The sequence below is a fragment of the Azospirillum brasilense genome, assembly GCF_005222205.1.
In the GTDB taxonomy this organism is placed as follows: domain Bacteria; phylum Pseudomonadota; class Alphaproteobacteria; order Azospirillales; family Azospirillaceae; genus Azospirillum; species Azospirillum brasilense_G.
Genome location: NZ_CP032345.1, coordinates 1484192 through 1540336 on the forward strand (window position 1 = coordinate 1484192; position 56145 = coordinate 1540336).

Here is a 56145-nt window from a genome sequence, read left to right on the forward strand (position 1 = left end):
AAGGCGAAAAAAGGTCTTGCAGCCCGGAATCCTTTTGAGTAAGTTGCGCGCCTCGACGACGGACGGTCACCGCCGCCGCCGGGAAGACAAACAGGAATGCGCCCGTAGCTCAGCTGGATAGAGCACCAGACTACGAATCTGGGGGTCAGGAGTTCGAATCTCTTCGGGCGCGCCATTCCTTCCGGTCTGCACAAGAAAGCCGCCCTTAGGCGGCTTTTCTGCTTTCTGGCGTTTGCCGCAAGGGAGGTTCCCTCAGCGGCTTTTCTTTTTCTGCGCCGGGCGTTTCGCCTTGGGCGGTTTGGTCATGGCGTTGAACAGGGCGGTCTGGTTGCGCCGGGCGGCGGCGTTGAACAGGCCGCTCCAGAAACCGATCGCCTGACTGGCCGACCGGTTGGCCATGGACAGCCAGATGCTGTGTGGTGTCCCCTTCATGCTTCCCCCTTTCGAAAGCCCCGCCGATGAATCTCGGCGAGGGGTCAACAGCGCGGTGCGGTCAAGCTCCCGCGACGATCGCGCGGCGATGGCGGACCCGCGTCCAGGACATGGTCAGGCCGACCCGCTCGGCGCAGCCATAATGCCAGGGGCGGTTCTCGCTATCGCCGGCCCAATGCGGTTCCCCGGCCCGCAAAGGTTTCCCGCAATGGCAACAGGTGGGTGGCGCGGGAAGACGTGCGGCGTCCCGTTTCGTCAGCTGGGTCATAGGGCATCTCATCCAGAGCGTCTTATTCCAGGAGGCGTCTCAGGCACGGCGTTTCGGGAAGGCACGGCGTCGAGAAGCGTGTGTTTGGGCAGGTATTCTTGGGCGTGTCATCTTGCGGTGCGAAGAATGACCGCCCGGCCGTCCCGGGGAAACGTCGCAAAGGTGAAATGCCCATGGGGTGCCCCCGACCACAGGGGTATGCCCATGGTCAGGCCACAGGTCGCGAGATCGTTGGCATTAAACGCTTTTTGCCCTTATCGCGAATCGCTGCCGCGGGACGGTGCGCCCACTCTTGATCACACCCCGATTCACAGCCGGTTAACCATCCGAGCCTAGCGTCCGCCCCCTTCGTCGCGGCTTTTTGCTGCGGCGCAGCATTTTCCGAAGGGTGAAGGCGTTATCCATGATTTTCCTGTTGCACCACCTGCCGTCCCTGTCGCTGGTCGCGGTGAGCGGGCTTGCCGGTCTGGCGTTGGGCGTCCTGTCCACGCTGCTGCAGGACCGGCGGGCGATCCTGACCGCGCAGGCCGGGGCCGGCGCGCTGTTCGTGGTTCACTTCTTCGCCCTGGGCGCCCATACGGGCACGCTGATGTGCGCGCTCGGCCTTGTGCAGATGGCCGCCGCCTATCCGGATCGGCGCCCGCGCTGGCTGCGCGCGCTGTTCGCCCTGACCGTCCCGGCGGCGCTGGCCGTCGCGGCGGCGACGTGGCAGGGACCGATGTCCGCCCTGTCGGCCACGGGCTTCATCCTGGGCACCATCGGACGCTGGCAGAGCACGGTCGGGCGGATGCGCCTGTTCTTCCTGTCCTCGACGGTGGTGGGGGCCGGCCACAACGCGCTGGCCGGCTCGGCCTTCGGGCTGGCGTCGGACGCGCTGACCCTGTCGGGCCATCTGCTCAGCCTGTGGCGCGCCCGCCCGCCGGTCCGCCGCCGGGCGATGCTGACGGCGCATTGAGATATGGGAACCGCGCCGGGGAGGATGCCCCGGCGCGGCTTTGACGCTGCGTTCCGATCAGCGCTTCGCTTCGGCGGTGCCGGCGGTTTCCCGGCGCTCCAGATAAGTCTTGGTGAGCTGCGGCAGGCGCTGCTCCAGCCACGCCGCCATTTCCAGTTCCTCGTCCAGGCTCGGCTGCAGCATGCGGGCGATCTCCGGCTCCCCGGCCTGCTCCGCGGCGGAGATCAGGGCGCGGTAGTTGGCGATCTCGAAATGCTCGAAGGAATAGTCGAAGATCGACGCCTTCACGATTTCGTCGGATGCCACGACGCCGGACAGCGACTGGGCGTTGCCGATCAGCATGGCGACGCCGGTCTTGATGGCCGAGGTGTCGGTGCCCAGACGCTGCAGGCACTGCTTCAGCCGGTCGGCCTGCCGGTTCGACACCTCGATGTGCTCCTGCACCTTGGCGAGGACGTCCGGGTAGTTCTTGATGCGCTCCGCCTGACGCTCCAGCATCTCGACGGCCTGGCTTTCCATGGCGTGGGCGTCGCGGAGCCAGTCGATCAGGGTTTCCTTGGTGGTGTTGGCCACAGATCCTCTCCCTCGTTGCGTTATCGGACAGTCCGTTGGGGATGGACCGACAACAGGCGGAGCAGCGGTTCGTCACCATCGGACGATGCAGACCAACCCAACAGGGGCACCCTTCGTATGCATCAAGGAACCTTCACCGGAGCGGCAGGTTTTCAAGTGGTTGGGCAGCCTGCCAGGGGAGGAACCGGCCATGTCGGCAAATGAACCGGCCGTGATGGGAAAAGACCAGATCGTCGATACCCTCAACGATCTGATCCGCATCGTCGAGGACAGCCACGAAGCCTATCGTCAGGCCGCGGAAGCCTTGGAAGACGAGGATCTGAAGGCCCTGTTCAACGACTTGGCGGCCCAGCGCGGCGCCATCGTGCGCGAGGTGCAGCGCCTCGTCGCCGAACAGGGCGGGGCGCCGGACATGGGCGGCACCGTGATGGGCGGGGCGCACCGCTTCTTTTTGGAACTCAAGAACAACGTGCTGGGGCAGGACCGCGAGGCGATCCTCGCCGAGGTGCAGCGCGGCGAGGGCGAATGCGTCCGCGCCTACGAGGAAGCCCTGGCCAAGGAGCTGCCTCTGCCGATCACCGCGGTGGCGGTCCAGCATCTCGACCGCATCCGCGCCGACCGCGACCGCATGACCCTACTGCGCGGTGCCGCGGCCTGATCTGGGATTCCTGACGAAGAGGTAGAACGTTACTCCGCGGCGGCAGACTGCCGGTTCTCAAGATCGGCCAGCAGGGCGCGTTTTTGGCCGGCGTCCATGTGCTTCCAGCCGCGGATCTCCTCCAGGGTGCGCAGGCAGCCGATGCAATAGGCGCGGTCGGCTGTCAGCTTGCACACGCTGACGCAGGGTGACTGGACGAACTCGGTCTCGGTGGGCTGGGTCATTCCGGAATCCAGATGAATGCGGGGCAGTGCGCGGTGGCCGGCGGCGTGGCGCTGGCGCCGCTCCGTCCGGCCGGGCCGGAAGTGCCCGCTCTTGCGGCATTTCGGCGCTTTTGACAAGCCCCACCGACACCATCGGTTATTTTTCCGCAACAATGGGGAGAGCGGATTTCCGTAGATCAACCTACAAGCCATGAATTCGCCAGGAAAATGCCGGAAAGGCGAATTCTTCAGACAAGAAATCTCCCAAATTGGCGTTCAGAACTGTGGTCCGCGGTGTTCCGTGGAGTCCAACGAGGGAGATTTCGGTGAAGCGAAGGTCGGTGGGGATTCTGCTCGGCGCGATGGCGCTGGCGACGGTGTTGACGGCTTGCGGGGTGCCCCCCCAGGCGCCGATGTCGGCGATGCCGCCCGGCGGCGGCCCGGGATACCCGGCGTCCGCCCCCGCGCCCTCCACAAGACAGCCGTATTTCAACGCGGAGGTTGCCGCCGCAGCGCCGGGGCGGTTCAACACGGCGTCGCCGAACGGTTTCGTGCCGGTGGCCGAGGCGCCTGTCTCCACCTTTTCCGCCGATGTGGACACGGCGTCCTACGCGGTGGTCCGCCGCCTGCTGAACGAAGGGCACCCCATCCCCTTCCCTGTCTTGCGGGTGGAGGAGATGGTCAACTACTTCCACTACGATTACCCGCGCCCGGAGTCGCCCGCCGCTCCCTTTCGCCCGACGGTGGCGGTCTATCCGTCCCCCTGGACGGAGGGCGCGCGCATCCTGCACATCGGCATCCGCGCCTACGACGTCGCCCGCAGGCAAAGACCCGCGCTGAACCTCGTCTTCCTGGTGGACGTGTCGGGCTCCATGGCGCCGCAAGACCGGTTGCCGCTGCTGAAGCAGGCGCTGTTGATGCTGGTGGACGATCTGCGTCCGGACGACCATGTGGCCATCGTCAGCTACGCCGCCAACAGCGGCGTGGTGCTGGAGCCCACCGCCGGAACGGACAAGGAAACCATCCGCGCGGCGATCCAGGGGCTGACGACGGGTGGCCTCACCGCGGGCGACGGTGGAATCCAGGCAGCCTATGCGCTGGCGGAGAGGAATTTCGACAAGACGGCGGTCAATCGGGTGGTGATCGGCACCGATGGCGATTTCAACGTGGGGATCGTCGATCCGAAGGAGTTGGAGGCGCTGATCGCGGAGAAGCGGAAGACCGGCGTCTATCTGTCGGTCCTCGGCGTCGGGCTGGGCAACCTCAACGACGTGGTAATGCAGCGGCTCGCCCAGGCGGGCAACGGCAACGCGGCCTATATCGACGGCATGCAGGAGGCCAAGAAGGTCCTGCGCGACGAGTTGTCCTCCACCATGGTGCCGGTCGCCGACAATGTGAAGTTCCAGATCGAGTTCAACCCGGCCCTGGTCGGGCAGTACCGGCTGATCGGCTATGAAACGCGGGCGCTGCGCCGCGAGGATTTCAACAATGACCGGGTGGACGCGGGCGACGTCGGCGCCGGCCATGCGGTGACCGCGCTCTATGAGTTCCTGCCGCCGGGGGCCAGGGGCAAGGGCGTCGATCCGCTGCGCTACGAAGCCAGCCATAAGGTCAAGACGACCAGGGATGCGGCAAACGCGGACGAGTTCGGTTTCCTGCGCCTGCGCTACACGCTGCCCGGTCAGTCAAAAAGCCGGCTGATCGAGCGCCCCATCCGAAAAGGCGCGGCCCTGGCCTCCGTCGAGGCCGCTCCCGCCGAGGCCCGCTTCGCCCTGGCGGTGGCATCCTTCGCCGGAAAGCTGCGCAGCGAGGGAGGCGGCGAGACGATGTCCTACGCGCAGATCGCCGATCTGGCGCGCGGCGCCCGCGGGGCCGACCCCCACGGCACGCGCGCCGAGTTCATCCGCCTCGTCGAACTGGCGGGCAGCCGGGCCGCGCGGTGACGGCGGTCATCGCCTGAAAAGGAAACGGGGCGGCACCGGGCCGCCCCGTTCCTGAACCTCAAGGCGTTCCGCCCCACGCTCAGACGTTTCAGTCGGAGATGTTGGGCGGATCGGGATCGTCCGACCAGTCGTCCTTCGGGGCCGGGTAGCGCTCCAGCCACTTGCGGACCAGGGCGACGTGGCCGGCCTCCTCCTCCGCGAACTCGCGGGCGAGGCGGGCCACCTCCGGGTCCTTGGTCTCGGCGGCGACCGAGGCGTAATAGTTGTTGCCCTGATGCTCGCTCAGCAGCGCCATCTTCAGCGCGTGGTGCGGCTTCATCAGGTAATGGGCGTTCTCGAAGGCCGCGGCCTCCGGCGACTCGGTGGTGGCGTCCCACTGGAACTCCCAGGGGGCGACCTTGGGCAGCGGGCCGAATTCCCGGGCGATCTGCTTGACCTCCTCGGCGTGCTTGCCCGAATAGGTGGCCAGATCGCGGAACAGCTTGGCGACCTCCACATTGTTGTGGGCCTCCATGCTGTCGGCCAGCTCGGTGTAGCGCTCCGCCGCCTCGATCTCCAGGGCCAGCGCGTGGGCGAGGAACAGGCCGACGTTGGCGGCCCCGTTCAGCACTTTCGTCTTCATACCGCGAACCCCTCTTCGATCTGGGCGATGCTGCGGGTGGCCGCCGATTCGGGCTGGAACGGACGGCGGTTGCCGGCGAGGAAGATGCCGAGGCCGAACCCGTCGTCCTCGAGGACGGCGCGCATCGCCTCGTTCGGGTCGTCCGTCGGCTCGCGGCCGTAGGGATGGACCGTGCTCTTCCAATTGCGCTGCTCGGGGCGGAAGGTGACGCAGGGGGACAGGATGTGGATGACCGAGAAGCCGGGGTGCCGCACGCCCTCCACGATCAGGCGGGCGACCTCGTTCGGATTGTTGGAGAAGCCGCGGGCGACGAAATTCGCGCCGCAGGCCAGCGCCAGGGCGACCGGCTGGATCGGGTTGACGCCCGGCCCTTCCGGGGTCAGCTTCGACTCGCACCAGTCGGCCTCGGTGGTCGGCGAGGCCTGGCCCTTGGTCATGCCGTAGACCTGGTTGTCCATGACGATGTAGGTCATGTCGACGTTGCGGCGGCAGGCGTGCAGGAAGTGGTTGCCGCCGATCGAGAAGCCGTCGCCGTCGCCGCCGAAGATCAGCACGTTCAGCTCCGGCCGGGCCAGCTTCACGCCGGACGCCACGGCCAGCGAGCGGCCGTGCACCGTGTGGTAGCCGTAGACGCTGGTGTAGGCGGGGATGCGCGACGAGCAGCCGATGCCCGACACCACGACGGTGTCCTTGCGCTCCAGCCCCATGGTCGCCATGGCGCGGGTGATGCCGGCCAGCACGGAATAGTCGCCGCAGCCGGGGCACCAGATGGGCTTCACGTCGGATTTGTAGTCGCCGGGCAGCGGGCCCACGACATCGTCGGTCAGATGGGTATCCATGGATTTCGTGCTCCGGCCGGTCAGATCAGGGAAAGAAGCGTCTCGTGCACCTCGCGGGCGCGGATCGGCAGCGGGCCGGGGCGGCTGAACACCGACACCGCGCCCGGCAGGTCGTAATGCCCACGCAGGAACTTGTGGAATTGGGCGCCGTGCGTCTGCTCGACGACCAGGACCTTGGTGACGCCCTCCAGCGCCGCGGCCAGCTTGGCCGGCTGGACCGGGGAGATCAGGCGGATGGCGACCAGCCGGGCCTTGGTGCCGGCGGCCTCCAGCCGGCGCACCGCCTCGCGCGACGGGCCGGTGGCGGAGCCCCAGGTGACGACGGCGATCTCGCCCTCGCCTTCGACGTCGGCCCAGGCGTCGCCATAGTCGTAGCTGGTCAGCTTGCGCAGGCGCTTGTCGAGTTGCTTCTGGTGGTCGGACGCCTGCGAGGACGGCAGGGCGCTCTCGGCGTGCTCCAGACCGTCGGCGGTGTGCTCGCCGCCCGGCATGCCGGGGATGGCGGCGGGGGAGACGCCCGATTCGGTGTTGGCGTAGCGCAGGTACTTCGCGTCGCCGCCGAGGTCGGTCGCCAGCAGGCGGTTGGCCTTGTGGGGGGCGTCGGCCGGCTTGTCGACGATGGCGCGGGACTGGCCCATCGCCTGATCGGACAGCACGATGGCCGGGGTCTGCAGGGCCTCGGCCAGATGCACCGCCCACTGGGTGGTGAACAGGCAGTCGGCGATGGAGGTCGGGCCGACCACCAGATGCGGGGCGTCGCCGTGCAGGCCGTAGACGGCGATGTTCAGGTCGGACTGTTCGGACTTGGTCGGGATGCCGGTGGACGGTCCGCCGCGCTGCACGTCGACGATCACCACCGGGGTCTCGGAGGCCACACCCAGGCCGATGCATTCGGTCATCAGCGACAGGCCGGGACCGGCGGTCGCGGTGATCGAGGGCACGCCGCTGAAGGAGGCGCCCAGGCACATGGCGATGGAGGCCAGCTCATCCTCCGCCTGGACCAGCTTGCCGCCGGTCTTGGCGAGGTTGGGGGCCAGCCACTCCAGGATCTCGGTCGCCGGCGTGATCGGGTAGGCGGCGCAGAACTTCACCCCGCCCTTCAAGGCGCCCAGCCCGGCGGCCTCGTTGCCGGAGATGTTCCAGCGGGTGGCGCCCTCCTTGTTGGGGGCGGCCAGCTCCAGGCCGAGGTTCCAGCCGGCGGCCTCCTTGGACCCGGCGTCGATGCCGGCGTTGGACGCCTGGATGGCGGCGTCGCCCTTCTTGCCCAGCGCCTTCTGGATCACCGCGTCGATGCCGGCGCGCGGCAGGCCGACGATCGCCGCGACGGCGCCCAGCCCCACCATGTTGACGCGCCCGCCGGGGATGCGCCCGGCCAGTTCCTTGATCGGCAGCTCGACCTGTCTGGCGCCGCTGGCGGCCAGGACTGCGGGCACCTCGCCCTGGCTGGGGTCGGTGATGATGACGCTCTTGTCCGATAGCGGAAGCTCGGCCGCGAAGCGCTCCACATTCTGCCAGTCGAAGGCGACGATCAGGTCGAAACGGTCTCCCGGACCGTGAACGGGTGTCGGCGACAGGCGAACGAGGGCGGCGGCCTCGCCGCCACGGATCTGCGGGCCGGTGGACCGCGACATCAATCCGTACCATCCCACGTTGGCGGCGGCATCCAGCAGCATCTGTCCGGCGGTCATCGCGCCGGCGCCACCGCTGCCCACCAGGGCAATCGTGACCGAGTCCACTGTCATTGGTTAATCCCTTGCGTCCGAATGTGAGTCGCCCGACGCCCGTACGGCTACGTCAGCATTACGGAACAGGGAAATGATCTGGCGCAAATCGGACGAAAGACGCCACGATTTTGCGAAGTCATGTCATGGAATGGTCCGACCAATGTCTTGCCCGGCGACCATGAATCCCTTTGCACCGACTTTTGTCGGGATTGTTTCCGGACCGGAATGGCAGACGTCTTCGCGGCTTACTCGCTGTAACGTTCTTCCCGCCAGGGGTCGGCGTCATTGTGATAGCCGCGGACCTCCCAATAGCCGCGGCGATCCTCCGCCAGGAACTCGATTCGCTTCACCCACTTGGCGCTTTTCCAGAAATAGAGCTTCGGCACGACGACTCGGACGGGGCCGCCATGGTCGCGGCTGATCGGCTGGCCCTCCCAGCCGGTGGCGAGCAACGCGTCCGCCGCCGCAAAGGCGTCCAACGGCAGGTTGGTGGTGTAGCCGTCCGAGGAATGGCAGAGGACGAAGCGCGCCTCCGGCCGCGGCCGGACGACCGACAGCAGGTGCCGCGTGGACACGCCCTCCCACTGGTTGTCGTAGCGCGACCATGTGGTGACGCAGTGGATGTCGGAGACGACACGCGCCGGCGGCTGGGCCTGGAGATCCTCCCAGCTCCAGGTGACGGGATTCTCGACCAGCCCGTCCACCGCCAGGGTCCAGGTCGCCTCGCTCACCCGCGGCAGGATGCCGAGATCGAGCACCGGCCAGGTCTCCACCAAGCGCTGGCCGGGCGGCAGACGGTCGCGCGCCGGATCGGCGGTCTCCCCGGTCAGGCCCCGGCCCTCCCGCGCCCACTGCTCCTTGGTGGCGATCAGCTTGTCGCGGATCTGGCCGTCATGAGACTCGTCTTGAGGCTCATCCCGAGCGATGTCGTCCGCCATGGCGGTCCTCCGATGGGGTGGATCGGCAGCGATGCCCCTGATGGGCGGTACGGATTTAGGCATGGACGGGCGCCGGTGTCAGCGTCGATCCCGCGCTTTCCGGTGGTGCGAAAGGCTGATCCGCCGGCCGTCCCCCGCTGTTTCCTGTGGTTGGACTGGAAATAGACGGTTCGGACGGTCCCCCTGCCCCTGTTCACGGCCTGCCTTGCTCTGATAGCATGTCCGCCATGCAAGACCTGCCATGTTGCCGCCCATGACCACCGCCCTGTCCGTCGCCCCGCACACCGATGCGGCGCCCTCAGGGCTGGAGAGGGCCGGGCTGGAGAGGGCCGTTCTGGATATGACCCCGGAAGATGTGGCCGGATTGGCTTGGTTGGACGCGCTCGCCACACCGCTGTGGCTGCTCAATCCCGATGGCCTGACCCTGTGGCTGAACGGCGCCGCCCGCGCGCTGATCGGCCTGGAGACCGACGCGCCCGCCGCCGCCGTCCGGGTCAGCCTGTCCGGCCGCTTTCCCGCCGCGCTGGAGCAGGCCGCCGCGGGCCGGACGGTGGAGGCGCGGGCAACCATCCATGCCCCCCTGACCCTGCCTTTGGAGGTGGATCTCCGGCTGGTTCCGGCGCCGCGCCCGGGCGGGCTGATCCTGGCGGAAGCCCCCGCCGACAGCGGCGCCCGGCAGGAGATGATGCGGCTGAACGAGCAGCTGATCGCGCTGTCCTACGCCTATCCCGACATCCGCTTCGAACTGCTGCGCGACGGCACCATCCTCGACTTCGCCGCCGCCAGCCCCGGCGACCTGAACGTCCCCGCCGAGCGCTTCCTGGCCCACCGCGTGCAGGAGGTGCTGCCCGAACCCGCCGCCGGGACACTGGCCGCGGCGCTCGGCCGGCTGAACGAGGGGCAGACGGTCATCGGGCTTGAGTTCTCCCTGCCGCCTCCTGGCCAGACGGAGGCCGGATCGGTGGAGGGCACCAAATTCTTCGAGGCGCGGCTGGTCGCCCTGCCCGACAGCGACCGCGTGATGTGCAGCATCCGCAACGTCACGGAACGGGCGTTGGCGGAAAGCGCGGCCCGGCGCGCCCATCATCTGCTGTCCGACGCCATCGAATGCATCACCGAGGGCTTCGTGCTGTACGACGCCCAGGACCGGCTGGTGCTGTGCAACGGGCGCTATCGCGAGCTGTTCTCCGCCAACACCGACCTCATCACGCTGGGCGCCCGTTTCGAGGAGGTGCTGCGCGGCGGGGTGGAACGGGGCGTCTATCAGGTGCCGGACGGCGACCTGGAGGGCTGGATCGGGCGGCGCATCGAGCAGCATCGCGGCGCCGGCGCCCCCATGGAGGTGCAGCTTCACGACGGACGCTGGATCCGCATCGAGGAGTGGCGGACCCACGAGGGCGGAACCGTCGGCATCCGCGCCGACATCACCGATCTGAAAGCCCGCGAGGCCGAACTGAGCGCCGCCCGCGACGAGGCCGAACAGGCCAACCAGCGCAAGTCCGACTATGTCCACCATCTGAGCCACGAACTGCGCACGCCGCTGAACGCCGTGCTCGGCTTCGCCCAGATCATCCACGACGAGATGATGGGGCCGAACAACCCGCGCTACCGTGAGTATGCCGGGCAGATCGCGGCGGCCGGCGTCTACATGCTGGACCTCATCAACAACCTGCTCGACCTCGCGCGCATCGAGGCGGGTCGGATGGACCTGCATGAGGAGGCCTGCAACCTGTCCCTGCTGGTCGACCTGACCTTCGGCATGATGCAGCCGCGGGCGGGCGAGGCGGCGGTGACGCTGTGCATGGAGATTCCCGACGATCTGCCGAGCCTGCACGGCGACGCCTCGCAGATCCGGCAGATGCTGACCAACCTGATCGGCAACGCCATCAAGTTCGCCCCTCCCAAAGACGGCCGCGTGCGGGTGCGCGCGGAACTGACGGAGGACGGCGGCATCGCGCTGACCGTCGCCGACAACGGCATCGGCATGCGGCCCGAGCAAATACCGGTGGCGCTGGATGCCTTCGGGCAGGTGCATGGCCGCAACCAGGGCCATAACCAGGGCCGTGACCGGACGACGGAGCGCGGCTCCGGCCTGGGACTGCCGCTGACCCGCGCGCTGATCGCGCTGCACGGCGGCAGCTTCCACATCGACAGCCGGGTCGGAGCCGGGACGACCGTATGCCTGACCTTCCCGCCCTGCCGGGTCGGCGGGGCTGCGCGGTCGCCCTGAAGGCTGGAAACGAACCCCCAAAACGCGCAACGGCCGCGCGCGCTGGACGCGCGGCGGCCGTGGACCCACAAGACGAAACCCGCAGGAAAGACGGGTACCTTGTCGAGGCGCGGTGGCTTGGCCTTAGGCGGCCTTGCGGACGGCGGCAGCCTCGGAGAAGACCTTGACGACCTGCTCGACGAAAGCGGCCAGCTCGTCATGGCCCAGCGCCGTGATGGTCACATTGTCCACCACCAGGGCCTCGTCGCTGATCTTGCCGCCGGCGGCTTCCAGCTCGGCGCGGACGGCCTCGGGAGCGGCCAGAGTGCGGCCCTTCAGCTTGCCCGGGATGGCCAGGAGCTGGATGCCCTGGTCGATCGCGGCAATCGGCTTGCCGGCGTCCAGGAAGTGGCCGACGATGCGGCGGGTGTGGGCGCTCTGCTGGAGCTTGGTGACGCTGCGCTCGCCACCCGGCAGCAGCAGCATGTCATAGTCGGCACCCAGAACCTCGCCGACCTGCTTGTCCACCGGGAAGTAATGGCCCCAGGACTTGCCGTGCCAGCCGTTCACCAGACCCTGCTCGGGGGAAATCGTACGAAGAGTAGCGCCGGTCTTGAGGAGAGCCCGTTGCGGCTCCGTCATCTCCAGTTCCTCAAAGCCGTTGGCGACGAGAATGGCAATGCTCTTTCCTGCGAGGGGTTGATCCATACTGTCTTGTCCTTTCATCGTTCAACCAGAATGCGCGGGCCATCGCCGAGGAATGCGCCGTCGGGGAAAAGAAACGGCGCACGCCGCGCAAGGCCTTGCGCGGCGATGGAACCCGCAGCCGGCCCTCGTCCGATGAGGTCCGGCGGGGGGGCAGTTACGCCCCTGATCGGTTTGTGGTGAGCATGGAACACAAGTGGCGGCAACGAGGTCCCAAGTCAATGGCTTATTCCGCACTGCAACGCAGCTTCCCCACCGTCGGGCAGGGCAACCGGCACGGCAATTTCGCGGTTGCGCTCAAGACTTAATCACGATTTCCCGAGTATGACGGTTGGGGTGGCGCAGGTCAGCCATGCCGTCATGGCGCGGCTGTGACAACTAATGGCCGTGATGAAAGAGGGCGAACGCAAAAAGAAGCGGCCGGGGGCGGACCCCCGGCCGTTTGAAGTCAATAGCGTCAGCCGTTCGAAGAGATCCGGCTCGCACACCGGATCGGGAACCACCGGTCACCGGGGCGGCGGGCCGAAGCCAACCGTCCGGAGGATCGGCGCAAACCGGTCATACGGCCCGAGCCGGGGAGGCTGCCGCGATGGGCGGCCGTATGACCCTTTCACACTTTGCGGGGGCAAAGTGCTGTCTCGTCCCAGGCGGGGCGCGTCCGGCGGATGGCACCGGACGCGGCCCGCGGTTGGATCAATGGAACTGGTCGGCCTCGGTGGAGTCCTTGTAGGCGGTGGTGGAGGACTGGCCGCCCGAGATCGCCGTGGCGACCGCGTCGAAGTAGCCGGTGCCGACCTCGCGCTGGTGCTTGGTCGCGGTGTAGCCCTCGGCCTCCGCCGCGAACTCCGCCTCCTGCAGCTCCGAGTAGGCGGCCATGCCGCGCGCCGCGTAGCCCTTGGCCAGCTTGAAGGCCGAGTAGTTCAGGCTGTGGAAGCCGGCCAGCGTCACGAACTGGAACTTGTAGCCCATGGCGCCGATCTCGCGCTGGAACTTGGCGATGTCCGCCTCGTCCAGGTTGGCCTTCCAGTTGAAGCTCGGCGAGCAGTTGTAGGCCAGCAGCTTGTTCGGGAACTCCTTGCGGATCGCCTCGGCGAAGCGCTTGGCCTCCTCCAGGTTCGGACGCGAGGTCTCCCACCACAGCAGGTCGGAGTAGGGGGCGTAGGACAGGCCGCGGGCGATGCAGTGGTCGACACCCGTGCCCTTCTTCAGGCGGAAGAAGCCCTCGGAGGTGCGGCCGGCGTCGAAGTCGATGAAGGGATGGTCGCGCTCGTCAACGTCGGAGGTGATGAGCTGCGCGGACTCCGCGTCGGTGCGGCAGAGCACGATGGTCGAGGTGCCCATGGTGTCGGCGGCCAGACGGGCGGCGTTCAGCGTGCGGATGTGCTGCTGCGTGGGGATCAGCACCTTGCCGCCGAGATGGCCGCACTTCTTCTCGGACGCGAGCTGGTCCTCGAAGTGGACGCCCGCGGCGCCGGCCTTGATCATCGCCTTCATCAGTTCGAAGACGTTCAGCGGGCCGCCGAAGCCGGCCTCGGCATCCGCGATGATCGGCGCGAACCAGTAGGTGTCGCCCTTGCCCTCGGCGGTCTGGATCTCGTCCGCGCGCTTGAAGGTGTTGTTGATGCGCTCGACCACCGCCGGCACCGAGTTGGCCGGGTACAGGCTCTGGTCCGGGTACATCTGGCCGGCCAGGTTGGCGTCGCCGGCGACCTGCCAGCCCGACAGGTAGATGGCCTTCAGGCCGGCCTTCACCGCCTGCATCGCCTGGTTGCCGGTCAGGGCGCCCAGCGTGTTGATGTACGGCTCGGTGTTCAGCAGTTCCCACAGGCGCTGCGCGCCCAGTTCCGCCAGCGTGTACTCGATCTTGACCGAGCCGCTGAGGCGCTTCACGTCGTCCTGGGTGTAATCGCGCTTGATGCCTTCGAAGCGCGCGGCGCGGAGAGCGGCCTTGGTCTTTTCATCGAGCGACATGGTCGTTTTCCTTCTTTTCGTCACCGTTGCGCTGCTTTTGAGCGCTTGCCCTGACAAAACAACTAAAACGACCTTCGCTGCCTTGCAACATGCCCTTGTTTGTAAAAGGGTCTGTTTGTAAACTGCCGTCTGAAAAGTTCTGTAAATCGGTAAATATTGTAAATCGGCTCAGCTGGAGTTCGGACGGCCATGGACAAGAAGGCGATGCTGGGTCCGAAGGTGCGTCGGCTGCGCCGCGACCATGGGCTGACCCAGGCCCAGATGGCCGAGCAGCTCGGCATTTCCCCCAGCTACCTGAACCTGATCGAGCACAACCAGCGCCCGGTCACCGTGCCGCTGCTGCTGAAGCTGGGCCAGAATTTCGGGGTGGACCTGCAGAGCTTCGCCGAGGACGAGGAGAGCCGCCTCGTCGCCGGGCTGCGTGAGGTCTTCGCCGACCCGCTGTTCGACGGCTCCGACATCAAGAACCAGGACTTCCGCGAGCTGGCGGCGGTCGCCCCGACGCTGGGGCAGGCGGTGGTGGCGCTCTATCGGGCTTTCCGCACCAGCCGCGACGACCTGCAGACCCTGTCGGAACGGGTGGCCGACCGCGAGAAGCTGCATTTGGTCCAGACCTCCTCCTTCCCGCAGGACGAGGTGCGCGACCTCTTCCAGGCCCATTCCAACCATTTCGCCGAGTTGGAGGCGGCGGCGGAGGAGCTGTGGCAGGAGGGCCGGCTGGAGAAGGGCGACCTCTACCGGGGCCTGACCGACTATCTGCTGAACAATCACAGCGTCCGCGTCCGGCTGCTGCCGTCCGACATCATGGGCTATGCGGTGCGCCGCTTCGACCGGCACGGGCGGCGCATCCTGCTGTCGGAGATGCTGGCGCCGTCCGGACGCAACTTCCAGCTCGCCTGCCAGATCGCCCTGCTGCGCCATCGCGACCTGCTGAACCAGATCGTCGAGTCGTCCGGCCTGACCGGCGACGAGGCACGGCGCTTGGCCCGCATCGGGCTGGCCAACTATTTCGCGGCGGCGGTGCTGATGCCCTACGCCCGCTTCTGGGAGGCGGCCAATCAGGTTCGATACGACATCGAAATATTGCGGCGCCGGTTCGACGCCTCGTTCGAGCAGGTCTGCCAGCGGCTGACCACTCTGCAGCGTCCGGGGGCGAAGGGCGTTCCCTTCTTCCTGATGCGGGTGGACAGCGCCGGCAACGTGTCCAAGCGCTTTTCCGGGGCCGGCTTCCATCTGGCCCGTTTCGGCGGCGGCTGCGCCCGCTGGATTGTCTACGAGGCCTTCCGCACGCCGGGAAAAATCCACAGCCAGCTGGCCCAGATGCCCGACGGCACCACCTATTTCTCCATCGCCCGCACGGTGGTGAAGGCCGGCGGCGGCTTCCGCAGCCCGCCGCAGCAGTTCGCCATCGCGCTGGGCTGCGATCTCCAGCACGCGGCGCAGATCACCTATGCGGACGGCGTGGATCTCGAAAACACCGAGGCGGCGACGCCCATCGGTGTGAATTGCCGGCTCTGTCCGCGGCTGGACTGCTCGCAGCGCGCCTTCCCGCCGCTGAACCATCGCCTGATTGTCGATGAGAATCTGCGGGGTTTGTCGCCCTATCTCTTCGCCCCTCCGGCCGGAGAGTAAGGCCATTTATTTTGCAACACCGTCTTGTGGTAACCAAAAAGCCACAACAAAATTGTTGGTATAAATTAGTGGTCTGTTGACGAATTTATTGTTAAAGAGATGTGCTGCAATGCGGCACGGCTTGGCTTCTGAAACGACACCGGCCACAGCATGCCGGTCACCGAAACGGACCTGCGGATTCCATGAGCAATCTGATTCATGAGCGCGTCCTGCGCGTTCACCACTGGACGGACACGCTGTTCAGCTTCACCACCACGCGCGATCCCTCGTTCCGTTTCGATCCCGGACAGTTCACCATGATCGGCCTGGAGGTGAACGGCCGGCCGCTGCTGCGCGCCTACAGCCTGGTCAGCGCCAGCTACGAGGAGACGCTGGAGTTCTTCTCGATCAAGGTGCAGGACGGCCCGCTGACCTCGCGCCTCCAGCACCTCAAGGAAGGCGACACGCTGCTGGTCAACCGCAAGGCGACGGGCACGCTGGTCACCGACAACCTGCTGCCGGGCCGCAACCTGTACCTGCTCAGCACCGGCACCGGCCTCGCCCCGTTCCTCAGCATCATCAAGGACCCGGAGATGTACGCCCGGTTCGACAAGGTGATCCTGACCCACACGACGCGTACGGTGGGCGAGCTGGCGTACGGCGACATCATCAACACCGTCCTGCCGGAGAACGAGTTCTTCGGGGAGGACGTGAAGCAGAAGCTGATCTATTACCCGACCGTAACGCGCGAGCCGTTCCGCAACCAGGGCCGCATCACCGACCTGATCCGCAACGGCAAGCTGTTCGCGGACGTCGGGCTGGCCCCCTTCGACCGCGAGGTCGACCGCGTGATGATCTGCGGCAGCCCGGCCATGCTCGACGAGACCAGCGGCATCATGGACGAGCTGGGCTTCTCCATGGGCCACAACGGCGAACCCGGTCATTACGTGATCGAAAAGGCTTTTGTGGAACGCTGAGCGGATTTGCCGGAATAAAGCGGGCCGCGGTTCGTTGATGGGACGTGACGATGGCACGTCATCAACTCCAGCCGGCCCGCCTGGGCCGGGTTGGTCCTTGACGGGCGCGCCTCCCTTGCGGGGGCGCGCCCGTTTTCCTTCTGGAACCAACCCGGTTCGCCAGACCGTTTTGCCGATCCCGCATTTGGTGTAGACATCCCCTCCATGCGCCTCATCACGATCCTTGCCGTGCTGCTCGTGGCCGGCCTCGCGAATTTTGCCGTCTGGTCGCTGCCGAACCAGCCGGTGCCGCTCGAACCGCCGCCCGGCGGCAAGCTGAAAAGCGTGTCCTTCGCGCCCTTCCGCGACGGGCAGAGCCCGCTGACGCAGACCTTCCCCAGCGTGGAGCAGATCGACGAGGATCTGGCGGCCCTCGCCCCGCAGGTTGCGGGGGTGCGCACCTACACCTCGCTGGAAGGGCTGGAGGTGGTGCCGGAACTGGCGCGCCGCCACGGCATTCAGGTCACCATGGGGGCGTGGCTGTCGTCGCGGCTGGACAAGAACGAGAAGGAGGTCGCCTCCCTCATCGACCTCGCCAACCGCTACCCGGACGTCATCACCCGCGTGATCGTCGGCAACGAGGTGCTGCTGCGCCGCGAGCTGACGCCGGAGCAGGTGGCCGGCTACATCGACCGCGTGAAGGCGGCGGTGAAGCAGCCGGTGTCCTACGCCGACGTCTGGGAATGGTGGCTGAAATACCCGCAGATCGCGGATCACGTCGATTACCTGACCATCCACCTGCTGCCCTATTGGGAGGACGTGCCGACCGACGTGGCCGGCGCCATGGAGCGCATCCGCGGCAGCTACCGCACGATCGCCCAGCGCTTCCCCGGCAAACCGATCCTGGTCGGCGAGACCGGCTGGCCGACGGAGGGCCGGTCGCGCGGCGCCGCGGTCACCGGGCTGGTCAACAAGGCCAAGTTCGTCAACGGCTTCGTCCGCCTCGCCGAGCAGGAGGGCTTCGACTACAACGTGATCGAGGCCTTCGACCAGGGCTGGAAGGCCAAGCTGGAGGGCACGGTGGGCGGCCATTGGGGCCTCTACACCGCCGACCGCCAAGCGAAGTTCGCCCTGGCCGGGCCGGTGGTGGAGAACCGGCAATGGCGGCTGCTGTTCGGCGTCTCCTCCGGCCTCGCGCTGGCGCTCGTCATCGGGCTGACCCTGCGCGGCCGGCCGCTGACCGCCGGAGCCTTCGCCGCCCTGGCCTTCCTGGCGCAGGCGCTGTCCACCCTCTACGTCCACGCCGTCTGGGGCGCCCTGCACGGCAAGCACTACCCGCAGGACGTGGCGCTGTCCGTCGTCATGCTGGCGGCGACGGGCATGCTCTCGCTGGCCGTCCTTCTGGCCGCCCGGCGGGCGCTGGGCAGCGGCGGTCTGGCGCTGGAGCCGCTGGCGCCGCTGCGCGGCCGCCCGGCGCTGTCGCGGCTGGAAACGGTGGGCAAGGCCGCCGCCGTGGTCCTCGCCCTGCTGGGGATCGTCTGGAGCTTCCTGATCGTCTTCGACGGGCGCTACCGCGACTTCCCCAACTGGTATTTCGCCCTGCCGGCGCTCGGCCTGCTGGGGCTCGGCGCCATGCGCGCCACGCGGCGTCCGGAGGGCACGGGCGCGCTGGCCGCCTGGGGGATCGGCGGGCTGTTCCGCCCCGCCGTCCCGGTGGCCGATGCTCCGGCGAGCGGCCTGTGCGGCGCCGTCCGCCGCCTGCCGCTGGAGTCGGCGCTGGCCGCCCTGCTGCTGCTCGGCGCGCTGCTGACCGTGCTGGCGGAGGGCGTGGTGCCGATGGAGTCGCTGATCTACGGGCAGCTTCCCTTCATGGAGGCGCTGCACGAGGTGGTGTGGACCAGCCCGAACTGGGAGGCGCTGTCCTGGGCCGGGCTCCAGCTTCTGCTGGCGGTGCCCTACGCCGCCGTCGTCCTGGCCGCCCGCCGTGGCGAGACCGCCCGCGCCGGCCATCAATGGGTCCGCATCGCCGGACAGTGAGGGTTTCCCCCTCTCCCGCTTGGCGTGGGAGAGGGGGCACGCTCTGCTTCAGGCCGCCTTCTCGCTCTTCCGGCTGCCCTGATGCTCCGCGGTCCAGCGCTTGGGATCGTGCAGGAAGGCGTGGATTTCGCCCTGCGCCTGCCCGTCCAGGTAATGGCCGCGGTTCGCCACCTCCAGCACGTCCCACCAGGTCGCCAGCGCGTGCATGGTGATGCCGAGCGGGGCCAGATGCTCCTGGATCTCGTCGAAGATCCCGTACTGGAACAGCACGAACAGGTCGCGCACGTCGCAGCCCGCCTCCTTCAGCGGCTGGGCGAAGCGGGCCTTGCGGTGGCCGTCGGCGGCGATCTGCTCGACCAGAAGCACACGCCAGCCCCGCTCCACCCGCCCCTCGATCCGGTGCTTGTAGCCCTGCTGGCCCTCCGGCGCCTCCTTGCGCACGAAGACGAGGGGAAGGCCCATCCGGTCGGCGATCAGCGCGGCCCAGGGCACACCCGCCCCCTCGGCGGCGGCGATGGCGTCCAGTTCGCCGTCGCCGATCTCCTGCCCGATCATCCTCAGGGCAAAGTCGAGCACGTCCTCGCGCACCGCGGGGTAGGAGAGCAGCCGCCGCCCCTCCAGATGGACCGGGCTGACCAGCCCGGAACCGTGGCGGCACAGATGGTCCGGGTCGTACCGGACACAGCCGGTTTCGATCAGATGGCGGGCCACGGCGATGGCCCCTTCGCGCAGCTCGATGTCCCAAGCGTCCGGTATCATGGCCTGCCCCCGTCGTCTTCGCGTTGTTGTCCGCCTCGCGTCTTCCCCCGATGATCCCCCGTTCGGGGCGGGCCGCAACCCCTCCACATGCGCCGGAACAGGCGCTTTGGCGGTAGCCGAAACGGGGGAAGACAACGCGTCGCAGCCCCCCTCCGCCTGCAGTTGTGTGTGACGGCGCCAGCGCAGTTGACACGAACCGCGACAAACGTTGAAAAAGAGAATCGAATTGTAGCCATGCAGCTTTGGCAGAGCGGGGCGGGGAGCGGCGATGTCGGACATCCAGGGCCGGAGCCAGGACGATGACGACGATCTGTTGTTCGCCGACGAGGACGCTCCGGACCCGTCGTCCGCGAAATCCGGCCCTGCCGCCGCCCCGTGGAAGCTGCTGATCGTCGACGACGATCCGGAGGTGCACGCGATCACCCGCGTGGTGCTGAACGACGTGACCTTCGATGGACGGCGCCTGCACTTCCTGTCCGCCCATTCGGGGAGCGAGGCCCAGGCGATCCTGTGCGACCATCCCGACATCGCCGCCGTCCTTCTGGACGTGGTGATGGAGACGGAGGACGCCGGCCTGCGGCTGGTCCACCACATCCGGGAGGTGCTGGGCAACCGGCGGGTCCGCATCATCCTGCGCACCGGCCAGCCCGGCCAGGCGCCGGAGCGGCAGGTGATCGTCAACTACGACATCAACGACTACAAGGCCAAGAGCGAGCTGACGGCCCAGAAGCTGTTCACCACCACGGTCGCCGCCCTGCGCTCCTACCAGCACATCGACGCGATCGAACGGAACCGGCAGGGGCTGGAGACGATCGTCGACGCCGCCGGCGCCCTGTTCGAGCAGCGCTCCATGGACCGCTTTGCTGCCGGCGTGGTGGAGCGCGTCGCCGCCCTGCTGCCGCGCGCGGCCGGCGCCCTCCTCTGCGCGGTGCCGCCCGATCCGAAAGGCCCGGCGCCGGACGGCCGGTTCCGGGAGGCGGTGGTGCTGTGCGGCACCGGCGTCTTCGCCAACGCCGCGGGCCGGCCGGTCGGCGACGTGCTGCCCGGCGCGGCCTGCGCCGACATCGCCGCCGCCTTCGCCCGGGGCCGCAGCCTGCACCGCGACGACCACAGCGTCGCGCTGTTCCAGACCCAGAGCCCCGGCCCCGGCGCGCTGTTCATCACCGGGCACGGCGGCCTGCCGGAGGTTGAGCGGCGGCTGGTGGAGATCTTCTGCTCCCGGATGTCGGTCGGGTTCGACAACGTGTCCCTCTACGAGCAGCTCCGCCTCGCCCAGGTCGCCACGGTGCACGCCCTGGGCAAGCTGGCCGAATACAAGGACGAGGTCACCGGGGAGCATGTCCGGCGCATCGGCCGCTGGGCCACCGCCATCGCGCGGGAACTCCAGGCACGGGGCGCCGGCGGGGGCGACGCGGACGACCTGTTCTGCGAGCTGATCGGGCTGGCCAGCATGCTGCACGATGTCGGCAAGGTCGCCATCCCCGACCGGATCCTGCGCAAGCCCGGCAAGCTGGACCCCGAGGAGATCACCCAGATGCGCGAGCACGCCACCATCGGCGGGCGCATCCTGCGCGACGCTTCCGGCCCGGTCGGCGGGCGCAGCTATTTGTCGATGGGGGCGGAGATCGCCGAGAGCCACCACGAGAAGTTCGACGGCACCGGCTATCCCCACGGGCTGGCGGGCGACGCCATTCCGCTGTCGGGCCGCATCGTGGCGGTCGCCGACGTCTACGACGCCCTGCTGCACCGCCGCCCCTACAAGGAGGCGTGGGAGCTGGCGTCGGTTGTCGATCTGATCCGCGCCGAGTCGGGCCGGCATTTCGACCCGCAGGTCGTCGAGGCCTTCGTCGCCATCCTGGAGCGCGGCGGGCCGGAGGCGTAGCGGCCGGCGGAGTCCGGACGGAAGCCCTCAGGCCGGTTCGGGGACCCGGTCGTCGGCGACGATGCGGTTCTTGCCGGACTGTTTGGCCGCGTACATGCGCTGGTCGGCGAGATCGACCAGCCTTTCCCAGTCCACCGGGCGGTCGTGGAGGTATTCGGCGAGGCCGATGCTGGCGGTCTGGGGGGTTCCGTCCGGGCGCTTGCCCAGCCCCCGCGCGTGCAGCCGCTCCACCGCGGTCAGGGCGCCCTCGCGGGAGGTGTTGGGCATGATGACCACGAACTCCTCCCCGCCCCAGCGGACCAGCACGTCGGACTGGCGCAGCATCGCGCGTATGGCCTCCGCCGCCCGCCCGAGCTGCTTGTCGCCCTGGTCGTGGCCGAACCGGTCGTTGATCGACTTGAAATTGTCCAGGTCGAAGAAGATCACCGACAGCGGATGGTCCGAGCGCTGGGCGTGGGCGAACTGCAGCCGCAGCAGCTCCTCGCCGATGCGGCGGGAGAAGGCGCCGGTCAGCCCGTCGTGCGACGCCTGATCGACCAGGGCCATCATGAAGTGCAGCTGGCTCATCGCCGCCAGCGTCGCCACCACCATGATGAGCACCAGCAGCCACAGGGCGCCCAGATAGGAAGGGAACGGGAAGACCAGCGAGCCGTAGACACCGGCCAGCATGTGGGCCGCCAGCATCGGCGTCGCGAAGGCCAGCCCCTCCAGCGCGGTCAGCGGGAAGACGCTGAGCCCCGCCACCATCACGAACGGCAGGAAGGCGTAGCCGGCGGCCACCGCCAGCGCGCTTCCCGCGATCATGTCCTCGTTCAGCATGGGGTGCGAGGCGAGGAAGAAGACCGTCGGCACCGCCAGCAGCAGGGCCAGCCCCCGCCACGCGCTGCCCATGTCGTCGCAGATCCGGTAGCCGAGCGCCAGCGCGCCGAAGGCGAAGCTGGACACCAGCCGCAGGCCGGCGAGATAGCCCCAGAGCGGCCAGGGGAAGATCACAACGTCGATGACGATCCACAGCGGCGTCAGCACGGCGAACACCGCGGCGACCATGCGGACACGGGAATGGATCAGCACGGCCCGGCGACGCTGGATGATCGGGGTGTGTCCGCCCGGATGCATCAGGTCGCGCAACTGCTCGAAGGAGAGATCGCCGCTCACCGCCTGGAATGCCCTCTCCGCGAACCGTCTGAGGAGATTAAGCGCTTGTTGATACACGCGATGCCCCCCATCGGCAACGGCAATTGCTGTGATTTCCAGGGATACGTGCGTATGCGGCGCGGCCTGTGGCATCAACGCATTTGTACGTGATTTGCCGGGACAGTCTTCCCGCCGCCCGCCGCTGTCAACGCCGAAGTGGTCATACCACTGGGGCAAAAGAACGCGGTGCGCGTAAAAAAAGCCCGGCGGCGGGCCGGGCTTTCTTCACGGGTCGGAACGAAGGGAAACCGGTCAGTCCTTCAGGTCTTCCCAAAGCTCCTTCACCTTGGCGAAGAAGCCTTCGGACTGCGGGTGCGAGCCTTCCTTGCCGGCGTTGTCGAACTCGCGCAGAAGCTCCTGCTGCTTCTTGGTCAGGTTGACCGGAGTCTCGACGACGGCCTGGATGTACATGTCGCCGCGCTGCTGGCTGCGCAGCACCGACATGCCCTTGCCCTTGATGCGGAACTGGTGGCCGGACTGGGTGCCGGGCGGCACCGTCACCTTGGTGCGGCTGCCCTCGATGGTCGGCACCTCCACCGTGCCGCCCAGCGCCGCGGTGGTCATTGGGATCGGCACCCGGCAGTGGATGTTGGCGCCGTCGCGCTGGAAGATCGGGTGCGGCGCGATGGCCAGGAAGATGTAGAGGTCGCCCGGCGGCGCGCCGCGCAACCCCGCCTCGCCCTCGCCGGCCAGACGGATGCGGGTGCCGTCCTCCACGCCCGCGGGGATGTTGACCTGGAGGGTCTTCTCCTTGCGCAGGCGCCCGGCGCCGCCGCAGCTCTTGCAGGGGTCCTTGATGACGCGGCCCTGGCCGTGGCAGGCCGGGCAGGTGCGCTCGATGGTGAAGAAGCCCTGCTGGGCGCGCACCTTGCCGTGGCCCTGGCAGGTCGGGCAGGTGACCGGCTGGGTCCCCGCCGCCGCACCGGAGCCGCTGCAGGAGTCGCAGGCGACGGTGGAGGGGACGCGGACGTTGGCCGTGGTGCCCTTGAAGGCCTCCTCCAGCCCGATCTCCAGATTGTAGCGCAGATCCTGGCCGCGGCCCGACGCGGCACCGCCGCCGCGGCGCCCGCCCATGAATTCCCCGAACATCTCGTCGAAGATGTCGGCGAAGCCGCCGCCACCGCCGCCGAAATCGAAGCCGCCGAAGCCGCCGGCCCCGCCGCGCCCGTTCTCGAAGGCGCCGTGGCCGAAGCGGTCGTAGGCCGCGCGCTTCTGCTCGTCCTTCAGGACGTCGTAGGCTTCGCTGATTTCCTTGAACTTGTGCTCGGCGTCCTTGTCACCCTGGTTGCGGTCCGGGTGATACTGCATCGCCATCTTGCGGTACGCTTTTTTGATCTCGTCCGCGCTGGCGCCCTTCGCCACCCCGAGCAGCTCGTAATAGTCCTGTTTCGCCATGGGCCCCGACCGCCTTCACATACAATAGACCAATCATATCTCCGGCCCGCCACCGCAGGACGGATGACGGGCCGGACGATACTGCATGGCGCCGGGTTCTCCCGGCTGTGACACCGGAGGCAACGGGCGGCTGCCCAACGATTGCCTCCGGTTCCGAACGCTTAGGCCGACTTCTTCTTGTCGTCGTCCACTTCCTCGAAGTCGGCGTCGACCACGCCCGGCTCGTTCGGGGCGCCGCCCGCCGCACCGGCGGCACCGGCGCCCGGGGCCTCGCCCTGGCCGGCCTTGTACATGGCCTCGCCCAGCTTCATCGACACCTGGGCCAGAGCCTCGGTCTTCGCCTTCACGGCCTCCAGATCCTCACCGTCCATGACCGACTTCAGCTCGGCCACGGCGGCCTCCGCGGCGGTCTTGTCGGCGGCGGGGATCTTGTCGCCGTTCTCCTTGATCGTCCGCTCGGTCGTGTGGATCAGGGCGTCCGCGTGGTTGCGGGCGTCCACCAACTCGCGCCGCTTCTTGTCGTCGGCGGCGTGGGCCTCGGCGTCCTTCACCATCTTGTTGATGTCGGCGTCCGACAGGCCGCCCGACGCCTGGATGCGAATCTGCTGCTCCTTGCCGGTGGCCTTGTCCTTCGCCGTGACGCTGACGATGCCGTTGGCGTCGATGTCGAAGGTCACCTCGACCTGCGGCACGCCGCGCGGGGCCGGCGGGATGCCGACAAGGTCGAACTGGCCGAGCAGCTTGTTGTCCGCCGCCATCTCGCGCTCGCCCTGGAAGACGCGGATGGTCACCGCGTTCTGGTTGTCCTCGGCGGTCGAGAAGGTCTGGGACTTCTTGGTCGGGATCGTCGTGTTGCGGTCGATCAGGCGGGTGAACACGCCGCCCAGCGTCTCGATGCCCAGCGACAGCGGGGTCACGTCGAGCAGCAGGACGTCCTTGACCTCGCCCTTCAGCACGCCGCCCTGGATGGCGGCGCCGATGGCGACCACCTCGTCCGGGTTCACGCCGCGGTGCGGCTCACGGCCGAAGAACTGCTTCACCGCCTCGATGACCTTGGGCATGCGGGTCATGCCGCCGACCAGGATCACCTCGTCGATCTCGTTGGCCTTCAGGCCGGCGTCGCGCAGGGCGGCCTTGCAGGGCTCGATCGTGCGCTGGACCAGCTCGTCCACCAGGGCTTCCAGCTTGGCGCGGGTCAGCTTGACGTTGAGGTGCTTCGGGCCGGACTGGTCGGCGGTGATGAAGGGCAGGTTGACCTCGGTCTGCATGGCCGAGGACAGCTCGATCTTCGCCTTCTCGGCGGCTTCCTTCAGGCGCTGCAGGGCCAGACGGTCCTTGCGCAGGTCGATGCCCTGCTCCTTCTGGAACTCGTCGGCGAGGTAGTCGATGATGCGGGCGTCGAAGTCCTCACCGCCGAGGAAGGTGTCGCCGTTGGTCGACTTCACCTCGAACACGCCGTCGCCGATCTCCAGCACGGAGACGTCGAAGGTGCCGCCGCCGAGATCGTACACGGCGATGGTGCCGGCGCCCTTCTTCTCCATGCCGTAGGCGAGCGCGGCCGCCGTCGGCTCGTTGATGATGCGCAGCACTTCCAGGCCGGCGATCTTGCCGGCGTCCTTGGTCGCCTGGCGCTGGCTGTCGTTGAAGTAGGCCGGGACGGTGATGACCGCCTGGGTCACCTTCTCGCCCAGATAGTTCTCCGCCGTCTCCTTCATCTTCTGCAGGATGAAGGCGCTGATCTGCGACGGGCTGTACTTCTTGCCGACGGCTTCCACCCAGGCGTCGCCGTTGTCGCCGGGAATGATCTTGTAGGGGACGAGGCCCTGGTCCTTCTTGGTCAGCGGATCGTCGTAGCGGCGGCCGATCAGACGCTTGATCGCGAAGAGGGTGTTCTCGGGGTTCGTCACCGCCTGACGCTTGGCCGGCTGGCCGACCAGACGCTCCGCGTTCTGCGCGAAGGCGACCATGGAGGGCGTGGTGCGCGTGCCTTCGGCGTTCTCGATCACCTTGGCGCTGGAGCCTTCCATGACGGCCACGCAGGAGTTCGTGGTGCCGAGGTCGATGCCAATGACTTTGCTCATGTTCAGCCTCTGTTGTTCGGCAGATGCGTGGCGGCCCGTTTGGTCCGGCACCGCCGCGATCCCCTTGGGGTCGGTGGAACGGTTGGGTGGATTCACGTCTGTCGCCGGAGATATAGGCAGGTGCGTTTCGGGCTGCAACGTCCTGGTCATTCCGCCAACCGTCAAAAGACCAAAAGGTGGCGTGCACGCCGGGACATATCGTCGCGCCTGCGGCTTCGCGCCGCAAGTGAATACCGGGGTATTCAGAAGCATAAGGCGTGCAGCCAACCTCCTTCGCCGCCCCAATGCCCCGGAAGCGCTCTGTTACAGGGCTTTAACACAAGCAAAACCCCCGCAACCCAGCCATGTTAACTTTTCATTAACAAGTAATGGTGTGCATTATTGCGCACAATCAATTGCCGGTTGCCTTGTTTCTTTGTTGTCCGAAGATTCTAATAGTGGAGAATCGAAGGAAATATGATATATCCCTCGGTGGTAAGGGGGCCGCTCTTGCTCGCAGGTATGGCTTTCCGAAGCGGGACCGTGTGCAGCATTCCATAGGGGGATCAAGATGATGGATGAACGGCGCGACATGGCTCTGGCCATCAAGTCCTGCCTCGACAGCCTTATGGACGACGCGACGAAGTGCGACCTGGACGATCTGGCGCGCTTCATCAGCCTCGCCGCCCTGGCGGCGGAGGAGGCGGCCATGGCCTTTGATCCGAAGGCGGCGCAGTTGAAGGCCTTGATGTCCGGCGGCGCCGGCCATTGCTGACCGCTGGCACCCCGACCGCCGGCACCCCGACCGCCGGCACCCTGGCCGCCTGAGCGGGTGGGCGTCCGAACCGGCGCGGGAACGCCGGGGACGCCGCGCCCGACCAATCAGGCCGGACACGAGGCCGGACACTAGGCCGGAAACGAAAAAGCCGCCCTCGACGGGGCGGCTTTCCTGTTTCCGGACGCGTCCCGAAGCCCTTACAGGATCTCCGCCGCGCGGATCGCCCCGTCGAGCAGGGCCAGCGTGTCGGCGCAGGACTCGTCCCCGTCCATGACCATGGGCAGGCGGTAGCTGAACATGGCCGCCGCCGCCTTGCCGTCCCGCTCCGCCCCGACCAGCCAGAGATAATGGGCGTCGGTGCCGCCGTCCTCCTCCGTCATCATCACCGCCTGGGCCAGGACACCGTCGTCGCCCCAGGGCTCGACGATGCGGTCGCTGGCGCGCTGGTCGTCGGGGCGCACGAAGCGCAGCGCCATCTCGCGCAGCACCGCCACGGCGCCGTCCGGCCCGTCCTTCGGCGCCACCCGGTCGGTGACCAGCCGCAGCACGCCTCCCGCCGGGGTCGGCGGGTGGAAGGCGGCCACGGCGTGGCCCTCATGCTCCTCCACCTCCGGGCGCCAGCCGTCCGGCAGCCGGAACCGCACCACCCCTTCCCATTCCACGCTGTGGCCCGCATCGTTGCCAACGCTGTGGCCGTCCTGTCCGCCCGTCACGGCATTCTCCCCTAGATCCTGTGACGGCACTTTAGGCCGAAGCGCCGGCGAATCCAGCCTTGATCGCGGCCCACCGAGCCACCATGGTTCGGCGATGATCATTTCCGCCAGCTACAAGACGGACATCCCCGCCTTCTACGGGCGCTGGTTCCTGAACCGGCTGGAGGCCGGGCACTGCCGCATGGTCAACCCCTACGGCGGCCAGACCTACCGGGTCGGGCTGACCCGCGCGGTGGTCGACGGCTTCGTCTTTTGGACCAAGAATCTCGGCCCCTTCCTGCCGGCGCTGGAGGAGGTGTCGGAGCGCGGCTTTCCCTTCGTCGTCCAGTACAGCATCACCGGCCTGCCGGCCGCTCTGGAACGCTCCGTCCCCGACGCGGAGCGCGCGGTGGAGCATATGGCCCGGTTGCGCGACCGCTGGGGGCCGCGCGCCGCCGTCTGGCGCTACGACCCCATCGTGACGGCAGACGCCACGCCGCCGTCCTGGCACCGCGAGACCTTCGCCCGGCTGGCCGGCCGGATGCGCGGCCTGTCCGACGAGGCGGTGGTGTCCTTCCTCCAGCCCTACCGCAAGACGGCGCGCAACCTGGACGCCGCCGGCGTGCCCTGGCGCGACCCGGACCCGGAGAAGAAGCGCGCCCTGCTGGCCGATCTCGCCGCCATCGCCGCGGACCATGGCATGGCGCTGACGCTGTGCACCCAGCCGGAACTGGCCGGTGTTCCCGGCACGGCGCCGGCCCGCTGCGTCGACGCGCAACGGCTGTCCGACGTCGCCGGGCGGCCCGTCGCCGCCAGGGAAAAGGGCAATCGGCCGGGCTGCCTGTGCGCGGAAAGCCGCGACATCGGGGATTACGACACTTGCCCGCACGGCTGCGTCTACTGCTACGCCGTCGCCAATCGCGCCACCGCGCAGCGGCGCTTCGCCGCCCACGACCCGGCGGGGGAGTTCCTGTTCTCGAGGGAACGGGAGGGGTAAGGCTCCCCAGCCCGCCGTCTCGGCGCCTTCCCGGTTACGGGCAGACCTTCTTCACGGTCTCGACCAGCTTGTCCGGGTTGAAGGGCTTGACCAGCCAGCCGGTGGCCCCGGCCTCGCGGCCGGCGGTCTTCTTGGCGGGGTCGGCCTCGGTGGTCAGCAGCAGGACGGGGGTGGCGCGGTTGAGCGCGCTGCCGCGGATGGCCCGGGTCAGGGCCAGACCGTCCATGCCCGGCATGTTCAGGTCGGTGATGATGCAGTCGAACTTCTGCCGGTTGACCTCCGCCAGACCGGCGGTGCCGTCCGCCGCCTCGGTGACGCCGTAGCCGGCGTTGCGCAGCGTGAAGGCGACCATGTCGCGGATGGTCTTGGAGTCGTCGACGGTCAGAATGGTCTTGGCCACGGGTCCGGTTCCCTGAATGAGCGGCCGCCCGGAATGGGCAATTCCTGGGGCGCCGCGAGACTCCCCGACGCGAACCGGGGTTCCGATGCGAATAGGCGAAGGACTCTCCCGGCGCAAGCCCTTCGGTACGCAAAGGATCGCGGGCGGATGCCCTTCGTGAGGCGGCAGCACGAAAAAAAGCGGCGCGCCGGACCATGCCGCCGCGCCGCCGCAAGAGACGTGCCGCCTGCCGTCCCGAGGGAGGCCAGGCCATCCGTCCGGAGAACGGTCAGGCTTTCGTATCGACGTGCTGGCCGCCCATCTCGTGAGGACCGGCCTTGGCAACGCCCACCATGGCCTCGCGCAGCAGGCGGCCGTGGATGGTGTAGCCGGGCTGGAGCACCTGCACGACGGTGCCGGCGGGCTTGCCGGTGTTGTCGATCTCGAACATCACCTGATGGAAGTTCGGGTCGAACAGTTCGCCGGTCGGGTCGATCTTCTTGATGCCCGCACGCTCGAAGGCGGAGATGAGCTGGCGCTCCGTCGCTTCCACACCAACGGAGAGGCCCTTCAGCACGTCGTCGTTCTCGCGGCCCTCGGCGGGGACGGCCTCCAGCGCGCGGCGCAGGTTGTCGGCCACCGTCACCAGTTCCTTGGCGAAGCTGGACACGGCGAACTTGCTGGCGTCCTCGCGGTCGCGCTGGGCGCGGCGGCGGGTGTTCTCCACCTCGGCCATCTGGCGCAGGAGCTGGTCCTTCAGGCTGGCGACCTCGGCCTCAAGCTGGGCCACGCGATCCCCGGCACCGGCGTCCGCGGCCTTGTCCTGGGCGGCCTTCTCTTGGGCGGCCTTGTCCTGGACGGCTTCGGTCTGCTCCACCTCGGCTTCGGCGGGCTTGTTCTGCTCTTCGCTCATGGCTCTCTCGTTGTCGTCTCTGGTCGTCGTCTGGTGGTGGGTGGAAGCGTTGCCAAGCCGTCGTCACCCGACAAGGCGGCTGATGACCTTGGCTGTATAATCCACAAGCGGGATGATCCGGGCATAATTGATGCGGGTCGGGCCGATCACGCCGATGGCCCCGATCACCTGCTCGCGGCTGTTCTGGAACGGCGAGATGATCAGCGAACAGCCGGAATGGCCGAACAGCACATTCTCCGCGCCGATGAAGATCTGCACCCCGTCGCCCTTCCCGGTGGCGTCGAGCAGGCGCAGCATGGTCTCCTTGGTCTCCAGCGCCTCGAACAGGGCGCGCACGCGCTCCAGGTCCGACAGGGCGGTGACGTCCTCCAGCAGCTTCGCCTGGCCGCGCACGATGAGCTGGCCGCTGTTCTGCCCGCCGCTGCCCGCCCAGGTGGCGAGTCCGGCGGAGACCACGCGCTGCGACAATTCGTCCAGCTCGGTCTTCTGGTCCTCGATCTCGCGCAGCACGGCCTGCCGCGCCTCGTCCAGCGTGCGGCCGACCAGCTTCGCGCTGAGGAAGTTCGACACCATCTGCAGCGTCGCGGCGGGCACGCCCACCGGCACCTCGATGACGCGGTTCTCGACCAGCCCGTCCTCGTTGACCAGCACGACCAGCGCGCGGCCGGGGGCCAGCGAGACGAACTCGATGTGCTTCAGCGGCCGGTCGGTCTTCGGCGCCACCACCAGCCCGGCGCAGTGCGACAGGCCGGACAGCAGGGTGGACGCCTCGCCCAGCACGTCCTGCAGCGACCGCCCGGAGGAGGCGCATTTCGCCTCGATGGAGCCGCGCTCGTCCTCGCTCAGGCTGCCGATCTCCAGCAGGCCGTTGACGAACAGGCGCAGCCCCGCCTCGGTCGGGATGCGGCCGGCGGAGGTGTGGGGGGCGTAGAGCAGCCCTTGCTCCTCCAGGTCGGCCATGACGTTGCGGATGGTCGCGGGCGACAGGGCCATGCCGAGCCTCCGCGAGATCGTGCGCGAGCCCACCGGCTCGCCGGTCGCCACATAGGCGTCGACGATCAGCCGGAAGATCTCGCGGGACCGTTGGTTCAGCTCGGTGATCATGGCGGGGCGGGGACCGGACGATGCTGTTGGGGCACGGAAAGGGGCGTCCCGAATTTAGGCAGGTGTCACCGCCGAATCAACGTGCGCCCCGGTTGCGCGCTGGACGGCGGGGGCATCGGGCGCTAGCTTGCCGCCGATTTCAACAGATTCGCGGATCATGCCCGATGCGTCCCTCCGGCCGCGCCCACGACCAGTTGCGCACCATTTCCCTTGAGCCCCATTTCAGCAAGCACGCCGAGGGGTCCTGCCTGGTGCGGTTCGGCGACACGCACGTCCTGTGCACCGCCAGCGTGGACGAGGGCGTTCCCCGCTTCCTGAAGAACACCGGCCTCGGCTGGGTCACCGCCGAATACGGCATGCTGCCGCGCTCCACCCACAGCCGCACCGACCGCGAGGCCGCCAAGGGCAAGCAGTCGGGCCGCACCCAGGAGATTCAGCGCCTGATCGGCCGCGCGCTGCGCGCCGTCACCGACCGCGCCGCCATGGGCGAGAAGCAGATCAAGATCGACTGCGACGTCATCCAGGCCGACGGCGGCACCCGCACCGCCGCCATCACCGGCAGCTTCGTCGCCCTGCATCTGGCCTTCCAGCATCTGATGCAGATCGGCGCGCTCAAGACCATGCCGCTGACCGACCATGTGGCCGCCGTCTCCTGCGGCATCTACAAGGACGCCAGCGTGCTGGACCTCGACTACGCCGAGGATTCGACCGCGCAGGCCGACGCCAACTTCGTGCTGACCGGCAACGGCGGCATCGTCGAGGTCCAGGGCACCGCCGAGGAGCGCCCCTTCGCCGAGTCGCAGTTCATGGAGTTGCTGGCGCTCGCCCGCAAGGGCATCAACGAGCTGGTGGCCTTGCAGAAGGCGGCGATCGCGGTGAAGTAAAGGCGCGGTTGCGGATTGCCCCCACCCTCCCGCTTCGCGGGTCCCTCCCTCCCCCGCTCTCGCAGGGGAGGGCCGATTTCCCCTCCCCTGCGAGAGCGGGGGAGGGTCAGGGTGGGGGCAACGGTTTGTGACAGAAGGAACCCTCCCATGACCACGCCTCCCCGCCGCTTCACGGGCGGCACGCTGGTGATCGCCAGCCACAACAAGGGCAAGGTCCGCGAGATCGCGGCGCTGCTCGGCCCCTACGCCGCCTCCTTCGTGTCCGCGGGCGAGCTTGGCCTGCCGGAGCCGGAGGAGACGGGCACCACCTTCATTGAGAACGCCGAGCTGAAGGCCCTGGCCGCCGCCAAGGCCGGCCATGTCGCGCTGGCCGACGACAGCGGGATGGTGGTGCCGGCGCTGAACGGCGATCCGGGCATCTACTCCGCTCGCTGGGCCGGTCCGGGCAAGGACTTCCAGATGGCCATGGGCAAGGTCGAGGACGGGCTGAAGGGCCAGACCGACCGCAGCGCCTGGTTCGTCTGCGCCCTGTCGCTCGCCTGGCCGGACGGCCATGTCGAGACGGTGGAAGGCCGCTGCCCCGGCACGCTGGTCTGGCCGCCGCGCGGCGCGCATGGTTTCGGTTACGATCCGATGTTCAAACCGGATGGCTACGACATCACCTTCGGCGAGATGGACCCGGCCAGGAAGCACGAGATGAGCCACCGGGCCGACGCCTTCCGCCAGCTTGTGGAGCGATGCTTCAAGTGATTCCTGATCCTGGCTTCGGGATCTACATCCACTGGCCCTTCTGCAAGGCGAAGTGCCCGTACTGCGACTTCAACAGCCACGTCCGCGACCGGGTCGAGCATGGCCGCTGGCGCGCCGCGCTGGTGCGGGAGCTGGATCATTACGCGGACGCAACGCCCGGCCGCCGGGTCACCTCGGTCTTCTTCGGGGGCGGCACGCCGTCGCTGATGGAGCCGGCGACGGTCGGCGCGGTGCTGGAGCGCATCGCCGCCCGCTGGACGGTGGGCGACGACCTGGAGGTGTCGCTGGAGGCCAACCCGACCTCGGTCGAGGCGGACAAGTTCCGCGCCTTCCGCGCCGCCGGGGTCAATCGGCTGTCGATGGGCATCCAGGCGCTGGACGACGCCGCTCTGAGGTTCCTCGGCCGCCAGCACAGCGCGGCGGAGGCGACCGGCGCCATCGCGCTGGCCGCCAGCACCTTCCCCCGCTTCAGCTTCGACCTGATCTACGCCCGCCCCGGCCAGTCCGTCGCGGCGTGGGAGGCGGAGCTGACCCGCGCGCTGGACCATGCGGTCGGTCACCTGTCGGTCTATCAGCTGACCATCGAGGAGGGCACGGCCTTCTTCCCCCTGCACGCGCGGGGCGATCTGGTGCTGCCCGACGAGGATCTGGCCGGCGACCTCTACGAGGCGACGCAGAGCCTGCTCGACCGCGCCGGGCTGCCCGCCTACGAGATCTCCAACCACGCCCGGCCCGGCGAGGAGAGCCGCCACAACCTGACCTACTGGCGCTACGGCGATTACGTCGGCGTCGGTCCCGGCGCCCATGGCCGGCTGACCCTGGACGGCGAGAAATTCGCCACCCGCGCCCACCGCGCCCCGGAAATCTGGCTGGAGCGGGTGGAGCGCGACGGCCACGGCGCCGCCGCGCCCGAACCGGTCGCCCGCGAGTCGCGCGGGTCGGAGCTGATGATGATGGGGCTGCGCCTGCGCGAGGGGGTGGCCCGCGCCCGGCTGGTCGAGGAGACGGGCCGCGACCTCGACGGGCTGGTCGATCCCGCGGCGCTGGAGCGTCTGGTGGCCGGCGGATTCCTGGAGGTCGGCAAGGACACGTTGCGCGCCACGCACGAGGGGCGGCAGCGGTTGAACGCCGTGCTGGGGGCTCTTCTGGCCTGACCGCGCCAATACCCGGAAACGTGGTGTGACAAAGGCGCCCAGTGCCCGGGGCGCCCCGCATTCTTATACGTCCGTTTATAAGTTTCCTGTGACTGTCGGCCATCCTTGGGGTCCCGGTTAAGACAAGGGCAAACAACCGTCGCTTGCCGGGACGCGGGAAAGGGCAGACAGTTTCAGGCAGACATCCCATGACCCTCACGAAGCTTTCCATTCGGGCCAAGCTGTGGGCGCTCGTCGTCGCGGCTTCGGTCGCATCCTTCGCCATCGCCGGCGCTGGCCTTTATCTCAATTACAGCCGCATGCACGCCGACCGGCTGGAGACGCTGCACAGCATCGTGGAAACCGGGGTCACCCTGGCCACCACGCTGGAGGCGGACGCCGCCGCCGGCAAGATCACCCGCGAAGAGGCGCAGGCCCGCTTCAAGGCCGCGGTGGCCGGCATCCGCTACGCCGGCGGCAAGGAGTATCTCTTCGCCCACACCATGGACGGCTACGGCTTCGCCCACGTCAACGCGAAGCTGATCGGCGCCGACGTCAAGCCGCTGAAGTCGGCCAACGGCGTCCATATGATCGTGGAGTTCATCCGCATGGTCCGCGCCACCGGCGACGGCCTGCTGGAATACGACTGGCCGCGCACGGTCGGCGGCAGCGACTTGGCGGTGAAGCTGGGCTATGTCCGCGGCTTCGAACCGTGGAACATCTTCATCGGCACCGGCATCTTCATCGACGACATCCGCACCGCCTTCCTGGAGCAGCTGTGGACGCTGGCCGCGGTCATCCTGGTCCTGGCGGTGCCGGCCATCGGCCTGATCGCCTGGGTCGGCACCGACATCAGCGGGGTGCTGCGCGGGCTGGGCGCCAAGATGCGCTCGCTGGCCGACGGCGACCTGTCCACCCGCTTTCCGGAGGCCGAGCGCGGCGATGAGATCGGCGCCATGGCCAAGGCCGTGCTGGTCTTCCAGACCAACGCCCGCGACAAGCAGCGGCTGGAGGCCGAGCAGGCCGCGTCGGCCCAGCGCGCCGAGGAGGAGAAGCGCCGCGCCATGCTGGCGCTGGCCGCCAGCTTCGAGCAGAGCATCGGCGCCGTCGTCCGCACCGTGTCCGACGCGGCGGCGACGATGGAGGAGCGCGCGGCCGAGATGAACCGCGCCGCCGCCCAGACCGACGAGCTGGCGACCTCGGTCGCCGCGGCGACGGAGCAGACCTCCGCCAATGTGCAGACCGTGGCCGCCGCGTCGGAGGAGCTGGCCGGCTCGATCCAGGAGATCAGCCGTCAGGTCGCCGAGTCGTCGCGCATCGCCGGCGAGGCGGTGACCCTCAGCGGGCGGGCCAACGACAAGGTCGGCGGGCTGGCCGAGGCGGTGCAGAAGATCGGCGCGGTCGTCCAGCTCATCAACGACATCGCCAGCCAGACCAACCTTCTGGCGCTGAACGCGACCATCGAGGCGGCCCGCGCCGGCGAGGCCGGCAAGGGCTTCGCCGTGGTGGCGAGCGAGGTCAAGGCGCTGGCCAACCAGACCGCCAAGGCCACCGAGGAGATCGCCGCCCAGGTCGCCAACATCCAGACGGTGACCGGCGACGCGGTCGGCGAGATCCAGGGCGTGACCCAGGTGATCCTGCGGGTGAACGAGATCGCCACCTCCATCGCCTCCGCGGTCGAGGAGCAGGGGGCGGCGACCCGCGAGATCAGCCGCAACGTCCAGGAAGCGGCGGGCGGCACGCAGGAGGTGTCGGCCAACATCACCGGCGTCACCGGTGCCGCGACCCGGAGCGGCGCCACCGCCCGCGACGTGTTGGAGATGTCGCGCCAGCTCGGCCATCAGCTCGACACGCTGCACCGCGAGGTCGGGGGCTTCCTCCAGCAGCTCCGCGCGGCGTAAGGTGGGGGCGAACCGGCAGGGAAAGGGGTTGGGATGCGCATCAGTCTGGTGGTGGCCGCGGCGCGCAACGGCGTGATCGGCCGCGACGGCACCCTGCCCTGGTCCCTGCCCGGCGACCTGAAGCGCTTCCGGGAGCTGACGATGGGCAAGCCGGTCCTGATGGGCCGGCGCACCTGGGAGTCGCTGCCCCGCAAGCCCCTGCCCGGCCGCGACAATCTGGTGGTCAGCCGCAGCGTCCCGCCGGGTGAGCGGGACGGGGCGCGCTGGTTCGGCGGCCTCGAAGCGGCGCTGGACTGGTGCCGCGGCCGCGGCGTCCCGGAGGTCGGCGTGATCGGCGGCGCCGCGCTGTTCCGCGAAACCCTGCCGCTCGCCGACATCGTCCACCTGACCCGCGTGGAGCGGGATGTGGAAGGCGACACCGTCATGCCGCCGCTGGGGCCGGAGTGGGTGGAGACGGAGCGCGGCCCGTTGTTGAGCGAAAACGGGCTGGATTACCGGTACCTGGACCTCGTACGGCGCCCTGTCAGCGCCGGCCCGTGACGGGTCAGGCCAGCAGCGCCCGCACCCGCTCGGCGTCCTCCGGAGACGCCGGGTTGTAGACGAGCATCGTCAGGTCTGGGCGCCCGTCCACGGCGAAGGCCGAATATTCCAGCTCCAGCGTGCCCAGCGTGGGATGGCGCAGGCGCTTGATCCCCTCCCCGAAATGGCTCACGTCGTTCGCGGTCCACAGGGCGGCGAATTCGGGACTCTGGCGCGACAGATCCTCGACCAGGGCTTTCACCGCCTCGGCGGCACCGGCGCGCGCCGTATCGGCGCGGAAGGCGCCGACGACGAACCGCGCCACGCCCTCCCAATCGAACTGGGCGGCCCGCACGCGCGGGTCGCAGAAGATGAGCCGCAGGATGTTGCGCTGGGCCGCCGGCAGCGCGCCGTAATCGGTCAGCACCGCGGCGGCGGCGCGGTTCCAGGCGACGACGTCCCAGGTCGCCGTCTTGATCAAAGCGGGGCTGGGGTTCAGCGCGTCCAGCACCCGCTGCAGGCGCGGCGTGACCGCCTCCCCCACCGGATAACGCACCGTCGGCAAGCGGTTGAGGCCGAGAAGGAAGAGATGCTCGCGCTCGGCGTCGGTGAGCATCAGGGCGCGGGCGATGCGCTCCAGCACGTCGGCGGACGGCGCTCCGCCGCGCCCCTGCTCCAGCCAAGTGTACCAGGTGGTGCTGATGTTGGCGCGCTGGGCGACCTCCTCGCGGCGCAGGCCGCGGGTGCGCCGACGCTCCGCGGAAAAGCCGAAGGCCGCGGGATCGAGCTTCGCCCGGCGGTCCTTCAGATAAGCGCCCAGCCGGCTTTCGCCGTGACCATAGTGCCCGGTTCCGTTCTCCGCCATGACGCGCCGGCCCGTCCTGTTGGTCATTATACCCCGATAACGTCACGACTTTACCAGGATAAGCCCCTTGCCGACAGTGGCGTCCGACCCTGATCGGAAGAGGTTTCCCCATGCGCGTCTTCGTCACCGGCGCCACCGGCTTCGTCGGCTCGGCCATCGTCCAGGAATTGCTCGCCAACGGGCACCAAGTTCTCGGCCTCGCCCGCTCCGACGCGGCGGCGGCGGCCCTTGCCGCGGTTGGGGCGGAGGTCCACCGCGGCTCCCTCGACGACCTGGAGAGCCTGCGCGCCGGGGCCTCCACGGCCGACGGCGTGATCCACACCGCCTTCAACCATGATTTTTCGCGCTTCGCCGAAAACTGCCGGGAGGACCACCGGGCGATCCTGGCGCTGGGCGAAGCACTGGAGGGCAGCGACCGCCCCCTGCTGGTGACGGCCGGCGCGGTCGTGGCCGCGCGCGGGCCGGTGGTGGTCGAGAGCGATCCGCACCGGCCACCGACTGACGCCCTGCCCCGCCGCACCGAACTCGCCGCGGAGGAACTGGCCGCCCGCGGCGTCCGGGTCGGCGTCGTGCGCCTGCCGCCTTCGACCCACGGCGTCGGCGACCACGGCTTCGCGCGCATCCTGCACGACATCGCCCGCCGGACGGGAGTCTCGGCCTTCATCGGCGACGGTGGGAACCGTTGGCCGGCGGTGCACCGCCGCGATGCGGCGCGGCTGTACCGGCTGGCCCTGGAGGCCGGCGCCCAGGGCGGCCCGTTCCACGCCATCGCCGAGGAGGGCGTGCCGCTGCGCCGCGTTGCCGAAGCCATCGGCGCGCGGCTGGGCCTGCCGGTGGTGCCGAAGACGCCGGAGGAGGCGGCCGCCCATTTCGGGTGGTTCGCCTTCTTCGCGGGGATCGACTGCCCGACCTCCAGCGCCCACACCCGCGCCCTGCTGGGGTGGGAGCCGCGCGAGACCGGCCTCGTCGCCGACCTCGGCCAGCCCGGCTACTTCACGGACTGACCGGCCGGCGGGGGGGTGCTGAGGGCTTCCGCCCTCAGGCCCCCTTGTTGTCCCGGTGGCGGCGCTCGATGGCGTCCCACAGGGTGGCCTCCAGCGCCGACCCGTCGAGCCGGTTGATCTCCTGGATGCCGGTGGGCGAAGTCACGTTGATCTCGGTCATGTAGTCGCCGATCACGTCGATCCCGACGAAGACCAGCCCCTTCGCGCGCAGCACCGGGCCGATGGCCTTGCAGATCTCCTGCTCGCGCGGGGTCAGCTCCGTCTTCTTGGCGCTGCCGCCGGCGTGGAAGTTGGCGCGGGCCTCGCCCTCCTGGGGCATGCGGCTGACCGCGCCGGCGGGCTCGCCGTCGATCAGGATGATGCGCTTGTCGCCCTGGCGGATCTCCGGCAGATACTTCTGGACGATCACCGGCTCGCGGTAGAGCTGGGTGAAGAGTTCCAGCAGCGAGCCCAAATTCTCGTCGTCCGGCTTCAGGTGGAAGACGCCGGCCCCGCCGTTGCCGAACAGCGGCTTGACGATGATGTCCTTGTGCTGCGCCCGGAAGTCGAGGACGGCCTGCTTGTCGCTGGTGATCAGCGTCGGCGGCATCAGGTCGGGGAAATGGGTGACGAACAGCTTCTCCGGCGCGTTGCGCACCTCCGCCGGGTCGTTCAGCACCAGCACCTTGGGCTGGATGTGCTCCAGCATGTGGGTGGCGGTGATGTAGGCCATGTCGAAGGGCGGGTCCTGGCGCATCAGCACCACATCCATGGTCGACAGGTCGACGATCCGCGGCTCGCCCAGCGTGTAGTGGGCGCCCTTCTTGCGGACCACGGTCATCTCGCGCACGCGGGCGGTCAGGACGTTGCCGGTCAGGCTGAGGTCGCGCGGGTGGTAGTGGTAGAGCGTGTGCCCGCGCTTCTGCGCCTCAAGCGCCATCATGAAGCTCGAGTCGGTGTCGATGTTGATGGACTCGATGGGGTCCATCTGGAAGGCGACGGCGAGGCTCATCCTGCGGGTCTCCGAAACGGGCTTTTGAAGTGGGGTCAGTTCAGTTGGTTCTTGAGCTGCTGGATCAGCGCGGCGACCTGATGGCGGTGCCGTTCGCTGGCGGTCAGCTCCAGGAAGGTTTCCAGCGCGGCGATGGCGGCGGCGAGGTTGCCGTTGTGGGCCTCCAGAAGCCCGGTCTCCCGCCACAGCGACGCCTCGGCCGGGGCGAAAAGCCGCATCGCCTCCAGCACATCCAGCGCGCGCGGCACGTCACGGGCGGAGAGGTGGCGCAGCTTGATGTTGTTCTGGAGCCTCAACAAAATCTCGCGGTTGGACACCGTCTGGTAATGGCCGGGCTCCAGCTCCGCGGCGCTGCCGGCGGTGGCCTTCAGCAGGTCGCGCAGGTCCACGGCGGTGCGCACCTGCCCCTCGTTGAAGGGGTCGAGGATGGCGCGGGCGCCGTCGGCCTCCAGCCGCACCAGGAAATGGCCGGGGAAGTTCAGCCCCAGCATCGTCCAGCCCTGCGAGCGGGCGGCGTGCAGATACAGGATGCCCAGCGCCACCGGCAGGCCGCGGCGGCGGTCGATGACGCGGAGCAGGTTGGCGTTCTGCAGGTCGTCGTAGGTGTCCTGGTCGCCGGCGTAGCCGTGGCGCTCCACGATGACCTCGTGCAGCCAGGAGATGCGGGCCTCCAGCCCGTCGAGGGTGGGCGAGACGCGTTCCGCCAGATCGTGGGCAATGTCGGCGAGGTGACGGCGGTAGTCGGCCAGCGCGGCGCCCGGCACCTCCAGCGCGCCCAGCGCCAGGGCGGCTTCGGCCAGATCGATCTGCTCGTCCGGCTGCTGCCCCACGCGGCGCAGGATGTCACGGGCCTCGGCGCGGCTGGTCACGGGCGGCGTCCTTCCTCTTCATCAGCCTTCGCGTCAGGCTCGCCACGCGTCCGGGACGTGGCGCGGCCAGGACCAAGGGGTAACGAGCATGACGTCGAAGCGCAAGACATAGCCGGCATACTGGGGGTTGGCCCCCAGATAGGCGTGGGCGGCGCGGGCGAGGCGGCCCCGCTGGCGGGCGTTGACCGCCTCGTTCGCGGTGTCCCAGTCGCCGCGGGCCTTGACCTCGACGATCGCCAGAGTGTCGCCCCGCCGGGCCACGATGTCGATCTCTCCCATGGGTGTGCGCAGGCGGCTTTCCAGGATGCGGTAACCCTTCAGCCGCAGCGCCAGCCGGCAGAGCTGCTCGGCGTAGCGGCCGTAATTCTCGGCCCGGCGGCGCAGCGCGCCCGGCGCGCTCATGGTTTCCCCTCCCGCGACAGCTCCAGCGCGCGGGCGTAGACGGTCCGCTTGTTCTGGCCGGTGCGGGCGGCCACGTCGGCGGCGGCGTCGCGGACCGACAGGCGGGTCAGCGCCTCGCGCAGCAGGGCGTCGACGTCGGCCTCGGTCGGGGTGGCCTCCTCGCCGGGCGGGCCGATGACCAGCACGACCTCGCCCTTCGGCGGGCCGGCCTCGGCGTAGTGGGCGGCCAGCTCCGGCAGGGTGCCGCGCCGCACCTCCTCGTAGAGCTTGGTCAGCTCCCGCGCCACCGCGGCCTCCCGCGCGCCGAGGATGTCGGCGAGGTCGGCCAGCGACTCGGGCAGGCGCTGCGGCGACTCGAAGAAGACCAGCGTGGCTGGAACGCCCTTCAGCTCCCCGGCGGCGGCGCGCCGCGCGCTGCTCTTGTTGGGCAGGAAGCCGGCGAACAGGAAGCGGTCGGTCGGCAGGCCGGACAGCACCAGCGCCGCCAGCGGGGCGGAGGCGCCGGGCAGCGTGGTGACCGCCACCCCCTCCGCCACGCATTCCCGCACCAGCTTGTAGCCGGGGTCGGAGACCAGCGGCGTGCCGGCGTCGGTGACCAGCGCGATGGCTTCGCCCGCTTTCATGCGGCCGATCAGGACCGGACGCATCTTTGCCGCGTTGTGTTCATGATAGGAGACGAAGGGCGTGTGGATGCCATGAATGCCCATCAGCTTCGCCGTCACCCGCGTGTCCTCGCAGGCGATGGCGTCGGCGCGGCGCAGCGTGTCGAGCGCGCGCAGCGTGATGTCGGCGGCGTTGCCGATGGGGGTGGCGACCACATAAAGGCCGGCGCCGAGTTTACTTGCGGCCCTCGGCTCGCTACCTTCAGCGTCACCAGAGACGCCGGGCCCGGAAACGGGCTCGGGCGCCGGACCGGATGTGGAGATCGTTGGTGGCACGCTTGACGACACCTTTCTCGCGCGCTTGGGGGCAGCGGGCTGCCGCCGCCCTGTTGGTTGTCGGCACGCTTTCGGCCTGCTCGACTGTAAAGGCCCCGGCGCCGCCGACTCAAGCGCCGCAAGCGCCCGTCGCCGCCGTTCCGGCCGCCCCGCAGACCTTGAAGGTGGCGATCCTGCTGCCGCTGTCCGGGTCCAGCGCCGCCATCGGGCAGGCCATGCTGGAGTCGGCGCAGATGGCGCTGTTCGATCTGGCCGGCGACCGGTTCGAGCTGCTGCCCCGCGACACCAAGGGCACGCCCACCGGTGCTGCCGACGCGGCCCGGCAGGCGATCGCCGAGGGGGCGAGCCTGATCCTCGGCCCGCTGTTCGCCGCCGACGTGGCGGCGGTGAAGCCGGTCGCCCAGTCCGCGGGCGTGGACGTTCTGGCCTTCACCAACGACTGGACCCAGGCCGGCAACGGCACCTACGTGCTGGGCTTCGTGCCCGCCGATCAGGTGACCCGCGTGGTCGGCTTCGCCCGCTCGCGCGGCGCCACGCGCTACGTCGCGCTGGCCCCGCGCACCGCCTATGGCGACGCCGTGGTCAACGCCGTGCAGGCGGCCTCGCGCCAGTTCGGCGGGCAGGTGGCGCAGGTCGAGCGCTACGACCCGGCGGTGACCGACCTCGCCCAGCCGGCCCGGCAGGTGACTCAGGCCGGCGTGCAGCCGCAGGCGGTCATGCTGGCCGAAGGCGGGCCGCGCGCCCAGGGGCTGGCGTCGGCGCTGTCTGCCAACGGGCTCAACACCCAGCAGGTCAAGCTGCTCGGCACCGGCCTGTGGGACGAGCCCGGCCTGGGCCAGGAACCCGCCCTGGCCGGCGCCTGGTTCGCCGCCCCGTCCCCGCAGAGCCGCGCCGACTTCGAGGCGCGTTTCGAAAGGACCTACGGGCGCAAGCCGCCGCGCATCGCCACCCTGTCCTACGACGCCACGGCGATTGCCGCCGTGCTGGCCAAGATGCCCGACGCGTCGGGCCGCTTCGACCGCGCGGCGCTGAACAACCCCAACGGCTTCGAAGGCATGGACGGCGTCTTCCGCCTGCGCGCGGACGGCGTCGTGGAACGCGGTCTGGCCGTCCTGGAGGTCACCCCCAGCGGCCCCCGCGTGATCGATCCCGCCCCGTCCAGCTTCGAAGTGCTGGGGCAGTGAGGCCGGAGCGGTAATTTCCAACCACGAAGGCACAAGGACCGATGTGACGGCCCTTGTGCCTTCGTGCCCTTATGAGGAAGCGCGGACCTATCCGTGCAGCTTCGCCAGACGGCGGGCGTTGGCGCGGACGGTGCGGTAGGCGGGGGTCATGCCGGCCTGGGTCAGGGCGGTGGCCGACTCGACCATGTAGAGCGCGGCGTGGATGCCGGCCTCGACCGTCTCGGTGACGGTGCGGCGCTGCAACTCCATCAGGTCGGCGGGGTTGCGGCACTGGCCGAGGCCGGTCACCATCACCATGGCGGCCTGAAGCTGGCCCTGCATCAGGGTCATCCAGGCGTGCTGCATCTCGCCGATGCCCTTGGCGACGGCGTGGGTGGCCTCGACCATCGCCTCCACCTTCTCGGAGCCCATGCGGACGAACTCCGGGTTGGCGAGGTCGATGGGGTTGTTCATGGCCGCCGCCATCATCGCGGTGCGGTAGCCGATCGTCTGGGCCGCCGCCACCCCCATCTCGCCCGTCTTGACGCCGGTCCGGGTCAGATCGCCCGCCACCGTCAGAAAGCGTTGCGTCGGTTCGCCGTTGCCGGCCTTGCGTCTCGCCATTCGCTCCACCTCACCAAAGGGCCCGGCCGGACCAAAAGCCCCGGCCGAGCCGAAAAAACCGTGACCCGGACGCCAACGCTGCACTGCAGCATTTGGTTCCGGGACCAGTCTTTACAGGGAAGCGAGCGCGCGGTCGAGGTCTTCGACGATGTCCTGGGCGTCCTCCAGCCCAACGGACAGGCGGAGCAGGTTGGGACGGATGTTCGCCGCCGCCTTCTCCTCGACCGTCAGCTTGGAATGGGTGGTGGTGTCGGGGTGGGTGACCAGGCTCTTGGAGTCGCCCAGGTTGTTGGAGATCATCACCATCCGCAGATCGTTCAGGGCGCGGAAGGCTTCCTCCTTGCCGCCCTTGAGGAAGATGGACAGCATGGTGCCGCCGCCGGTCATCTGGCTGCGGACGAGGTCGTGCTGCGGGTGGCTGGCCAGACCCGGATAGAGCACCCGCTCCACCTTCGCGTGGCCTTCCAGGAATTCCGCCACCGTCAGGGCCGACGCGCTCTGCGCCGAGACGCGCAGTTCCAACGTCTCCAGCCCCTTCAGCAGCAGCCAGGCGTTGAAGGGCGAAATGGTCGGGCCGGTGTGGCGCAGATAAGGGTGGATCACCTCCGACCCGTACTGCTTGTCGTTGGTCAGGATGATGCCGCCCAGACAGCGGCCCTGGCCGTCGATGTGCTTGGTCGCCGAATAGATGACGACGTCGGCGCCCATCTCGAACGGACGCTGCAGCACCGGCGTGGCGAAGGCGTTGTCGACCACCACCTTGGCTCCGGCCTTGTGGGCGAGAGCGCTGACGGCGCGCAGGTCGACGACCTCCAGCCCCGGGTTGCTGGGCGTCTCCAGGAAGACGACCTTGGTCGGCTTGGCCAGCGCCTCCTCCCACTGGGACAGGTCGGTGCCGTCGACGAAGACCGCCTCGACCCCGAAGCGGGCCGACAGCTCCTTGATCACCCAGTAGCAGGAGATGAACAGCGAGCGCGGCGCCACGATGCGGTCGCCGGTGCGCAGGTTCGACCACAGGGCGCCGTGCACCGCGGCCATGCCGCTGGTCGTGGCGTAGGCCCAGGCCGCCCCCTCATACTCGCACAGCCGGTCCTCGAACATCGCCGTGGTCGGGTTGCGGAAGCGCGAATAGACGTGGCGGGAGCCGTCGTTGACGAAGGCGCTCTCCGCCTCCTCCGCCGAGCCGTAGACGAAGCCGGAGGTCTGGTAAAGCGCCTCGCAGGTCTCGTCGAAGGACGAGCGGCGGACGCCGCCATGGACCAGACGGGAGCGCGGGCGAAGCCCCGCGACGTTCGGATTGCGATGATCGGTGCGCGCCATGGCCGCTTTGTCTCCTCTGTCCGCCGGCGGGGCAGACCGGCAAAACAAAAAACGCCCCGACCGATCGGGTCGAGGCGCGGACGCGGCTCGGACCTTTTTAGCGGGTTGTTTTACGTGGCCCGCAAGCCGGTCGACCAAATCACCACGTACCCCCGCTTGTAGGACCGCCGCGGCGCGCCGTCAAGGGACAAGGAAGCCGTGACAAAAAGGGGCCGCCCTGCGTCAACATCGCGCAGGACCCGACGACGCCGCCCGCTTGCCCAGCCTGTGCCCGGCACCGGATCATGGCCGCCGGACGTCAGGAGGGGATGCGGGCCGTGCAATATCGCAAGGAGCAGGAGCGGCACTTCGCCCGTCTGGTGCTCACCGGGCGCTTCACCAGCCAGGACGCCGCCCCGGTGCGGCAGGCCATCGCCGACGTGAAGAATGGGACGGAGCGCCGCCACCTCCTCGACCTGACCGGGCTGGAGTTCATCGACAGCACGGGCGTCGGCCTGCTGCTGGTGATGAATGGCGAGGCCCTGTCGGCGGGCAAGGCGCTGTCCCTGCTCTGCGCCTCCGGGCAGGTGCGCAAGGTGGTCGACCTGACCCGCATCGCCATGATCATCCCGGTGCATGAGACGGTGGCCGACTACATCGCCGCCAGCGTGCCCGAGGCCCTGCTGGCCGCCAGCCATCCCTGCGCGCCGGGCGAGGACCCGATGGCCGTCGCCGCCCGCGCGCTGCACGCCAAGCCGGTCCTGCCGCCCGCAAGCGCCCCACCGGACGCTTCGGATCGGGACGGCGCTTCCGGGTGAGACCGCTCGCAGCGCGGGCGCGGACTTCCCATCTGAAGCACCGGACAGAGTCCGTTCCGCGTTGGGGGAGGCACCGAATGGTTCATCTGCACAAGTCGCTGGAATCCGAAGCGTCGAAGGCCGCCGAGCGGGAGGGCCGCTCGCTCGACCAGTTCGTGAACGAGGCGGTGGAGGAGAAGCTGCGCCACGCGCAACGCCCCATCGACCAACGCCCTGTCGCCCAACGTCATGTCACCCCCATCCATGACCGCGGCGCCCCGCTGGACGAGGACTCGGTGGAGCGGGCGTGATCCTGACCGGTGGGATCAACGCCATCGCGTTTGGACCATCGCATTTGGCGTCCGATCCCTCTCCCGCCCCGGGAGAGGGTGCCCGCGCAGCGGGCGGGTGAGGGTCGTGCGAGGATCAAGACACCGAATTCTTGGCAGCACACTCACCCTCCCACGCTGACGCGTGGGTCCCTCCCTCTCCCGGGGCGGGAGAGGGGAAGCCATTCCCGTTTAAGACAACAATCCCCGCAGACGGTACAACTCGTCGAGCGCCTGCCGCGGCGTCAGGCTGTCCGGGTCGATGGACTTCAGCGCCTCCTCCACCCGCGACGGTTCCGGCGGGGCGGCGGCGGGCGCGGCCGGGGCGGGCGGCGGGCGCTTCAGGGCGGCGCTGAACAGCGGCAGATCCTCGGCCAGACGGTGGATGGCGGCGTTCTGGTCGCCCGATTCCAGGATGGTCAGCACCTCCTCGGCGCGGCCGACCACGGCGCCGGGCAGCCCGGCCAGCTTCGCCACATGGATGCCGTAGCTGCGGTCCGCCGCCCCCGCCGTCACCTCGTGCAGGAACACCACGTCGCCCTGCCATTCCTTGATGCGCATGGTGTGGCAGGACAGGCCCGGCAGCTTGCCGGCCAGCATGGTCAACTCGTGGTAGTGGGTGGCGAACAGCGCGCGGCAGCGGTTGACGTCGTGCAGATGCTCCACGCAGGCCCAGGCGATGGACAGGCCGTCGAAGGTCGCCGTGCCGCGCCCGATCTCGTCCAGGATGACCAGCGCGCGGTCGCCGGACTGGTTCAGGATGGCCGCCGTCTCCACCATTTCCACCATGAAGGTGGAGCGGCCGCGCGCCAGATCGTCGGCGGCACCGACGCGGCTGTAGAGCCGGTCCACCACCCCGATGTGCGCGCTCTCCGCCGGCACGAAACCGCCCATCTGGGCCAGCACGGCGATCAGCGCGTTCTGGCGCAGGAAGGTCGACTTGCCGGCCATGTTCGGGCCGGTCAGCAGCCACAGCCGGTTGTCCGGGGCGAGGTCGCAGTCGTTGGCGACGAAGGGACCGGCGTTGCCGGCGTCCAGCACCGCCTCCACCACCGGGTGCCGCCCGCCCTTGATCGAGAAGGCGAGACTGCCGTCCACCACCGGCCGGCGGTAGCGCCGCTCCGCCGCCAGCTCGGCCAGCGAGGTGGCGACGTCCAGCGCGGCCAGCGCGTGGGCGGCCTGGGCGATGGCCTCGGCGCGGCTGGTCACCTCCTCCACGAGGTCGTTGAACAGCTCCAGCTCCACGGCCAGCGCCTTGTCGGCGGCCTCGGAGATGCGGCGCTCCAGGTCCGACAGCTCGACCGTGCCGAAGCGCACGGCGTTCGCCATGGTCTGGCGGTGCATGAAGACCTCGCGCCCCTTCTCGGACATCAGCTTGTCCGCGTGGGTCGCCGTCACCTCGATGTGGTAGCCGAGCACGTTGTTGTGCTTGATCTTCAGCGCCGGCACCCCGGCGATGCCGGCGTACTTGACCTGAAGCCCGGCGATCAGCCGCCGGCTCTCGTCGCGCAGGGTCACCAGCTCGTCGAGCGCGTAGGAATAGTCGCGCGCGATGAAGCCGCCGTCGCGGGCGAGCAGCGGCAGCTCCGGCGCCAGCGCCTGCGTCAACTGATTGACCAGCTCGCTGTGCTCGCCCAGCCCCTTGGCCACGGCGCCCAGCCCGTCGGGCAGCGGTCCGCCGGGATGCCCGTTGAGCAGCAGGCGGATGGCCGAGGCCTGGGCCAGGCCGTCGCGCACCGCCGCGAGGTCGCGCGGGCCGCCGCGCCCCAGCGTCAGGCGGGACAGCGCGCGCTCCAGGTCCGGGCAGCGGCGCAGCGCCTCGCGCAGGTCGCCGCGCAGCCGCTCCTCGTTCAGCGCGAATTCGACCATGTCCAGCCGCTTGGCGATGGCCGCGGGGTTGGTCAGCGGTGCGGAGAGCTGGGCGGCGAGCAGGCGCGCCCCCGCCCCGGTCACCGTGCGGTCGATGGTGGCGAGCAGGCTGCCGCGCCGCTCGCCGGTCAGCGTGCGGGTCAGCTCCAGGTTGCGGCGGGTCGCCGCGTCGATCTCCATGACGGCGCCGGGGCCGAGCCGGCGCGGCGGCGACAGGCGCGGCACGCGGCCCTTCTGCGTCAGCTCCACATAGGCGACCAGAGCGCCGGCCGCCGCCACCTCGGCGCGCGAGAACTGGCCGTAGGCGTCCAGCGTGCCGACGCCGTAAAGGGTGAGCAGCCGCTGCCGCCCGTTTTCGCTGTCGAAGCGCGGGGTCGGCTGCACGGTCAGGCGCGACTTCCACTCGCCCCACAGCTCGTAGAGGTCGGGGCTCTGGCACAGCTTCTCGGAGACCAGAACCTCCTGCGGGTCGAGGCGGCCAAGCGCGGCGCCGAGGCCGGCGCGCTCCACCGGCTGCACGACCAGCTCGCCGGTGGACAGCTCCAGCCAGGCCAGCCCGAGCCCGCCCGCCGCTTCCGCCACCGCGGCCAGCCAGTTGGAGGCGCGGGAGTCGAGCAGGCTGTCCTCGGTCAGCGTGCCGGGGGTGACGATGCGGATGACCCCGCGCTTCACCACCGACTTGGAACCGCGCTTCTTGGCCTCCGCCGGGTCCTCCATCTGCTCGCAGATGGCGACGCGGAAGCCCTGGCGGATCAGGCGCTGCAGATAGGATTCGTGGCTGTGGACCGGGACGCCGCACATCGGGATGTCCTCGCCCAGATGCTGGCCGCGCTTGGTCAGCGCGATGTCCAGCGCGCGGGCGGCGTTCACCGCGTCCTCGAAGAACATCTCGTAGAAATCGCCCATCCGATAGAACAGCAGGCAGTCGGGATGGGCCTGCTTGATCTCCAGATACTGCGCCATCATCGGGGTGGCGTCAGGGGGAATGGTGATGGGCGAAACGGTGGCGGGCGCGTCGGACACGGGTCTTCAACCGGTTGCGTTGTGACGGGCGAGGTCGGGCCGGCACCCTAGCACGCCCGCGCTGGTGCCGCGATGACCGCTTCGTTAGACTGTTCGATGCCCGTAGAACGAGCAGCCGAAGCTGAAGGAGACCGCCGTGACGCAAGCGCCCGACAACACTGATGGCCCGATCACCGACGGCCAGGACGGCGTCCGGGAGGTGCGCGAGGTCGTCGCCCTGTTCAAGACCCGCGAGGCCTTCGACAAGGCCGTGACCGCCCTTCTGGACGCCGGCTTCGACCGCGACGACCTGTCGGTGCTGGCCAGCCACACCTCGCTGGAGGCCGCCGACCAGCGCCCGCAGGCCCCGTCGGACGAGGCCCTGACCGGGCTGGTGGGCGAGCTGAAATACGCCTTCCCCCTGACCACCGCCGGGCTTCTCGCCATCGTCGGCGGTCCCATCGCCGCGCCGCTGGCGGCCATCGTCGCCGCCGGCCTGGGCGGCGTCGCCATCAAGGATTACCTGGACGAGCTGACCAGCCACCCCGACACCGACGAGTTCAGCCGCGCGCTGGAGGCCGGCGGGGTCATCCTGTGGGTGCGCACCGCCGAGGTGGAGGACGAGGTGGAAGCCGCCGAGATTCTCGAAGGCAACGGCGGCGCCAACATCCACCTGTCGGTGCGCGAGGAATAAGACGGGAAGAAACGCCGTCCGTCAGGCGGCGCAGGCGCGCCAGTCGCCTCCGCCGCCGACCACGGTCAGCCCGCGCAGGCGGAACTGCGCCCGCACCACCGCGGCCCAGCCCTTGCGGATCTGGGCGATCTTGACGGCGTCGGACGCCTTGGCGTCGGTGGCGGTGCCGCAGATCTCGAACAGAAGCGCGTCGCCGATGGAGCCGGGGCACAGCGCCAGGGCGTGAACCAGCCAGGCCATCAGCTCGGCCGGGGTGTGGCGCGGCAGGCCGCGCTCCGCCAGGGTCAGGGCGTTCCCGAGGTTCGCCAGCTCCCGCCGTGCCGTTCCGGGGTTCGGGATCATCAATGGCCTCCCTCGCGCGTGTCTCACGGACGACTCCTTACCTCTTTGGAATGGAGCGCGTCAGTGACGGCCATCACAGCGGCACTCCGAATGGGATCATGCAGGAAACAGACGGCAGCCACTTTTGGTGTGCCGCGTGCGAATTATCCTCTTTCCCGTTATAGTCGGGACGCCGCACGGTTCGTCGCATCCCTCGCATCCCTGGGAAGGCTCACGTTTTGTCGATGCTCTCCACCCGCGCCACCTCGGCCGACGCGTCCGACACCAAGGACGCCGGCACCGCCAACATCCCCAACAAGCGCGCGATCCTGTCCCGGCGCAAGCTGGCGGAGGACCTGGAGACGCTGGTGGCGGAGCATGGGACCGGCGACAAGCTGCGCCCCGCCCTGATCGCCCGCCTGCGCGGCGCGCTGAACGACGGGCGGGCGGAGGTGCGCGCCCGCTTCGAGGCCAAGGGATCGGGCGAGGACTGCGTGCGGCAGAACTGCTACCTCGCCGACGGGGTGGTGCGTTCGCTGGCCGACCTGACGGTCACCCACATCTTCCCCTCGCCCAACCCGACCTCCGGCGAGGTGTTCGACATCGTCGCCACCGGCGGCTACGGCCGGGGCGAGCTGGCGCCCTTCTCCGACATCGACCTGCTGTTCCTGCTGCCCTACAAGCGCACCCCGCGGGTGGAGCAGGTGGTGGAGTACATGCTCTACATCCTGTGGGACCTCGGGCTGAAGGTCGGCCACGCGGTGCGCAGCGTCGACGACTGCATCCGCCAGTCCAAGGCCGACGTCACCATCCGCACCGCCATCCTGGAGTCCCGCTACCTCTGGGGGCCGCGCAAGCTGTTCACCGAGTTGCGCCGCCGCTTCGACCGCGAGGTGGTGGCCGGCACCGGGCCGGAGTTCGTCGAGGCCAAGCTTGCCGAGCGCGACAACCGCCACCAGAAGCTGGGCGACAGCCGCTATGTGCTGGAGCCCAACCTGAAGGACGGCAAGGGCGGCCTGCGCGACCTGCAGACCCTGTTCTGGATCGCCAAGTACCTGTACCGGGTCGAGGACGTCGACGATCTGGTCGGCAAGAAGGTGCTGCTGCCGGAGGAGGCGCAGCGCTTCGCCAAGGCGCAGAACTTCCTGTGGACCGCGCGCTGCCACCTGCACTACCTGACCGGGCGCATGGAGGACCGGCTGACCTTCGACGTGCAGACGTCGATCGGCAACCGCATGGGCTACACCGACCACGCCGGGACCAAGGGCGTGGAACGCTTCATGAAGCATTACTTCCTGGTCGCCAAGGACGTGGGCGACCTGACCCGCATCTTCTGCGCGGCGCTGGAGGCGGAATCGAAGCGCCCGCCCAAGTTCAACATCCTGCGGCTGGCCGCACTGGCCCGCCGCAAGGACGTGGACGGCTTCGTGGTGGACGGCGAGCGGCTGAACGTCCGCAGCGACCGCCAGTTCAAGGACGAGCCGCTGGACATGATCCGGCTGTTCCACACCGCCCAGCAGAACGACATCGACATCCACCCCAACGCGCTGCGCGCCATCACGCGCTCGCTGTCGGTGGTGGGGCCGAAGCTGCGCGCCGACCCGGAGGCCAACCGGCTGTTCCTGGAGATCCTGACCGGCCGCAAGGACCCGGAGATCACGCTGCGCCGCATGAACGAGGCCGGGGTGCTGGCCCGCTTCATCCCCGACTTCGGCCGGGTGGTCGCGCAGATGCAGTACGACATGTACCACGTCTACACGGTGGACGAGCACACGCTGTTCGCGCTCGGCATCCTGCACAAGATCGAGATGGGCGAGCTGGCCGGCGAGCTGCCGCTGTCGTCGGAGGTGATCCACAAGGTGGTGTCGCGGCGCGCGCTCTATGTCGCCGTGCTGCTGCACGACATCGCCAAGGGCCGCGGCGGCGACCATTCCATCCTCGGCGCGCGGGTGGCGGAGAAGCTGTGCCCGCGGCTCGGCCTGACGGCGGAGGAGACGGAGACGGTCGCCTGGCTGGTGCGCTGGCACCTCGCCATGTCCTACACCGCCTTCAAGCGCGACCTGGAGGACGACAAGACGGTGCGCGACTTCGTCTCGCTCGTCCAGTCGCCGGAGCGCCTGCGCCTGCTGCTGGTGCTGACGGTGGCGGACATCCGGGCGGTCGGGCCGCAGCGCTGGAACAACTGGAAGGCCACGCTGCTGCGCGAGCTGTACAACCGCTCGGAGGAGGTGATGTCCGGCGGCCTGTCGGTCGAAGGGCGCGGGCGCCGCATCCAGGCCGCCCAGGCGGCGCTGCGGGCCGAGCTGACCGATTTCGACGACGCCGATTTCGACCGGCATCTCGCGCTCGGCTACCCCGCCTACTGGCTGGCCTTCGACGCCGAGACGCTGGGCCGGCAGGCGCGGCTGGTCCGCGAGGCGCTGCGCGACGAGCGGCCGCTGACCGTCAACACGCGCATCGACCGCGGCCGGGCGATCACCGAGGTGACGATCTTCGCCACCGACCACCACGGCCTGTTCTCCCGCCTCGCCGGGGCGCTGGCGGCGGCGGGGGCGGACATCGTCGACGCCCGCATCTTCACCATGACCAACGGCATGGCGCTCGACGTCTTCACCGTGCAGGACGCGGCGGGCGGCGGCGCCTTCGAGAGCGGCGACAAGCTCGCCAAGCTGTCGGTGATGATCGAGAAGGTGCTGTCCGGCCAGCTGAAGCCGCTGCACGACCTTGCCAAGCGCAAGGCCCCGCACGCCAGCCGCACCCGCGTCTTCCACGTGCCGCCGCGCGTGCTGATCGACAACAACGCCTCCACCACCCACACGGTGATCGAGGTCAACGGGCGCGACCGCCCCGGCCTGCTCTACGACCTGACCCGCGCGCTGACCAACCTGACCCTGCAGATCTCGTCCGCGAAGATCTCGACCTACGGGGAGAAGGCTATCGACGTCTTCTATGTGAAGGACGTCTTCGGCCTCAAGGTCACCCACGAGAGCAAGCTGGCCCAGATCCGCGAGCGGCTGCTGCACGCGCTCGCCGATCCGGCGGGGTGAGGACGGGGCTTTAGGAAAGCTGGTCTTCCGCCCAGCCGTCGAGCGCCTTGGCGGCCAGACCGGCCAGAACGCCGGTCGCCATGCCGGCGGCGTAGTCGGACGCCCAGTGCCGCTCGGTGGCGAGGCTGGACCAGCCCACCGCCGCGGCGAAGCCCAGGCTGACCATGGTCGCCGGGGACAGGCCGCGGTTCAGCCCGACCGCCGTGGTCAGGGCCGACACGTTGATGGCGTGGCCGGAGGGGAACGAGGCGTGCTTGCCGTCGGCCTTGCCCCAGCGGCTGGGGTCGCGGCCCTCGTTCGGGCGGGCGCGGCAGACGACGCGCTTGATCCCCTTACCGGCCACCGTCCCCAGCGCGATGGCGAGCAGCCCTTGCCGGGCGAGGCGCGACCAGCCCGGCTTCTCCATGCCCAGCCCGGCGGCCCACAGAGCGCCCAGCGCCGGCATCAGCACCATGCGGGAGCTGGGCACCTGGAGCCCGTCGCGCAGGGCCGGCACCTCCGCGCCCAGGGCGACGGCCTTGCGGCGGGCGGTTCCGTCCAGCCCGTTCACGCCGTCCAGGACGCGGTCCGTGAAACCCTCGTCGCTCATCTCGCGGATCTCCCAAAGCACGCCCCCATCGCCGCGGGGGCCAAGCGTAAACAGCCGCGCTGGCGTTTCGTGCCCGCATGGTCCCGCAAGGCAGGGGTGCCCGGCCTGAGGGGCGGCGCCTTGGCAATCGCCGACCATGCCAACATCGGCCACACAATCCCTCTCCCGCCCCGGGAGAGGGGGGCGCTGAAGGCGCCGGGTGAGGGTCGTTCGGAGGATCAACGAGCCGATCCTTGCCCGCACCCTCACCCTTCCCACGCTGCGCGTGGGCCCCTTCCCTCTCCCGGTTCGGGAGAGGGAGGAGTCGGCGATTGCCAAACCGGCCCGCTGCGGCGCCTTGGCAATCGCCGACCACCGGCCCGGACATCGGCCAGACATCGGCAAGACCACCCCATGAAATCCCGAGTCGCGACTCGCCCGCTCCACCCGGCCTTGGCAATCGCCGACCAATGCCCGAGTCGTGCCGAGTCATCAATGATTCCCACAAGGACCCTTGGCGAACGCCGACGAGTCTTCTGGCAATCGCCGACGCACCCCCGAGTCGTCCCCAGGCAATCGCCGACCTAGCAAATAGACTCCAGCAATTAGGTCTCAATTAGCCTCGTCGGCGATCGCCAAATGGACTCTCCCGGCGGTGCATGATCGACTGCAGGCAGAATGGACGGGGGGACCTATGGGCGACGTGCACCAACTCATCATGACGCATGGCCGGCGCGAGGCGCGGAACCTCGTGGACCCGAAGCGGGCCAGCGTCGTCGATGTCGCGGCGGCGGTGCTGGAGGACGAGTCCAACGCGCTGGGCATCACCTATTCCGGATTCTGCCTGACCAGCCTGCCCCACCGGAAGCTGGCGCCGGACGCCGAATGGCGCCGCGACCAGGGCCGCGTCACCCTGCTGGTCGAGCCGGGCAAGGAGCGCAAGCGCGACGGCAGCCTGATGCCGGTCGGCGTCCCCTACGGCGCCAAGGCGCGGCTGATCCTGCTCTATCTCCAGACCCGCGCCATCCAGGACAACAGCCGCGAGATCGAGCTGGGCCGCTCGATGAACGACTGGCTCGACCGCATGGGCGTGTCGGCCGGCGGCTCCACCTACAAAGCGGTGCAGGAGCAGGCGACCCGCATCAACCTGTGCCGCCTGACCTTCTTCTGGGACAAGGACGGGGCCGAGGGCTTCGCCAAGGAGAACATCGTCAACGGCGGCATCCGCCTGCGCGACGACGACGGCCAGGGCACGCTGTGGCGCGAAACGGTGCAGCTGTCGGAAACCTTCTTCGCCGCGCTGAAGCGCTCCCCCGTGCCGATCTGGGAGCCGGCGATCCGCCACATCGGCGGCTGCTCGATGGCGATCGACGTCTATGTCTGGCTGGCCTACCGACTGCACGTGCTGCGCGACCCGATTCCGGTGACCTGGAAGGCGCTCTTCACCCAATTCGGCGGCGGCTACAAGGAGTTGAAGCACTTCAAGCCGGAGTTCCGCGTCGCGCTGGACTTGGCGCTGGCCGTCTACGAGGCGGCGCGGGTGGAGTTCTCCGACACCGGGGTGCTGCTGTACCCGTCGCCCCCGCCGATTCCGGAGCGCAAGATCCTCCCCGCCGCGCGCGGGTAAGCCGGCGACAGGTCCGTCGGCGATTGCCAACTCACCCGGCTCCGGATTCGGAGTCGGCGATTGCCAGAGAGCGGTTGGCCTGGGCGATTCTCAGTCGCCGAGGCAACGCTACCCCGCTTTGAAAGCCTGCACGTTGCCGCCTTCCCGCGTGTAGACCTGCATCGGGCGGCAGGTCTCGTCCATCTTGACGATGAGGACGCCGGCCTTGTCCCGCGGGTAGAGCCACATCTCGTACTGCGACACCCGCGCGCTCGGCCCGGTGCGCGCCTCGCTGTAGATCGCGGTCCGGAACTGCCCGACCGGAATGCCCTCCCCGGCGAGGACGGAGGCGACGGGGCGGTTGCAGGGTCCCTTCACCATGCCATCCAGCGCCGCCACCGCTCCGGGTGCCGGCTCCGCGGTGCGCGGCGGCCCCAGCGAGGCGCAGGCGCCGAGGCCGAGAAGGCCGGCGCACAGGATGATCCCGGCGGTCCTGCGATTGCGCGAACGGCGTCCGGCGTGGCGATGCATCGCGGTCTCCCTGCCCAATGGCGCTGTTGGTGGCGGTGTTCGTGACGGTGTGTGGTTACCCCAGCGCAAACACCGGAACGGGGAAAAAGGTTCGCGCCGGCCCTTGGCAATCGCCGACCATCAGGATTCAGGCGGGCCAGGAATCAGGCCGACAGAAAAAAGGCGGGGCACCGCGGCCCCGCCTTCCTTCCTTTCCGAATCGGCCGAATGGACTCAGTCCACCTGGACCTTCTCGCCGTTCTTCCAGGCCCAGAACACATAGCCCGGCTGCTTCAGGTCGCCCTTGTCGTCGAAGGACAGCGACCCGACCACCGTGTCGAAGGACGGGCCGGCGCGCAGCGCCTTCGCCACGGCGTCGGACTTGGCGCTGTTGGCCTTCTGCACGGCCTCGGCGTAGGTCTGCACCGCGGCGTAGGCGAACAGGGTGAAGCCGTCGGTGCGGATGTTCTTGGCCTGCAGGGCCTCGACCACCGGCTTGGCGGCGGGGTTGCGCTGCGGGTCGGGCGAGAAGGTGAACAGCGTGCCTTCCGCCGTGTCGCCGGCGATGTTCCAGTAGGACTGCGGCTGGATGCCGTCGGCGCCGATGATCTGCGGGCGGAACTGCTGGTCGGCCGCCTGACGGGCGATCAGGCCCAGCTCCTGGTCGTAGCCGCCGTAATAGAGCACGTCCACGCCGTCCGACTTCAGCCGGGTGACGAGGGCGGAATAGTCCTTCTCGCCGGCGGTGATGCTGGTGAAGGTCGCCTCGGTGATCCCGGCGGCGTTCAGCCGGCGCTTCACGTCGTCGGCGAGGCCCTGCCCATAGGCCTGCTTGTCGTGGACGATGGCGACCTTCTTGCCCTTGTAGCGGTCGGCGATCAGCTTGGCCGCCACCTCGCCCTGCTGGTCGTCGCGGCCGCAGACGCGGAAGACGTTCTTCAGGCCGCGGTCGGTGAGCTGCGGGCTGGTCGCGGTGGGGGAGATCATCACGATCCCCTCCTCGCCATAGACGTTGGAGGCGGCGATGGAGGCGCCGGAGCAGACATGGCCGATCACCGCGGCGACGTTCTGGCTCACCAGCTTGTTGGCGGCGGCCACCGCCTGCTTGGCGTCGCAGGCGTCGTCGGCGATGGTCAGGACCAGCTTCTGGCCGAGCAGCCCGCCCTTGGCGTTGATGTCGGCCACGGCGGCCTCGACGCCGGCGCGGGTTTGCTCGCCATAGGCGGCGGCGGCACCGGTCATCGGACCGGCCAGCGCGATGGT

General features: G+C 69.1%; 52 protein-coding genes, 1 tRNA gene and 1 riboswitch (1 of these 54 running past the window's edge). Of the genes, 23 read left to right on the forward strand and 30 right to left on the reverse strand.

Going from position 1 to position 56145, the window contains the following annotated elements; translation table 11 throughout:
* Window positions 1-98 precede the first annotated feature (98 nt).
* Window positions 99-175: transfer RNA gene (locus tag D3869_RS07210), tRNA-Arg, on the forward strand.
* Window positions 176-252: 77 nt separating this feature from the next.
* Here D3869_RS07210 and D3869_RS07215 read toward each other — a convergent pair.
* Complete coding sequence (locus tag D3869_RS07215; protein WP_137139495.1) at window positions 253-432, reverse strand: hypothetical protein; 180 nt, start codon at window positions 430-432, stop codon at window positions 253-255.
* Between the two features lie 671 nt (window positions 433-1103).
* Here D3869_RS07215 and D3869_RS07220 point away from each other — a divergent pair.
* Entirely contained in the window at window positions 1104-1655 is a 552-nt protein-coding gene (locus D3869_RS07220; RefSeq protein WP_137139496.1) for a YgjV family protein, read from the forward strand.
* Between the two features lie 57 nt (window positions 1656-1712).
* Here D3869_RS07220 and D3869_RS07225 read toward each other — a convergent pair whose 3' ends face one another.
* Window positions 1713-2228 (reverse strand): ferritin-like domain-containing protein, encoded by a 516-nt coding sequence (locus D3869_RS07225; RefSeq protein ID WP_014239055.1) that lies wholly within the window; start codon window positions 2226-2228, stop codon window positions 1713-1715.
* Between the two features lie 190 nt (window positions 2229-2418).
* Here D3869_RS07225 and D3869_RS07230 point away from each other — a divergent pair, with 190 nt between their 5' ends.
* The gene (locus tag D3869_RS07230) at window positions 2419-2886 is read left to right on the forward strand and encodes a PA2169 family four-helix-bundle protein (RefSeq protein ID WP_137139497.1); all 468 of its coding nucleotides are present in this window, start codon (window positions 2419-2421) and stop codon (window positions 2884-2886) included.
* A gap of 29 nt (window positions 2887-2915) precedes the next feature.
* Here the strand turns inward: D3869_RS07230 and D3869_RS07235 are convergent, their stop codons facing one another.
* Complete coding sequence (locus D3869_RS07235; RefSeq protein ID WP_137139498.1) at window positions 2916-3110, reverse strand: DUF1289 domain-containing protein; 195 nt, start codon at window positions 3108-3110, stop codon at window positions 2916-2918.
* Window positions 3111-3291: 181 nt separating this feature from the next.
* Complete coding sequence (locus D3869_RS33020; protein ID WP_175426414.1) at window positions 3292-3690, reverse strand: hypothetical protein; 399 nt, start codon at window positions 3688-3690, stop codon at window positions 3292-3294.
* Here D3869_RS33020 and D3869_RS07240 point away from each other — a divergent pair.
* Entirely contained in the window at window positions 3647-5032 is a 1386-nt protein-coding gene (locus D3869_RS07240; protein WP_175426415.1) for a vWA domain-containing protein, read from the forward strand. The genes D3869_RS33020 and D3869_RS07240 overlap by 44 nt on opposite strands.
* 88 nt (window positions 5033-5120) lie before the next feature.
* On the opposite strand, the gene D3869_RS07245 is transcribed toward D3869_RS07240, so the two are convergent.
* The 4 genes from D3869_RS07245 to D3869_RS07260 all read right to left on the reverse strand — a co-directional run bounded on the left by D3869_RS07245 (window position 5121) and on the right by D3869_RS07260 (window position 9155).
* The gene (locus D3869_RS07245) at window positions 5121-5654 is read right to left on the reverse strand and encodes a ferritin-like domain-containing protein (RefSeq protein ID WP_109069861.1); all 534 of its coding nucleotides are present in this window, start codon (window positions 5652-5654) and stop codon (window positions 5121-5123) included.
* The gene (locus D3869_RS07250) at window positions 5651-6493 is read right to left on the reverse strand and encodes a 2-oxoacid:ferredoxin oxidoreductase subunit beta (protein ID WP_051658017.1); all 843 of its coding nucleotides are present in this window, start codon (window positions 6491-6493) and stop codon (window positions 5651-5653) included. The genes D3869_RS07245 and D3869_RS07250 overlap by 4 nt, the downstream gene beginning before the upstream one ends.
* A gap of 20 nt (window positions 6494-6513) precedes the next feature.
* Window positions 6514-8235: a 2-oxoacid:acceptor oxidoreductase subunit alpha gene (locus tag D3869_RS07255; RefSeq protein ID WP_137139500.1), complete on the reverse strand. Its 1722-nt coding sequence runs from the start codon at window positions 8233-8235 to the stop codon at window positions 6514-6516.
* A 227-nt stretch (window positions 8236-8462) separates the two neighbouring features.
* Window positions 8463-9155: a sulfite oxidase-like oxidoreductase gene (locus tag D3869_RS07260; protein WP_137139501.1), complete on the reverse strand. Its 693-nt coding sequence runs from the start codon at window positions 9153-9155 to the stop codon at window positions 8463-8465.
* A 241-nt stretch (window positions 9156-9396) separates the two neighbouring features.
* Here D3869_RS07260 and D3869_RS07265 point away from each other — a divergent pair, with 241 nt between their 5' ends.
* Window positions 9397-11385 (forward strand): PAS domain-containing sensor histidine kinase, encoded by a 1989-nt coding sequence (locus tag D3869_RS07265; RefSeq protein WP_137139502.1) that lies wholly within the window; start codon window positions 9397-9399, stop codon window positions 11383-11385.
* Window positions 11386-11508: 123 nt separating this feature from the next.
* Here D3869_RS07265 and D3869_RS07270 read toward each other — a convergent pair whose 3' ends face one another.
* Together D3869_RS07270 and aceA are read right to left on the reverse strand one after the other, a co-directional pair.
* Window positions 11509-12072, reverse strand: coding sequence for a DJ-1/PfpI family protein (locus D3869_RS07270; RefSeq protein ID WP_094301285.1), 564 nt, complete (start codon window positions 12070-12072; stop codon window positions 11509-11511).
* A 690-nt stretch (window positions 12073-12762) separates the two neighbouring features.
* Window positions 12763-14040 (reverse strand): isocitrate lyase, encoded by a 1278-nt coding sequence (gene aceA / locus D3869_RS07275; protein WP_094301284.1) that lies wholly within the window; start codon window positions 14038-14040, stop codon window positions 12763-12765.
* Window positions 14041-14229: 189 nt separating this feature from the next.
* On the opposite strand from aceA, the gene D3869_RS07280 reads away from it, so the two are divergent.
* From D3869_RS07280 to D3869_RS07290, 3 genes are all read left to right on the forward strand, one after another.
* On the forward strand, window positions 14230-15672 hold the full coding sequence (locus D3869_RS07280; RefSeq protein ID WP_137139503.1) for a helix-turn-helix domain-containing protein: 1443 nt from the start codon (window positions 14230-14232) through the stop codon (window positions 15670-15672).
* Between the two features lie 182 nt (window positions 15673-15854).
* Window positions 15855-16628 (forward strand): ferredoxin--NADP reductase, encoded by a 774-nt coding sequence (locus D3869_RS07285; protein ID WP_137139504.1) that lies wholly within the window; start codon window positions 15855-15857, stop codon window positions 16626-16628.
* A gap of 204 nt (window positions 16629-16832) precedes the next feature.
* A complete protein-coding gene (locus D3869_RS07290; protein WP_137139505.1) occupies window positions 16833-18644 on the forward strand; it encodes a glycosyl hydrolase family 17 protein in 1812 nt (603 codons plus the stop codon).
* A gap of 48 nt (window positions 18645-18692) precedes the next feature.
* Here D3869_RS07290 and D3869_RS07295 read toward each other — a convergent pair whose 3' ends face one another.
* Window positions 18693-19403, reverse strand: a complete 711-nt coding sequence (locus D3869_RS07295; RefSeq protein WP_137139506.1) for an orotate phosphoribosyltransferase — start codon at window positions 19401-19403, stop codon at window positions 18693-18695.
* A gap of 268 nt (window positions 19404-19671) precedes the next feature.
* Here D3869_RS07295 and D3869_RS07300 point away from each other — a divergent pair, with 268 nt between their 5' ends.
* A complete protein-coding gene (locus D3869_RS07300) occupies window positions 19672-21285 on the forward strand; it encodes a response regulator (protein WP_137139507.1) in 1614 nt (537 codons plus the stop codon).
* Between the two features lie 27 nt (window positions 21286-21312).
* On the opposite strand, the gene D3869_RS07305 is transcribed toward D3869_RS07300, so the two are convergent.
* From D3869_RS07305 to dnaK, 3 genes are all read right to left on the reverse strand, one after another.
* The gene (locus D3869_RS07305; protein WP_137139508.1) at window positions 21313-22440 is read right to left on the reverse strand and encodes a diguanylate cyclase; all 1128 of its coding nucleotides are present in this window, start codon (window positions 22438-22440) and stop codon (window positions 21313-21315) included.
* A 291-nt stretch (window positions 22441-22731) separates the two neighbouring features.
* Window positions 22732-23874, reverse strand: a complete 1143-nt coding sequence (dnaJ, locus tag D3869_RS07310) for a molecular chaperone DnaJ (protein WP_137139509.1) — start codon at window positions 23872-23874, stop codon at window positions 22732-22734.
* A gap of 161 nt (window positions 23875-24035) precedes the next feature.
* Entirely contained in the window at window positions 24036-26207 is a 2172-nt protein-coding gene (gene dnaK, locus D3869_RS07315; protein WP_349017868.1) for a molecular chaperone DnaK, read from the reverse strand.
* Between the two features lie 298 nt (window positions 26208-26505).
* On the opposite strand from dnaK, the gene D3869_RS07320 reads away from it, so the two are divergent.
* Window positions 26506-26709, forward strand: coding sequence for a hypothetical protein (locus tag D3869_RS07320; protein WP_014239027.1), 204 nt, complete (start codon window positions 26506-26508; stop codon window positions 26707-26709).
* Window positions 26710-26909: 200 nt separating this feature from the next.
* Here D3869_RS07320 and D3869_RS07325 read toward each other — a convergent pair whose 3' ends face one another.
* Window positions 26910-27425: a hypothetical protein gene (locus D3869_RS07325; RefSeq protein WP_137139511.1), complete on the reverse strand. Its 516-nt coding sequence runs from the start codon at window positions 27423-27425 to the stop codon at window positions 26910-26912.
* Between the two features lie 94 nt (window positions 27426-27519).
* Between D3869_RS07325 and D3869_RS07330 the strand changes: the two genes are divergently transcribed.
* Complete coding sequence (locus tag D3869_RS07330) at window positions 27520-28401, forward strand: DUF1848 domain-containing protein (RefSeq protein WP_137139512.1); 882 nt, start codon at window positions 27520-27522, stop codon at window positions 28399-28401.
* Window positions 28402-28435: 34 nt separating this feature from the next.
* Here D3869_RS07330 and D3869_RS07335 read toward each other — a convergent pair whose 3' ends face one another.
* The 3 genes from D3869_RS07335 to hrcA all read right to left on the reverse strand — a co-directional run bounded on the left by D3869_RS07335 (window position 28436) and on the right by hrcA (window position 30797).
* Complete coding sequence (locus tag D3869_RS07335; protein ID WP_014239024.1) at window positions 28436-28801, reverse strand: response regulator; 366 nt, start codon at window positions 28799-28801, stop codon at window positions 28436-28438.
* A 268-nt stretch (window positions 28802-29069) separates the two neighbouring features.
* Window positions 29070-29693, reverse strand: coding sequence for a nucleotide exchange factor GrpE (grpE, locus tag D3869_RS07340; RefSeq protein WP_137139513.1), 624 nt, complete (start codon window positions 29691-29693; stop codon window positions 29070-29072).
* A gap of 63 nt (window positions 29694-29756) precedes the next feature.
* Complete coding sequence (hrcA, locus tag D3869_RS07345) at window positions 29757-30797, reverse strand: heat-inducible transcriptional repressor HrcA (protein WP_035670634.1); 1041 nt, start codon at window positions 30795-30797, stop codon at window positions 29757-29759.
* Between the two features lie 164 nt (window positions 30798-30961).
* On the opposite strand from hrcA, the gene rph reads away from it, so the two are divergent.
* The 5 genes from rph (at window position 30962) to D3869_RS07370 (ending at window position 36005) form a co-directional block, all read left to right on the forward strand.
* Complete coding sequence (rph, locus tag D3869_RS07350) at window positions 30962-31681, forward strand: ribonuclease PH (protein ID WP_137139514.1); 720 nt, start codon at window positions 30962-30964, stop codon at window positions 31679-31681.
* A 147-nt stretch (window positions 31682-31828) separates the two neighbouring features.
* Window positions 31829-32431 carry an RdgB/HAM1 family non-canonical purine NTP pyrophosphatase gene (gene rdgB / locus D3869_RS07355; RefSeq protein WP_137139515.1) on the forward strand — a complete coding sequence of 201 codons (603 nt, stop codon included), beginning with the start codon at window positions 31829-31831 and terminating at the stop codon, window positions 32429-32431.
* Window positions 32419-33585, forward strand: a complete 1167-nt coding sequence (gene hemW / locus D3869_RS07360; RefSeq protein ID WP_137139516.1) for a radical SAM family heme chaperone HemW — start codon at window positions 32419-32421, stop codon at window positions 33583-33585. Before rdgB ends, hemW begins: the two co-directional genes overlap by 13 nt.
* Window positions 33586-33773: 188 nt before the next feature.
* Entirely contained in the window at window positions 33774-35465 is a 1692-nt protein-coding gene (locus tag D3869_RS07365) for a methyl-accepting chemotaxis protein (RefSeq protein ID WP_137139517.1), read from the forward strand.
* 33 nt (window positions 35466-35498) lie between these two features.
* The gene (locus tag D3869_RS07370) at window positions 35499-36005 is read left to right on the forward strand and encodes a dihydrofolate reductase (RefSeq protein WP_137139518.1); all 507 of its coding nucleotides are present in this window, start codon (window positions 35499-35501) and stop codon (window positions 36003-36005) included.
* A 4-nt stretch (window positions 36006-36009) separates the two neighbouring features.
* Here D3869_RS07370 and D3869_RS07375 read toward each other — a convergent pair whose 3' ends face one another.
* Window positions 36010-36849, reverse strand: coding sequence for a helix-turn-helix transcriptional regulator (locus D3869_RS07375; protein WP_137139519.1), 840 nt, complete (start codon window positions 36847-36849; stop codon window positions 36010-36012).
* A gap of 110 nt (window positions 36850-36959) precedes the next feature.
* Between D3869_RS07375 and D3869_RS07380 the strand changes: the two genes are divergently transcribed.
* Window positions 36960-37853, forward strand: coding sequence for an SDR family oxidoreductase (locus tag D3869_RS07380; protein WP_137139520.1), 894 nt, complete (start codon window positions 36960-36962; stop codon window positions 37851-37853).
* A gap of 34 nt (window positions 37854-37887) precedes the next feature.
* Here D3869_RS07380 and gshB read toward each other — a convergent pair whose 3' ends face one another.
* From gshB to rsmI, 4 genes are read right to left on the reverse strand one after another with little or no spacing between them, the layout of a single operon-like run.
* Window positions 37888-38844, reverse strand: a complete 957-nt coding sequence (gene gshB, locus D3869_RS07385) for a glutathione synthase (protein WP_137139521.1) — start codon at window positions 38842-38844, stop codon at window positions 37888-37890.
* 35 nt (window positions 38845-38879) lie between these two features.
* The gene (locus D3869_RS07390; protein ID WP_137139522.1) at window positions 38880-39713 is read right to left on the reverse strand and encodes a SirB1 family protein; all 834 of its coding nucleotides are present in this window, start codon (window positions 39711-39713) and stop codon (window positions 38880-38882) included.
* A gap of 33 nt (window positions 39714-39746) precedes the next feature.
* Complete coding sequence (locus tag D3869_RS07395; RefSeq protein ID WP_114861151.1) at window positions 39747-40115, reverse strand: YraN family protein; 369 nt, start codon at window positions 40113-40115, stop codon at window positions 39747-39749.
* The gene (gene rsmI, locus D3869_RS07400) at window positions 40112-41053 is read right to left on the reverse strand and encodes a 16S rRNA (cytidine(1402)-2'-O)-methyltransferase (RefSeq protein WP_432613399.1); all 942 of its coding nucleotides are present in this window, start codon (window positions 41051-41053) and stop codon (window positions 40112-40114) included. The genes D3869_RS07395 and rsmI overlap by 4 nt, the downstream gene beginning before the upstream one ends.
* Between rsmI and D3869_RS07405 the strand changes: the two genes are divergently transcribed.
* Entirely contained in the window at window positions 41047-42237 is a 1191-nt protein-coding gene (locus D3869_RS07405; protein ID WP_137139524.1) for a penicillin-binding protein activator, read from the forward strand. The two genes, rsmI and D3869_RS07405, sit on opposite strands and share 7 nt — an antisense overlap.
* Window positions 42238-42324: 87 nt before the next feature.
* Here D3869_RS07405 and D3869_RS07410 read toward each other — a convergent pair whose 3' ends face one another.
* Window positions 42325-42840 (reverse strand): phasin family protein, encoded by a 516-nt coding sequence (locus tag D3869_RS07410; protein ID WP_137139525.1) that lies wholly within the window; start codon window positions 42838-42840, stop codon window positions 42325-42327.
* Between the two features lie 111 nt (window positions 42841-42951).
* Window positions 42952-44160 (reverse strand): O-succinylhomoserine sulfhydrylase, encoded by a 1209-nt coding sequence (metZ, locus tag D3869_RS07415; RefSeq protein WP_137139526.1) that lies wholly within the window; start codon window positions 44158-44160, stop codon window positions 42952-42954.
* A 76-nt stretch (window positions 44161-44236) separates the two neighbouring features.
* A riboswitch (SAM riboswitch) is annotated at window positions 44237-44316 on the reverse strand.
* Window positions 44317-44444: 128 nt separating this feature from the next.
* Here metZ and D3869_RS07420 point away from each other — a divergent pair.
* Both D3869_RS07420 and D3869_RS07425 read left to right on the forward strand, forming a co-directional pair.
* Window positions 44445-44957: an STAS domain-containing protein gene (locus tag D3869_RS07420; protein ID WP_137139527.1), complete on the forward strand. Its 513-nt coding sequence runs from the start codon at window positions 44445-44447 to the stop codon at window positions 44955-44957.
* A 77-nt stretch (window positions 44958-45034) separates the two neighbouring features.
* Window positions 45035-45247 carry a hypothetical protein gene (locus D3869_RS07425; protein ID WP_137139528.1) on the forward strand — a complete coding sequence of 71 codons (213 nt, stop codon included), beginning with the start codon at window positions 45035-45037 and terminating at the stop codon, window positions 45245-45247.
* A gap of 210 nt (window positions 45248-45457) precedes the next feature.
* On the opposite strand, the gene mutS is transcribed toward D3869_RS07425, so the two are convergent.
* Window positions 45458-48100, reverse strand: a complete 2643-nt coding sequence (gene mutS, locus D3869_RS07430; protein ID WP_175426479.1) for a DNA mismatch repair protein MutS — start codon at window positions 48098-48100, stop codon at window positions 45458-45460.
* Window positions 48101-48293: 193 nt separating this feature from the next.
* Here mutS and D3869_RS07435 point away from each other — a divergent pair, with 193 nt between their 5' ends.
* Entirely contained in the window at window positions 48294-48830 is a 537-nt protein-coding gene (locus D3869_RS07435) for a hypothetical protein (protein ID WP_175426416.1), read from the forward strand.
* A 21-nt stretch (window positions 48831-48851) separates the two neighbouring features.
* Here D3869_RS07435 and D3869_RS07440 read toward each other — a convergent pair whose 3' ends face one another.
* Entirely contained in the window at window positions 48852-49172 is a 321-nt protein-coding gene (locus tag D3869_RS07440) for a hypothetical protein (RefSeq protein WP_109069893.1), read from the reverse strand.
* 224 nt (window positions 49173-49396) lie between these two features.
* Between D3869_RS07440 and D3869_RS07445 the strand changes: the two genes are divergently transcribed.
* A complete protein-coding gene (locus tag D3869_RS07445; protein ID WP_137140593.1) occupies window positions 49397-52198 on the forward strand; it encodes a [protein-PII] uridylyltransferase in 2802 nt (933 codons plus the stop codon).
* A 10-nt stretch (window positions 52199-52208) separates the two neighbouring features.
* Here D3869_RS07445 and D3869_RS07450 read toward each other — a convergent pair whose 3' ends face one another.
* The gene (locus tag D3869_RS07450; RefSeq protein WP_041810840.1) at window positions 52209-52787 is read right to left on the reverse strand and encodes a phosphatase PAP2 family protein; all 579 of its coding nucleotides are present in this window, start codon (window positions 52785-52787) and stop codon (window positions 52209-52211) included.
* A gap of 673 nt (window positions 52788-53460) precedes the next feature.
* On the opposite strand from D3869_RS07450, the gene D3869_RS07455 reads away from it, so the two are divergent.
* Entirely contained in the window at window positions 53461-54393 is a 933-nt protein-coding gene (locus D3869_RS07455; RefSeq protein WP_014238998.1) for a replication protein RepA, read from the forward strand.
* A 108-nt stretch (window positions 54394-54501) separates the two neighbouring features.
* Here D3869_RS07455 and D3869_RS07460 read toward each other — a convergent pair whose 3' ends face one another.
* Complete coding sequence (locus D3869_RS07460; RefSeq protein WP_137139530.1) at window positions 54502-54903, reverse strand: hypothetical protein; 402 nt, start codon at window positions 54901-54903, stop codon at window positions 54502-54504.
* A 213-nt stretch (window positions 54904-55116) separates the two neighbouring features.
* A protein-coding gene (locus D3869_RS07465; protein ID WP_137139531.1) for an ABC transporter substrate-binding protein crosses the window boundary here: on the reverse strand, window positions 55117-56145 show its 3' portion. It continues 84 nt past the right edge of the window; only the last 1029 of its 1113 coding nucleotides appear in the window; the start codon falls outside the window, past its right edge — the gene reads right to left on this strand; the stop codon is at window positions 55117-55119.

Coding starts and splice junctions, on each gene's coding strand:
- grpE (WP_137139513.1), bottom strand. CDS start 29,693: ATGAGCGAAGAGCAGAACAAGCCCGCCGAAGCCGAGGTGGAGCAGACC.
- D3869_RS07290 (WP_137139505.1), top strand. CDS start 16,833: ATGCGCCTCATCACGATCCTTGCCGTGCTGCTCGTGGCCGGCCTCGCG.
- D3869_RS07455 (WP_014238998.1), top strand. CDS start 53,461: ATGGGCGACGTGCACCAACTCATCATGACGCATGGCCGGCGCGAGGCG.
- D3869_RS07410 (WP_137139525.1), bottom strand. CDS start 42,840: ATGGCGAGACGCAAGGCCGGCAACGGCGAACCGACGCAACGCTTTCTG.
- hemW (WP_137139516.1), top strand. CDS start 32,419: ATGCTTCAAGTGATTCCTGATCCTGGCTTCGGGATCTACATCCACTGG.
- gshB (WP_137139521.1), bottom strand. CDS start 38,844: ATGAGCCTCGCCGTCGCCTTCCAGATGGACCCCATCGAGTCCATCAAC.
- D3869_RS07440 (WP_109069893.1), bottom strand. CDS start 49,172: ATGATCCCGAACCCCGGAACGGCACGGCGGGAGCTGGCGAACCTCGGG.
- D3869_RS07450 (WP_041810840.1), bottom strand. CDS start 52,787: ATGAGCGACGAGGGTTTCACGGACCGCGTCCTGGACGGCGTGAACGGG.
- aceA (WP_094301284.1), bottom strand. CDS start 14,040: ATGTCGCTCGATGAAAAGACCAAGGCCGCTCTCCGCGCCGCGCGCTTC.
- D3869_RS07330 (WP_137139512.1), top strand. CDS start 27,520: ATGATCATTTCCGCCAGCTACAAGACGGACATCCCCGCCTTCTACGGG.
- D3869_RS07245 (WP_109069861.1), bottom strand. CDS start 5,654: ATGAAGACGAAAGTGCTGAACGGGGCCGCCAACGTCGGCCTGTTCCTC.
- D3869_RS07460 (WP_137139530.1), bottom strand. CDS start 54,903: ATGCATCGCCACGCCGGACGCCGTTCGCGCAATCGCAGGACCGCCGGG.
- metZ (WP_137139526.1), bottom strand. CDS start 44,160: ATGGCGCGCACCGATCATCGCAATCCGAACGTCGCGGGGCTTCGCCCG.
- hrcA (WP_035670634.1), bottom strand. CDS start 30,797: ATGATCACCGAGCTGAACCAACGGTCCCGCGAGATCTTCCGGCTGATC.
- D3869_RS07365 (WP_137139517.1), top strand. CDS start 33,774: ATGACCCTCACGAAGCTTTCCATTCGGGCCAAGCTGTGGGCGCTCGTC.
- D3869_RS07300 (WP_137139507.1), top strand. CDS start 19,672: ATGTCGGACATCCAGGGCCGGAGCCAGGACGATGACGACGATCTGTTG.
- D3869_RS07250 (WP_051658017.1), bottom strand. CDS start 6,493: ATGGATACCCATCTGACCGACGATGTCGTGGGCCCGCTGCCCGGCGAC.
- D3869_RS07255 (WP_137139500.1), bottom strand. CDS start 8,235: ATGACAGTGGACTCGGTCACGATTGCCCTGGTGGGCAGCGGTGGCGCC.
- rph (WP_137139514.1), top strand. CDS start 30,962: ATGCGTCCCTCCGGCCGCGCCCACGACCAGTTGCGCACCATTTCCCTT.
- D3869_RS07370 (WP_137139518.1), top strand. CDS start 35,499: ATGCGCATCAGTCTGGTGGTGGCCGCGGCGCGCAACGGCGTGATCGGC.
- D3869_RS07230 (WP_137139497.1), top strand. CDS start 2,419: ATGTCGGCAAATGAACCGGCCGTGATGGGAAAAGACCAGATCGTCGAT.
- D3869_RS07395 (WP_114861151.1), bottom strand. CDS start 40,115: ATGAGCGCGCCGGGCGCGCTGCGCCGCCGGGCCGAGAATTACGGCCGC.
- D3869_RS07260 (WP_137139501.1), bottom strand. CDS start 9,155: ATGGCGGACGACATCGCTCGGGATGAGCCTCAAGACGAGTCTCATGAC.
- D3869_RS07285 (WP_137139504.1), top strand. CDS start 15,855: ATGAGCAATCTGATTCATGAGCGCGTCCTGCGCGTTCACCACTGGACG.
- D3869_RS07235 (WP_137139498.1), bottom strand. CDS start 3,110: ATGACCCAGCCCACCGAGACCGAGTTCGTCCAGTCACCCTGCGTCAGC.
- rdgB (WP_137139515.1), top strand. CDS start 31,829: ATGACCACGCCTCCCCGCCGCTTCACGGGCGGCACGCTGGTGATCGCC.
- D3869_RS07220 (WP_137139496.1), top strand. CDS start 1,104: ATGATTTTCCTGTTGCACCACCTGCCGTCCCTGTCGCTGGTCGCGGTG.
- D3869_RS07265 (WP_137139502.1), top strand. CDS start 9,397: ATGTTGCCGCCCATGACCACCGCCCTGTCCGTCGCCCCGCACACCGAT.
- D3869_RS07380 (WP_137139520.1), top strand. CDS start 36,960: ATGCGCGTCTTCGTCACCGGCGCCACCGGCTTCGTCGGCTCGGCCATC.
- mutS (WP_175426479.1), bottom strand. CDS start 48,100: ATGATGGCGCAGTATCTGGAGATCAAGCAGGCCCATCCCGACTGCCTG.
- D3869_RS07375 (WP_137139519.1), bottom strand. CDS start 36,849: ATGGCGGAGAACGGAACCGGGCACTATGGTCACGGCGAAAGCCGGCTG.
- D3869_RS07420 (WP_137139527.1), top strand. CDS start 44,445: ATGGCCGCCGGACGTCAGGAGGGGATGCGGGCCGTGCAATATCGCAAG.
- D3869_RS07445 (WP_137140593.1), top strand. CDS start 49,397: ATGCTCTCCACCCGCGCCACCTCGGCCGACGCGTCCGACACCAAGGAC.
- D3869_RS07425 (WP_137139528.1), top strand. CDS start 45,035: ATGGTTCATCTGCACAAGTCGCTGGAATCCGAAGCGTCGAAGGCCGCC.
- dnaJ (WP_137139509.1), bottom strand. CDS start 23,874: ATGGCGAAACAGGACTATTACGAGCTGCTCGGGGTGGCGAAGGGCGCC.
- D3869_RS07320 (WP_014239027.1), top strand. CDS start 26,506: ATGATGGATGAACGGCGCGACATGGCTCTGGCCATCAAGTCCTGCCTC.
- D3869_RS07295 (WP_137139506.1), bottom strand. CDS start 19,403: ATGATACCGGACGCTTGGGACATCGAGCTGCGCGAAGGGGCCATCGCC.
- D3869_RS07280 (WP_137139503.1), top strand. CDS start 14,230: ATGGACAAGAAGGCGATGCTGGGTCCGAAGGTGCGTCGGCTGCGCCGC.
- D3869_RS07270 (WP_094301285.1), bottom strand. CDS start 12,072: ATGGATCAACCCCTCGCAGGAAAGAGCATTGCCATTCTCGTCGCCAAC.
- D3869_RS07215 (WP_137139495.1), bottom strand. CDS start 432: ATGAAGGGGACACCACACAGCATCTGGCTGTCCATGGCCAACCGGTCG.
- dnaK (WP_349017868.1), bottom strand. CDS start 26,207: ATGCTTCTGAATACCCCGGTATTCACTTGCGGCGCGAAGCCGCAGGCG.